Annotated in this window: 38 protein-coding genes, 1 tRNA gene and 3 pseudogenes (1 of these 42 cut by a window edge); 17 read left to right on the top strand and 25 right to left on the bottom strand. The window is 65.2% G+C overall.

Translation table 11 applies throughout. The features are described from left to right. The 7 genes from FB597_RS03675 to FB597_RS03645 form a co-directional block, all read right to left on the bottom strand. On the bottom strand, positions 1-146 hold the 5' portion of the coding sequence (locus FB597_RS03675; RefSeq protein ID WP_141916456.1) for a CTP synthase. It extends 1525 nt beyond the left edge of the window; the window shows 146 of its 1671 coding nt (coding positions 1-146); its start codon is at positions 144-146; the stop codon falls past the left edge of the window. A gap of 160 nt (positions 147-306) precedes the next feature. Continuing rightward, positions 307-1122, bottom strand: a complete 816-nt coding sequence (locus FB597_RS03670) for an alpha/beta fold hydrolase (RefSeq protein ID WP_144768110.1) — start codon at positions 1120-1122, stop codon at positions 307-309. An 87-nt stretch (positions 1123-1209) separates the two neighbouring features. Next, entirely contained in the window at positions 1210-3708 is a 2499-nt protein-coding gene (locus FB597_RS03665) for a DNA internalization-related competence protein ComEC/Rec2 (protein ID WP_144768108.1), read from the bottom strand. Then, positions 3708-4514: a TatD family hydrolase gene (locus tag FB597_RS03660; protein WP_144768106.1), complete on the bottom strand. Its 807-nt coding sequence runs from the start codon at positions 4512-4514 to the stop codon at positions 3708-3710. Before FB597_RS03660 ends, FB597_RS03665 begins: the two co-directional genes overlap by 1 nt. Positions 4515-4869: 355 nt before the next feature. Further along, positions 4870-6042 carry an acetylornithine deacetylase gene (gene argE, locus FB597_RS03655; protein WP_144768104.1) on the bottom strand — a complete coding sequence of 391 codons (1173 nt, stop codon included), beginning with the start codon at positions 6040-6042 and terminating at the stop codon, positions 4870-4872. 97 nt (positions 6043-6139) lie between these two features. After that, a complete protein-coding gene (lolD, locus tag FB597_RS03650) occupies positions 6140-6853 on the bottom strand; it encodes a lipoprotein-releasing ABC transporter ATP-binding protein LolD (protein ID WP_141916443.1) in 714 nt (237 codons plus the stop codon). Next, positions 6846-8111, bottom strand: a complete 1266-nt coding sequence (locus tag FB597_RS03645; RefSeq protein ID WP_141916439.1) for a lipoprotein-releasing ABC transporter permease subunit — start codon at positions 8109-8111, stop codon at positions 6846-6848. Before FB597_RS03645 ends, lolD begins: the two co-directional genes overlap by 8 nt. A gap of 348 nt (positions 8112-8459) precedes the next feature. On the opposite strand from FB597_RS03645, the gene FB597_RS03640 reads away from it, so the two are divergent. From FB597_RS03640 to recJ, 3 genes are all read left to right on the top strand, one after another. Continuing rightward, positions 8460-10583, top strand: coding sequence for an ATP-dependent helicase (locus tag FB597_RS03640; protein ID WP_144768102.1), 2124 nt, complete (start codon positions 8460-8462; stop codon positions 10581-10583). A gap of 114 nt (positions 10584-10697) precedes the next feature. Beyond that, complete coding sequence (locus FB597_RS03635) at positions 10698-11735, top strand: hypothetical protein (RefSeq protein ID WP_144768100.1); 1038 nt, start codon at positions 10698-10700, stop codon at positions 11733-11735. After that, positions 11732-13426 (top strand): single-stranded-DNA-specific exonuclease RecJ, encoded by a 1695-nt coding sequence (gene recJ / locus FB597_RS03630; RefSeq protein ID WP_144768098.1) that lies wholly within the window; start codon positions 11732-11734, stop codon positions 13424-13426. The genes FB597_RS03635 and recJ overlap by 4 nt, the downstream gene beginning before the upstream one ends. A gap of 53 nt (positions 13427-13479) precedes the next feature. Here the strand turns inward: recJ and FB597_RS03625 are convergent, their stop codons facing one another. Both FB597_RS03625 and FB597_RS03620 read right to left on the bottom strand, forming a co-directional pair. Next, positions 13480-14211 (bottom strand): hypothetical protein, encoded by a 732-nt coding sequence (locus FB597_RS03625; RefSeq protein ID WP_144768096.1) that lies wholly within the window; start codon positions 14209-14211, stop codon positions 13480-13482. 108 nt (positions 14212-14319) lie between these two features. Next, the gene (locus FB597_RS03620) at positions 14320-16266 is read right to left on the bottom strand and encodes a PhoX family phosphatase (RefSeq protein ID WP_144768094.1); all 1947 of its coding nucleotides are present in this window, start codon (positions 16264-16266) and stop codon (positions 14320-14322) included. A gap of 193 nt (positions 16267-16459) precedes the next feature. Between FB597_RS03620 and prfB the strand changes: the two genes are divergently transcribed. From prfB to FB597_RS03595, 5 genes are all read left to right on the top strand, one after another. Beyond that, positions 16460-17564 (top strand): peptide chain release factor 2 gene (gene prfB, locus FB597_RS03615; protein ID WP_141916427.1). Its coding sequence is split into 2 segments (ribosomal slippage): positions 16460-16540 and positions 16542-17564, totalling 1104 coding nucleotides; the frame shifts between segments, so codons are not numbered across the junction. 75 nt (positions 17565-17639) lie between these two features. Further along, a complete protein-coding gene (lysS, locus tag FB597_RS03610; protein ID WP_144768092.1) occupies positions 17640-19187 on the top strand; it encodes a lysine--tRNA ligase in 1548 nt (515 codons plus the stop codon). A 268-nt stretch (positions 19188-19455) separates the two neighbouring features. Further along, positions 19456-20070, top strand: a complete 615-nt coding sequence (locus FB597_RS03605; protein ID WP_144768090.1) for a glycine zipper 2TM domain-containing protein — start codon at positions 19456-19458, stop codon at positions 20068-20070. Positions 20071-20478: 408 nt separating this feature from the next. Next, on the top strand, positions 20479-21393 hold the full coding sequence (locus FB597_RS03600; protein WP_144768088.1) for a carboxylesterase: 915 nt from the start codon (positions 20479-20481) through the stop codon (positions 21391-21393). Between the two features lie 145 nt (positions 21394-21538). Then, a complete protein-coding gene (locus tag FB597_RS03595) occupies positions 21539-22015 on the top strand; it encodes a DUF4118 domain-containing protein (RefSeq protein ID WP_183405881.1) in 477 nt (158 codons plus the stop codon). Positions 22016-22055: 40 nt separating this feature from the next. Here FB597_RS03595 and FB597_RS03590 read toward each other — a convergent pair whose 3' ends face one another. Beyond that, positions 22056-22964 carry a LysR family transcriptional regulator gene (locus FB597_RS03590; protein ID WP_144768086.1) on the bottom strand — a complete coding sequence of 303 codons (909 nt, stop codon included), beginning with the start codon at positions 22962-22964 and terminating at the stop codon, positions 22056-22058. A gap of 167 nt (positions 22965-23131) precedes the next feature. On the opposite strand from FB597_RS03590, the gene argC reads away from it, so the two are divergent. Beyond that, the gene (argC, locus tag FB597_RS03585; protein WP_144768084.1) at positions 23132-24064 is read left to right on the top strand and encodes an N-acetyl-gamma-glutamyl-phosphate reductase; all 933 of its coding nucleotides are present in this window, start codon (positions 23132-23134) and stop codon (positions 24062-24064) included. A gap of 102 nt (positions 24065-24166) precedes the next feature. On the opposite strand, the gene FB597_RS03580 is transcribed toward argC, so the two are convergent. Next, positions 24167-24559 carry a nuclear transport factor 2 family protein gene (locus tag FB597_RS03580; RefSeq protein WP_141916412.1) on the bottom strand — a complete coding sequence of 131 codons (393 nt, stop codon included), beginning with the start codon at positions 24557-24559 and terminating at the stop codon, positions 24167-24169. A 183-nt stretch (positions 24560-24742) separates the two neighbouring features. Between FB597_RS03580 and FB597_RS03575 the strand changes: the two genes are divergently transcribed. Next, positions 24743-25591 (top strand): helix-turn-helix domain-containing protein, encoded by an 849-nt coding sequence (locus FB597_RS03575; protein WP_144768082.1) that lies wholly within the window; start codon positions 24743-24745, stop codon positions 25589-25591. 82 nt (positions 25592-25673) lie between these two features. Further along, a pseudogene (dhaL, locus tag FB597_RS03570) lies at positions 25674-27385 on the top strand (dihydroxyacetone kinase subunit DhaL). An 83-nt stretch (positions 27386-27468) separates the two neighbouring features. Here the strand turns inward: dhaL and FB597_RS03565 are convergent. The 7 genes from FB597_RS03565 to FB597_RS03535 all read right to left on the bottom strand — a co-directional run bounded on the left by FB597_RS03565 (position 27469) and on the right by FB597_RS03535 (position 35273). Beyond that, entirely contained in the window at positions 27469-28461 is a 993-nt protein-coding gene (locus FB597_RS03565) for a TRAP transporter substrate-binding protein (RefSeq protein ID WP_141917046.1), read from the bottom strand. Positions 28462-28553: 92 nt separating this feature from the next. After that, a complete protein-coding gene (locus FB597_RS03560; RefSeq protein ID WP_141916403.1) occupies positions 28554-29678 on the bottom strand; it encodes a zinc-dependent alcohol dehydrogenase family protein in 1125 nt (374 codons plus the stop codon). Between the two features lie 36 nt (positions 29679-29714). After that, positions 29715-30536 carry a CoA ester lyase gene (locus FB597_RS03555; protein WP_144768080.1) on the bottom strand — a complete coding sequence of 274 codons (822 nt, stop codon included), beginning with the start codon at positions 30534-30536 and terminating at the stop codon, positions 29715-29717. Between the two features lie 17 nt (positions 30537-30553). Then, positions 30554-31744 carry a CaiB/BaiF CoA-transferase family protein gene (locus FB597_RS03550; protein WP_141916398.1) on the bottom strand — a complete coding sequence of 397 codons (1191 nt, stop codon included), beginning with the start codon at positions 31742-31744 and terminating at the stop codon, positions 30554-30556. A 46-nt stretch (positions 31745-31790) separates the two neighbouring features. Beyond that, positions 31791-33155 (bottom strand): MmgE/PrpD family protein, encoded by a 1365-nt coding sequence (locus tag FB597_RS03545; RefSeq protein WP_144768078.1) that lies wholly within the window; start codon positions 33153-33155, stop codon positions 31791-31793. Between the two features lie 41 nt (positions 33156-33196). Continuing rightward, on the bottom strand, positions 33197-34363 hold the full coding sequence (locus FB597_RS03540) for an acyl-CoA dehydrogenase family protein (protein WP_144768076.1): 1167 nt from the start codon (positions 34361-34363) through the stop codon (positions 33197-33199). 49 nt (positions 34364-34412) lie between these two features. After that, positions 34413-35273: a MaoC family dehydratase N-terminal domain-containing protein gene (locus FB597_RS03535; RefSeq protein WP_144768074.1), complete on the bottom strand. Its 861-nt coding sequence runs from the start codon at positions 35271-35273 to the stop codon at positions 34413-34415. Between the two features lie 293 nt (positions 35274-35566). Between FB597_RS03535 and FB597_RS03530 the strand changes: the two genes are divergently transcribed. After that, positions 35567-36553, top strand: coding sequence for a LysR family transcriptional regulator (locus tag FB597_RS03530; RefSeq protein WP_255517079.1), 987 nt, complete (start codon positions 35567-35569; stop codon positions 36551-36553). 251 nt (positions 36554-36804) lie between these two features. Continuing rightward, the gene (locus tag FB597_RS03525) at positions 36805-38925 is read left to right on the top strand and encodes a TonB-dependent siderophore receptor (RefSeq protein ID WP_144768071.1); all 2121 of its coding nucleotides are present in this window, start codon (positions 36805-36807) and stop codon (positions 38923-38925) included. Positions 38926-39003: 78 nt separating this feature from the next. Here the strand turns inward: FB597_RS03525 and FB597_RS03520 are convergent, their stop codons facing one another. Continuing rightward, on the bottom strand, positions 39004-39768 hold the full coding sequence (locus tag FB597_RS03520) for a sulfite exporter TauE/SafE family protein (RefSeq protein ID WP_144768069.1): 765 nt from the start codon (positions 39766-39768) through the stop codon (positions 39004-39006). Here FB597_RS03520 and FB597_RS20165 point away from each other — a divergent pair. Both FB597_RS20165 and FB597_RS03515 read left to right on the top strand, forming a co-directional pair. Next, on the top strand, positions 39734-39943 hold the full coding sequence (locus FB597_RS20165; RefSeq protein ID WP_183405890.1) for a hypothetical protein: 210 nt from the start codon (positions 39734-39736) through the stop codon (positions 39941-39943). The genes FB597_RS03520 and FB597_RS20165 overlap by 35 nt on opposite strands. 194 nt (positions 39944-40137) lie before the next feature. Then, positions 40138-40917, top strand: a complete 780-nt coding sequence (locus tag FB597_RS03515) for an SDR family oxidoreductase (RefSeq protein WP_144768067.1) — start codon at positions 40138-40140, stop codon at positions 40915-40917. Between the two features lie 74 nt (positions 40918-40991). On the opposite strand, the gene FB597_RS03510 is transcribed toward FB597_RS03515, so the two are convergent. From FB597_RS03510 to FB597_RS03490, 6 genes and pseudogenes are all read right to left on the bottom strand, one after another. Continuing rightward, positions 40992-41477, bottom strand: coding sequence for a DUF4019 domain-containing protein (locus FB597_RS03510; RefSeq protein ID WP_141916381.1), 486 nt, complete (start codon positions 41475-41477; stop codon positions 40992-40994). A 108-nt stretch (positions 41478-41585) separates the two neighbouring features. Next, entirely contained in the window at positions 41586-41975 is a 390-nt protein-coding gene (locus FB597_RS03505) for an outer membrane protein assembly factor BamE (protein ID WP_144768065.1), read from the bottom strand. Between the two features lie 28 nt (positions 41976-42003). Continuing rightward, entirely contained in the window at positions 42004-48036 is a 6033-nt protein-coding gene (locus tag FB597_RS20420; protein WP_144768063.1) for a YadA-like family protein, read from the bottom strand. A 39-nt stretch (positions 48037-48075) separates the two neighbouring features. Further along, a pseudogene (locus tag FB597_RS20560) lies at positions 48076-48135 on the bottom strand (hypothetical protein); the annotation flags it as partial. A gap of 67 nt (positions 48136-48202) precedes the next feature. Further along, a pseudogene (locus FB597_RS03495) lies at positions 48203-54043 on the bottom strand (ESPR-type extended signal peptide-containing protein); the annotation flags it as partial. A gap of 367 nt (positions 54044-54410) precedes the next feature. Then, entirely contained in the window at positions 54411-55124 is a 714-nt protein-coding gene (locus FB597_RS03490) for a response regulator transcription factor (RefSeq protein WP_144768060.1), read from the bottom strand. 134 nt (positions 55125-55258) lie between these two features. Here FB597_RS03490 and FB597_RS03485 point away from each other — a divergent pair, with 134 nt between their 5' ends. Both FB597_RS03485 and FB597_RS03480 read left to right on the top strand, forming a co-directional pair. Further along, complete coding sequence (locus tag FB597_RS03485; RefSeq protein WP_144768058.1) at positions 55259-57412, top strand: sensor histidine kinase; 2154 nt, start codon at positions 55259-55261, stop codon at positions 57410-57412. A 167-nt stretch (positions 57413-57579) separates the two neighbouring features. Then, a tRNA-Ser gene (locus tag FB597_RS03480) sits at positions 57580-57669 on the top strand. Positions 57670-57671: the final 2 nt, after the last annotated feature.

The following is a 57671-nucleotide window of genomic DNA, read 5'->3' as shown; positions in this document are numbered from 1 at the left end:
CCGGGGTCGACGTTGATATAGGGATCGAGCTTGAGGAGGGTGACTTTGAGGCCACGCGATTCGAGGATCGCAGCCAGGGACGCGGCGGCAATCCCTTTACCCAGGGAAGACACGACGCCGCCAGTGACAAATACAAACTTGGTCATTACAGATGAGTGCCGAACGGCACATGCGGGAAATTCAAATTATACCCCAAAGCGCTCGTATTTTTAATCCCCTTGCGCCGATATCTGTCTCGCCGCGGCGAAACTTGCGTGGAGAAAACACGGCCCGCGAGGCCTCCCGTCTTGACAACCTCCGTCCCGCTTAGTTCTTCGCCCTTTCCGCTTGCAACAAGGCCTGGATCATCTCGTGCGTGGCCTGGGCCGCCAGCAGCGGCGACTCCATGGGAAACAGGTGGCCGCCGGGGATCTGCCGGAAGTGATTGCCCACCAGGCGCCGGGTGGCGCCCAGCCCGGCCAGCCGGCACTCGACCGAATCGGCGCCGCCGACAAACCCGACCGGCACCGGATAAGGCCGGCGCGTCAGGCCACCAAGATGATGGGGAATGGTGCGATAGACCGCGGTTTCCGCCTCGCGCGTGAAACGCAGGCGCACGCTGCCGTCCGCTTGCGGCGCCAGGCCATGTTCCACGTAATCGCGCAGCACGCGCTGCGGCCAGGCGGCGAACATGGCCTTGGCGGCGTAATGCCGGTAGGCGCTCTCCATATCCGGCCAGACATTGCGGCGCTTGACCGACGCCACCGCCGGCGAACGCTTGCCCTCCAGCTTGAGCAATTTGGCCACGCGCAAGGCCTGCGCGCGCCAGCCCGCCACGATGGGCGAATCCAGCAGCACCACGCAGCGCGCCAGGTCGGGACGCTTGCGCGCGGCCATCAGCGACAGGATGCCGCCCATCGAGTGCCCCACCAGGATCGCCGGTTCTCGGTAATTGCGCTCCAGCTCCTCGACCAGCTCGCGCCCCAGCTTGCGCCAGCCGTCATCGACCGGATAACGCGGGTTGTGCGCATGCATGGCCAGCGCGCGCACGTCGTAGTGCTGGCGCAGTTGTTCGAAGAACATGCCATAGGTACCGGCCGGGTAACTGTTGGCATGCGCGAAATGCAAGATCGGCAAGCTCATAGAATGCGATGGAAGAAAGTAATGGCAGCATAGCAAAACCGCAATCACCCTGAGCGTGCTATTTTCCCGGATCGCGAAATATTGCGACTAGCGTCCGTACCAATAGCGCGCATGCGTCTTGCGGTACTCCTCCACATTCAACTGGTCGCCGAAGGTGAGCGTCACCGCCCCCGATTCATCGGTACGCAAACGGCGGATGCCCAGACGCTGGTAGCGCTCGAAGACTTCCGGATTGGGATGGTTGAAGCGGTTGCGGTAGCCGACCTGGAAGATCGCCACCTCCGGCCGCACGGCGCGCAGGAACGGCTCGGTCGAGGAAGTCTTGCTGCCGTGATGCGGCGCCAGCAGCACGGTTGACGGCAACTGCTCGGCCATGGCGCCATTGAGCATCTGATCTTCCTGTATCGCCTCGACATCGCCGGCCAGCAGAATCGATTGGCGCCCGATCTGCACCTTCAGCACGCAGCTGAGCGCATTGGGTTTCCACTTGGTGCTCTCATAGATGGCCGGCACCGGATGCAGCATGGTGAAGCCGATGCCGTCCCAATTCCACGATTGCCCCGCCACGCAGCGCTGGTGCGACGGCGCAGCCTTGACGATGGGGCTGCCCTCGGCCAGCGACGAATAGACGCTGTCGATACGCACACCCTTGAGCAGGGACAAGGCGCCGCCGGAATGGTCGATATCGCTATGCGAAATGACCAGGCGGTCGATCCGGTCGATGCCACGCGCGCGCAGGTAAGGCAGGAGCACCCGGGTGGCGCCGTCGGATTGCGGCGTGTAGTACGGGCCGGTGTCATACAGCAGGCGATGGCCCGGGGTTTCCACCAGCAGCCCCATGCCCTGGCCGATATCGAAGGCGGTGACGCGCATGGTGCCCTCCGCCGGCGTGCCGGGCGCATTCAGGATCAGCGGCAGCCAGCCGAATACCCCCAGCCAGCGGGCCGGCCAGCCGCGCGGCGCCAGCACCAGCAGCGTGCCGCCCAGCGCCAGCAGGAACATCCACCAGCTCGGCAACGGCGTTTCCCATACCGCGAACGGCAGCGCCTCCAGCCAGCCCAGGAATCCGGCCAGCCACACCAGCAACTGGTGCGGCACCTGCAGCACCCATTCGGCAGCAAATGCCGGCAAGATGCTGCCCAGCAGCGACAAGGGCGTGACCACCAGCCCCACCAGCGGGATGGCGACGGCATTGGCGATCGGGCTGACCAGCGAATATTGGCCAAACAGCAATACCGTCAGCGGCACCAGGCCCAGCGTGATGATGTACTGGGCCTGGGCGCCGGACTGGACTGCCAGCCACAGCTTCTGCCACCAGCGGGTACGCGCCGCCGCCGCCATCGCATGACGCGGCTGCATGCGTCCGACCGTGCCGTACAGCAGCAAGCCCACGGCGCCGAAGGACAACCAGAATCCCGGCCACAGCAGGGACCAGGGATCGAGCAGCAACACCAGCCCCAAGGCCAGGCACAGCACCACCGACACGCGCACGATGCGCCCGCTCCAGAAAGCGACGCCGACCACGATCAGCATGTAAAGCGTGCGTTGCGCCGGCACGCCGAAGCCGGCCAGCAAGACATACACCAGCGCCATCAGCATGCCGGCGATGACCGCTACCTTCTGCGCCGGCAGCAGCAACGGCAATTGCGCGCCGGTAAAAAAAGAGCGCCGCCACAGCCAGCTCGCAAGACCGCCGCACATGGCCGCCAGCATGGTGATGTGCAAGCCTGAAATCGCCATCAGGTGGCCGATGCCGGTGCGGTTGAAGATGCTCCAGTCGGATTGGCTGATGCCGCGCTGGTCGCCCATGACCAGCGCCGCAACCACCGGCGCGTAGGGTTCGCCCGGCAATGCCGCCAGGATGCGGTCGCGCAGCCAGCCGCGCGCGTATTCGATGGCCTTCGACGGCGTCCAGACAAAGGCGTCGAGGCGCCGGTTGGCCGCGCCCGCGGCCGCGCCAGGCGCAGCCGGCGTCCCCACGACGTAGCCGGTGGCGCGCACGTCGTCCTGCAACAGCCACACCTCGTAATCGAAACCGCCCGGATTGGCGTTGCCGTGCGGACGCTTCAGGCGCACCGTCAGCCGCCAGCGCTCGCCGGGCCGGATATCGGCCACCGGCTGGCGTCCCGGCGCCGCCGCTTCGCCATCCTCCACCGGCGCCTGATAACGGCGGTTGCCGTACCATGCCAGGGCCAGCCTGGGCGGCACCGGCGGCGTCACCGCCCCCTGCTGCGTCACCTGCTGCACCACCTGCTCGACATCGAAACGAAAGCGCACGCCCTGTTCATTGCGGTCCGGCAGGTTGGCCACGGTGCCGATCACGGTCACGTCCCTGCCCTCCCACGCCGATGGGAGTTCCTGCTCCAGGTAATAGTGCGCAAAGGCCGCGGCCCACAAGAAACCCACCCAGGCGCCGCAGGTCAGCAGCAACGGGATGCGCAGGAAGGGTTGCCAGAATTTCCATGCTGTGAGCGCCAGCAGCACGGCCAGCACCAGGCCGGCCGCATACCACTCCATGCCAGGCAGCCGCGCCTGCATCTGCAGTAATCCAATACCGAAGGCAAAGCCGATGATCACACTGCGCATCAGAGGCCCAATCCGGAACAGGCAAGCCGCGGCAAGGCGGCCAGGGCATTGGCGCAAGTGGCGGCGGCGATCTCTGACGGCGGCATGCCGCGCAACTCGGCCAGCACCTCGCCGATGCGCGGAATCTGGTCGGGCGTGTTGACGCCGGGATGGCGCCAGGCGGGGGCGATGTCAGGGGCGTCGGTCTCCAGCACGATGGCCGGCAACGGCAGCTCGGCGGCCAGCCGGCGGATCTGCAGCGAACGCGGGAAGGTCATGGCGCCGCCGAAGCCCAGGTGCAGCCCCAGGTCGATAAACGCCTGCGCCTGCTGGAAACTGCCATTGAAGGCATGGGCGATGCCGCCCGGCACGCGGATGCGGCGCAGATGTTTCAAGATGATGTCCTGCGAACGGCGCACATGCAGCAGCACCGGCAGCCCGAAATCCCGGGCCAGCTTCAGTTGTTCGGAAAAGAAGAACTCCTGCTTCTCGCGCAGCGGCGCCTCCTTCAGTTCCGGCACGAAGAAATCCAGGCCGATCTCGCCCACGCCGATGAACAGCGGGTCGGCCAGGGCGCTTTCGATGGCGGCGCGCAAGGCTTGCAGGTCGGCTTCCTGGGCGGTCGGCACGTAAAGAGGGTGGATCCCCAGCGCATAGACGCCATTGCCTACCTCACGCGCCAACTGCGCCACGACGCCGAAATTGGCGCGCGCGATGGCCGGAATCACGATCGCCCGCACACCGGCCCGCGCCGCATCGTCAGCGACGGAGGCGTTATGGCCGCCGAATTCCCCGGCGTCGAGATGGCAATGCGTGTCGACCCACATGTGCGTACTGGTATGGCGTGAAGACTCAATGAAAACACATTAAGAGCCGCCGGCCTGCGCCGGCGCGTACGCAAGGAGGGCTGGACTGCCATGATCGTCCTGGCATGCTTCCCCCGAAGCGTATTTTTTTAATGCAGCATACCCGGATTCGTTCCAGGTCCAGGAGAGGGAGTTTACCGTTTAACCGCCGCTTGCAACTCTTAACATGAGTAAAGAAACGAGCAAACAGAATTTAACCCGGATAAACCGCAATCCATTCCATCTCCGACAGGACAAACAAAAAAAAGGACGCAATCTCTTGCGTCCTTTTTCCTGAGCCTGGCACGAAAAGCCCAGTGCTATCCCTGCAATCTCGTCAGACCGCTTCCAGCGACTTGCCCAGCTTGCGCAGGAACTGCTCGCAATGATCCAGCTGCGCCAGCGTCACGAACTCGTTGGGCTTGTGCGCATTGTCGATGCTGCCGGGGCCGCACACGATGGTGGGAATGCCGATCTGCTGGAACAGGCCGGCTTCGGTGCCGTAGGCCACCTTGCGCGTCTGGCGGTCGCCGGTCAGCGTGCGCACCAGCTCGGTGATCGCCGCCTGCTCGGCCGCCTCCAGCGCCGGGCTGCCGGCGAAATTGTCGATCTCGATGCGGGCGTCGGCGAACTCCGCCTTCATCTTCGGCAACAACACGTCGCGCACGTAGACATCGATCTGCGCCTGGATATCGGCCACCGTCATGCCCGGCAGGTTGCGGAACTCGTAGGTGAACTCGCACAGCTCGGGAATGGTGTTGACCGCGATGCCGCCGCGGATCTGGTTGGTGGTCATGGTGGTAAACGGCACGTCGAAGAACTGGTCGTACGGGCCGTTGGCCTTGTAGGCGTCGGCGAAGTCGCGGATGGCGCAGATCATGCGCGCGGCGTATTCGATGGCGTTGCAGCCCTGCGGCGTGAGCGACGAGTGGGCCGACTTGCCGTGTACCTTGCAGGCGAACACGTTGATGCCCTTGTGCGCCACCACCACGTTCATGCTGGTGGGCTCGCCCACCACGCAGCCGTCGACCTTGATGCCGCGCTTGACGATTTCTTCCAGCATCGCCGGCGCGCCGATGCAGCCGATTTCTTCATCATATGAGAACGCCAGGTGCAGCGGCTTGGTGCGCGGCATGGCCAGGAACTCCGGCGTGAGCGCCATGGCCGTGGCGATGAAGCCCTTCATGTCGCAACTGCCGCGCGCGTACAGGGCGCCGTCCTTCTCGACCAGCTTGAACGGGTCGGTGTCCCATTTCTGTCCGTCCACCGGCACCACGTCGGTATGCCCGGACAGGACGATGCCGCCCTGGGTCGCGCCCGCATTGGCGCCGGCCGTGGCCGGCAGCGTGGCGAACAGGTTGGCCTTGGTCTTTTCCTTGTTATGGGCGAACCAGGGCTTGATGCCCTGCTGCTCCAGGTTGTCGCGCAAGGCGGCGATCAGTTCAAGATTGGAATTGCGGCTGGTAGTGTCGAAACCGACCAGTGTTTCCAGCCATTGTCGCTTATTCATTTGGTATTACTCCCTTTCAAAACAGGTACGCGGCAGGCGCCCGCTGGGCCCCGCCGCCACCGATGCAGCCATGCAGCCATGCAGCCATGCAGCAAGCTTACTCCGTAATCGGCCCGGCCTGCTGCAGGCCGTTTTCCGACAATCTCAGGACCCGCCCGCAACGCGCGGCCAGGTCGCTGTCATGGGTCACGATCACGAAGGCCGTGCCCAGCGTCTGCGACAGTTCGAGCATCAGCTCAAAGGTCTTGTCGGCGGTGGCGCGGTCGAGGTTGCCGGTGGGCTCATCGGCCAGCACGCAGGCCGGATGCGTCACCAGGGCGCGCGCCAGCGCCACGCGCTGGCGTTCGCCGCCGGAGAGCTCGCCCGGCACGTGCGACACGCGCTGCTCCAGGCCGACCCGGGCCAGGATCTCGCGCGCCTGCTGCTGCGCCTGGTCGCGCTTGACGCGGCGGATCATCAGCGGCATGGCGACGTTATCCAGCGCCGAGAATTCCGGCAGCAGGTGGTGGAACTGGTAGACGAAACCCAGCGACTTGTTGCGCAGCTCGCCGCGCGCCGACTCGCCCAGGCTGGCGAAATCCCGGCCCTGCAGCACGACCGAGCCGGTGGATGGCGTATCCAGCCCGCCCAGCAGATGCAGCAAGGTCGACTTGCCGGAACCCGAGGCGCCGACGATGGCCACCTGCTCGCCATGACGCACATCGATGTCGATGCCGGCCAGCACCTTCACCGAATATTTGCCCTGGGTGAAGGTCTTGCCCAGGCCGCGCGCGGCCAGTACCACTTGGTTGTTGTCCATTGCCTTATTCATAACGCAGGGCCTCCGCCGGTTTGACGCGGGACGCGGCCCAGCTCGGATACAGCGTCGCCAGGAAGGCCAATACCACCGCCACGCCGCCGATGGTGTAGACATCGGACCAGATCAGGTCGGAAGGCAACTCGGAGATCACGTAAATGCTCTTGGGCAGGAACTGCACGTGGAGCGCGCGTTCGATGGCCGGCACCACGACGTCGATGTTGAGCGCCACCGCCACGCCCAGGCCGACGCCGATGGCCGTGCCGATCAGCCCCACCAGCGCCCCCTGGATGACGAAGATCTTCATGATGGAACCGGGCGAAGCGCCCAGCGTGCGCAGGATGGCGATGTCGGCCTGCTTGTCGGTCACCGTCATCACCAGCGTGGACACCAGGTTGAAGGCCGCCACCGCAATGATCAGCGTCAGGATGATGAACATCATGCGCTTCTCGGTCTTGACCGCCGCGAACCAGTTGCTGTTTTGCTGCGACCAGTCGCGCAGGTAGAGGTCGCCGGTCAGCGTCGAGGCCAGTTGCTGGGTCACCTGCGGCGCCTGCAGCATGTCGCGGATGCGCAGCCGCACGCCGGTCGGGGCATCGAGACGGAACAGGGTTTCCGCGTCCTGGATATGGATGAAGGCCAGCGAAGAGTCGAACTCATAGTGTCCGGCCTCGAAGATGCCGCCCACCGTGAATTGCTTCAGGCGCGGCAACACCCCGGCCGGCGTCACCTGCCCTTGCGGCGCGATCAGCGTCACCTTGTCGCCGATGCCCACGCGCAAGCCGCGCGCCAGCTCGCCGCCCAGGACAATATTGAATTCACCGGGCTTGAGCGAGGCGAAACTGCCCTGCTTGATCTGCTTGGCGACATCGGAAACCTTGGGCTCCTCTTCCGGCAGCACGCCGCGCACCAGGACGCCGCGCACATTGTCATCGCGCGTCATCATCGCCTGCGCCGCCACGTAGGGTGCGGCGCCCTGCACTTCCTTGTTCTGGAAGGTCTGCTTGGCCACCGCTTGCCAGTCGCGCATGGCGCCGGAAGCGTCGAATACCTCGATGTGCGCCAGCACCGACAGCATGCGATCGCGCACTTCCTTCTGGAAACCGTTCATGACCGACAGCACCACGATCAGCGCGGCCACGCCCAGCGCGATGCCGGCCATGGAAATCAGGGAAATGAAGGAAATGAAACTGTTGCGGCCGCTGCGCTTGCCAGCGCGCGTATAGCGGATGCCGACCAACCATTCGAACGGCAGGTTTTTTATTAGACTCAAAATTGCTCCGAGAGAAGGCTGAATCAAAAGCGCGGCCAATCATGTCCCCATCACGACAGATAGCGGCGCATTTCGACAGGCGAAGCGCGAAGTTTGCCACAGAATGGGCCAGACGGCCCACCCCGGTCACACGTTCGCTGCCGTGCCGGGATAGAGCCCGGCTTTGCCCATAGGTTCTCGGCGACATGAAGTCTTACATTTGCGGCAAGCGCCGCGGCCATCCCAAAACACGTTCCATTCCGGCAACTTCTGCCGCGCATTTTGCCACGGCGCCGCATCCGATATTGCGCACGGAACTGGTTATATATACAGTGCAAAGCTTTAAGCAACACCAACCCCGCCACCCCGATGCCGCCAGATCCAGCCGCCGCCCTTGATACCGCCGCGCCCGCCGCCGATGCCCGCCACGCCCTCTTTGCCAAGCTCAACGAGCAACAGCGCGCCGCGGTAGAACATGGCGGCAAGCTGCCGCCCGCCCGGCATGATCCGTTGCTGATCGTGGCCGGCGCCGGTTCCGGCAAGACCAGCACGCTGGCGCACCGGGTCGCCAGACTGGTGCTGGATGGCGCCGATCCGCAACGCATCCTGCTGCTGACCTTTTCGCGCCGCGCCGCCGCCGACATGGGCCGGCGCGTCGGCCAGGCGATCGGGCAGGCGCTGCAACTGCCGCCGTCGGCGCAGCCGCCGCAGTTGCCGTGGTCGGGCACCTTCCATGCGATCGGCGCGCGCCTGCTGCGCGACTATGCGGCGCAAATCGGCCTGGAAAAAGATTTCACCATCCAGGACCGCGGCGACTCGGAAGACCTGATGGGCCTGCTGCGCCATGAGATGGGGCTGACGGCCACCGACAAGCGCTTCCCGCTGAAGGCCACCTGCCTGGCCATCTATTCGCGCGCGGTCAACACCCGCGAAAATCTCGGCACGGTGCTGCACACGCAATTCCCCTGGTGCCGCGAATGGGAGGCCCAACTGGCCGAACTGTTCTCTGCCTACGTCGACGCCAAGGAACGGCAGCACGTGCTGGACTATGACGACCTGCTGCTGTTCTGGGCCGACATGCTGTCCGACGCCGAGCTGGCGCGTCATGCGGGTGAACGCTTCGACCATGTGCTGGTGGACGAATACCAGGATACCAACCGCCTGCAGGCCGAGATCCTGAAGCGCATGAAACCCGACGGCGCCGGCGTCACGGCCGTGGGCGACGACGCCCAATCGATCTACTCCTTCCGCGGCGCCACGGTGCGCAACATCCTCGACTTCCCCGCGCTGTTCTCGCGCCCGGCGCGCATCGTCACGCTGGAGCGCAACTACCGCTCGACCCAGCCGATCCTGGCGGCTTCCAACGCCGTCATCGCCGAGGCTCCCGAACGCCACCACAAGAACCTGTGGAGCGACCGGGCCTCCTCGCAAAAGCCGCAACTGGTGCTGATCCCGGACGAAGTGGAACAGGCGCGCTGGATTGCCAACCGGGTGCTGGCGCACCGCGAACAGGGCCTGACGCTGAAGTCGCAGGCGGTGCTGTTTCGCACCGCCACGCACAGCGCGGCGCTGGAGCTGGAACTGGCCCGCCGCAACATCCCTTTCCTGAAATTCGGCGGCTTGAAGTTCCTCGAAAGCACCCACATCAAGGACCTGCTTTCGCTGCTGCGCCTGGCCCACAACCCCAACGGCCGCATGGCGGGCTTTCGTGCGCTGCAGTTGATCGCCGGCATCGGCCCGGCCACCGCCAGGAAGGCGCTGGACCTGATGGCCGCCGCCGACGACCCGGCCGCCGCCCTGCTCGACTTCGCCCCGCCGGCCAATGCGGCGCTGGAGTGGCAGGCCTTCGCCGACACCTATGCGCTGATGCGCCATGCATCCACGCCATGGCCGGACGATCTCCATGCCGCGCGCGACTGGTACCTGCCGCAACTGGAACGCAAGTACGATGACGCCGGCGCCCGCAGCGCCGATATCGAACAGCTGGCCGCACTGGCCGGCGGCTATGCCTCGCGCGAGAAGTTCCTGACCGAACTGACGCTGGATCCGCCCGAGGCCAGCAGCGACTATGCGGAACCGCCCTACCGCGACGAGGACTACCTGACGCTGTCCACCATCCACTCCGCCAAGGGCCAGGAATGGCGCTCGGTGCATGTGCTCAACGTGGTGGACGGCTGCATCCCGTCGGATCTGGCCACCGGCAACGACGCCGAGATCGCCGAAGAGCGCCGCCTGCTGTACGTAGCCATGACACGCGCCAAGGAATACCTGCACCTAGTAGTGCCGCAGCGCTTCTACGTCACCCAGCAGACGCCGCAAGGCGACCGCCACGTCAACGCCATCCGCAGCCGTTTCATCACGCCGCGCATGCTGCCGCACTTCGAAGACAGCCTGTGGCTCTCGGCCGAAACCAACGGCGCGCGCACGCCCATGCCCGACAGCGTCAGGATGCTGGTGCGGCAGCGGGCCAGGAATGCCTGGAAGCAAGACTAGGCTCGCCTTCCAGGCGCAAGCCGGGCCCGACTGCGCCAGAACGACGGGTGCAATGCGGGATGCCCGCAGCAACGCCCGCATCGCTTGGGCTGCCAACCGCTAAAATAGCGTCCCATGAATCAACTCGACATCCTGATCCCCTTCGCCCTGCCCCCGGCTGCAATGGCGCGCGACTTGCTGCGCCAATGCCAGGCGCCGGCGCTGGCGATGCTGCTGGCGCGCGGCAAGCACGCCGCGCCGCCCCAATCCCACGATCCTTTTTCGCGCGCCTTGCCGCATGAGCACTGGCTGGCGCAACGCTTCGGCCTGCCGCAGCCGGCCCAGGACAGCAGCCCGGCCGCCGCCGCGGCGCTGATGCGCAGCCTCGGCCACACGCCGGTCGCCGGCCAGTGGTTCGTGCTGCATCCGGCCCACATCCACGTCGCGCGCGACCATCTGGTGCTGACCGATGTGGCGCAGTTGCAGCTGGATGAGGCGCAATCGCAAAAACTGTTTGCCTCGGCCGCGCCGCTGTTGACCGACATCGGCCATGAAGTGGTGTATGGCGACGCCCGCACCTGGTTCATCCGCGCCGACGCCTGGGCCGGCCTGCGCACCTCGACCCCGTCCGCTGCCAGCGGCCGCAATATCGATATCTGGATGCCGGAAGGCCCGGGCGAACTGGCCTGGCGCAAGCTGCAAAACGAAGTGCAGATGCAATGGTTCTCGGAAAGCCTGAATGAAGAGCGCGAAATGCGCGGGCTGAAGGCGGTCAACTCGATGTGGATCTGGGGCGGCGCCGATGCCGCGGTTGGCGCCACGCCGGCCTATGCCGCCAGCTATGGCCTGAACGGCTGGATGCAAGCGTTCGGCGCCGCGGCGGCTACCCCATTCACCGCCGCCGAGGTCGCCGCCGGCAGCGGCCACCGCTTGCTGCTGCTGGACCAGTTGCTGGAAGTCGCCCTGGCCGAGGAATGGGGGCTGTGGCTGCAGCGCATGGAAACCCTGGATCGGGAATGGCTGGCGCCGCTCTTGGCATCGCTGCGCGGCGGCGCCTTCGACGCCATCAATTTGATCCTGACCGGCGCCGACCAGCTGGCGCAGATCTCCACCACGCGCAGCGCGCTGCGCAAGTTCTGGCGCAAACCCTCGTTACAAAGACTCGCCGCATGATCCGCATCGCCACCCGCCCCTATTCCATCCAGCAATCCGAACAACTGATCGCCGAAGGCGTGCATCCGGTGCTGGCGCGCGTGTACGCGGCGCGCGGCCTGGCCAGCGCGCGCGAACTGGCCAGCGAGCTCAATGCCCTGATCGCGCCGTCCGGCCTGCTGCATATCGACGCCGCCGCCAGTTACCTGGCCGACGCCATCGCCGCGCGCAAGAAGCTGGTGATCGTGGCCGATTACGATTGCGACGGCGCCACCGCCTGCGCCGTCGGCCTGCGCGGCTTGCGCCTGCTGGGTGCGCAGGTGGACTACATCGTGCCCAACCGCTTCGAGTACGGCTATGGCCTCACGCCCGAGATCGTCGCGCTGACCGTGCGCGAAAAGGCGCCGGACGTGATCATCACGGTCGATAACGGCATCGCCAGCATCGACGGCGTGGCCGAGGCCAAGCGGCGCGGCATCGACGTGGTCGTGACCGACCACCACCTGCCGGGCGACGCGCTGCCCGACGCGCGCGTGATCGTCAATCCGAACCAGCCCGAATGCGGCTTCCCCAGCAAGAACCTGGCCGGCGTGGGCGTGATGTTCTACGTGCTGCTGGCGCTGCGCGCCGAGATGCGCAAACGCGGCATCTTCGATGCGCAAACCCAGCCAAGGCTGGATACGCTGCTGGACCTGGTGGCATTGGGCACGGTGGCCGACGTGGTCAAGCTGGACGCCAACAACCGCATCCTGGTGGCGCAGGGCTTAAAGCGCATGCGCAGCGGCAAGATGCATGCCGGCATCGCCGCGCTGTTTCGCGCGGCCGGGCGCGAAGCGCGCCGCGCCACGCCGTTCGACCTGGGTTTCGCGGTCGGACCGCGCCTGAACGCGGCCGGGCGCCTGGCCGACATGGCGCTGGGCATCGAATGCCTGACCACCGACGATGAAGGCCGGGCCTGGGCCATCGCCCAGGAGCTCGACGCCATCAACCGCGAACGGCGCGACATCGAAGCCGGCATGCAGGACACCGCGCTGAACCTGCTGGACGACTTCAACCCGGCCGACCGCCGCACCATCGCCGTGTTCGACGCCTCCTGGCACCAGGGCGTGATCGGCATCGTGGCTTCGCGCCTGAAGGACAAGTTCTACCGCCCGACGATCACCTTCGCGCCCGGCGACGAAGGCTTCATCAAGGGCTCGGGCCGCTCGATCGCCGGCTTCCACCTGCGCGACGCGCTCGACCTGGTTTCCAAGCACGCGCCGTCGGTGATCACCAAATTCGGCGGCCATGCGATGGCGGCCGGGCTGACCATCCATGCCGAGGCGTTCGACGCCTTCGCCCAGGCGTTCGAAGCGGTCGGCCGGGACTGGCTGACGCAAAACCAGCTGGAGCGGGTGATCGAAACCGACGGCGCGCTGGAGGACGCCTATTATTCGGTGCAGTTCATCGGCGTGATGGATGAGCAGGTCTGGGGCCAGGGCTTCGCGCCGCCGGTGTTCTGCGATACCTTCCGCGTGCTCAACCAGCGCATCCTGAAAGAAAAGCACCTGAAGCTGCTGCTGGAAAAGAATGGCCAGAAATACGACGCCATCTGGTTCGGCCACGCCGATGCCCTGCCCGACTACGCCACCGTCGCCTTCCGCCTGGACGCCAACGAATACAACGGCAAGACCACCGTGCAATTGATGGTGGAGCACGCCGAACCGGCCTGACAGGTTCCCGCCTCCATCCCGCGACACGATGCGCAAACAGCATGCCCGCCGGATCAGCGTACCGGCAGGAACTGCAGGAACGAACCGCCCAGCAGGTTCTTCACATAGCTGATCCCGGCGCGGCGATATTTCTCGGTGATGAAGGTGGCGAGCAGGTCGAGGCGTCCGACGATCTTGCCGAACTCCCGTTCGAAACTGAGGTTGCGCATGTCGGCGCTGATCTCGTCGGACAGTAGCAGCGGGCCGCCTGCCGCATTGCGGCGGCTGGCCAGGATCCAGGCGCCAATTTCGACATTGCGCGCGGCGTTGTACAGGTGCTGGGCGTCCAGCCCGTCGATGAGGAAAAATTCGATCTTGTTGCCGTGCGCGACAATGAGCATGTCGGCGGTAGCGTAAATGAAGGCGGCCACCCGGTCGCCCTTGAAGTCCGTGCTCAGCGCCAGCGCCATGGCGGCGATATCGCGCTTGCCCTGCAACTCGGGCCAGGGCTGGCGCTTCTCCACAGCATCCCTTACCTTGGCGAGCGCCTCTTCGCGGCTGGCGGCGGTCTTTTTCCATTCCCCCGGGTTACGCCGATAGAGCTTGTCCATCAGCAGGTAGAGCCCGTCGAGGTTGGCGCGCATGGCCAGCGTAGACATCCGGTTGGTGTCGGACTGCCCCATCTCGCGCGAACTGGCGTCCGCGCCCTTGACCTGCCCGTGCGGCGCCGGGGAACTGGCGCAGCCGGCCAGCAAGGCGGTGCACAGCAGCGTGATCGGCAGGAGGCGCGTTCCGGTTATTGTCATCGGCAGGCAAGTGAAAGCAAGCTGATAGGACTGATCCTAGCAGATTGCGTTCACTGCCCGAATGACGATTTCAGGTTGCGCCCTGCCACGGCGCAACCGGATGGGATATCACCCCAGCGGCACGCCGGTCAGGTAGCCCACCGTGGCGCCGAAACGGTCCTTGTAGTTGGCGCGCACCAGCGGATCGAGCGTGGCCTTGACCTTGTCGTGCAAGCCCTTCTCCCAGTCGCCTGCGTGCTGGAAATTGCTCATCACATAGGTCCAGCCATTGATCTCGTCGACCGCTTGCAAGCCGGTCGACTCGGCCCCCGCCGGGCAGGACAGCACGCGCGTCAATGCCTTGGTATCGACGTTGTAGGCCCACAGGAAGTTGTTGACGTGCATGCCGCTGTCTTCGCCGATGAACAGCGTGCGCAGCTTTTCCGAGAACTTGATGTTGTCCGGGTTGGCGATGCTGTCTTGCGCTGCCAGGTTGCCCAGCGCGTCCGGCGTCTTCAGGTCCACGCCCACCAGTTCAGCCGGAGGCGCCATGTCGACCGGCACCCATTCGCTGGCGATAGCATGGCCCGCCGCGTCGCGCTGGCCGCTACGCAGGTTCAAGGCATACACGGCGCCGGCCTTGGGGCCTTGCACCTTGATATGGCCTGAGCCGTCCAGCATCGAGGTCTGCACATAGGACATGGCCGAATAGGCGATCTTGTCGCGCGCGTTGACGGTGGTGCCTTCCATCTTGGTGAAACCCAGGCTGCCGCCGGCCAGCGCGGCGTAGCGGTGGGTTTCGAGGAAGGCCGCGGCCTTTTCCATGCCCGGCTTGAGGCGTATCCAGTTGGTCTTGCCTCCGAACGGAATCTTCGTGAACGAGGCATCCGAAGGATCGCTGGTGCGGATATCCATGATGTCGGCGGCCTTGTAGCGCTCGGCCATGGCCTTGATTTCATCACTGGTGGCGCTGCCCAGCTTGACCCACGACAGCTTGCCGGCCCCCGGGCCGACGCCCGAGACCTGGTTCCAGCGCGCCACATACAGGGTACCCGCCGACAGGTCGGCCGCGCGCTCGGCGATGAACATGAACAGGCCGCCATTGGTGGCGTCGTCGCCCATCAGCACGGTGCGCCGGTCGGGCATGACCTGCACCAGTTCGTGCGAGATGCGGCCCAGGCAATAATGCTTTTTGATCGAACCGGTGCCGTCGGCATGTACCGTGACTTCGGGCAAGTGGCCGTAGTGGTAGGGATTGGCGCGGGTTTCGTCGCCGTACAGGTTCTTGCTGAAGGCCTTGAATTGCGGGTTGGAAGCGATGGCCGCGGCGTCCGGCTCGTACTCTTCGCTGGAGAGGTGGGTGTTCCACGGCGACAGGCTGGCGCCGCAGGTGATCCACAGGCCGTTGACCTGCGAAGTGTCGACATTGTGGTACCTGACCAGCGACAGCTTGCCCGAGGACGGGTCCTGGTCCAGCGTCAGCACCGCGATCGGCGATGGCAACTGGCCGTACATCGCGGCCTGCTTCTGGTCGCGCGTGGTGTATTCGAACTGCACCACGGCGAACACCGTATTGCCCTTCACGCCGGGCACGCTGGCGCCCTTGACGGTCAGCAGCGACGAGCCGTCCGGGCAGTCCGAGAAGAACTGGCGCTCCTTGCCCGGCACCGAGCGGTCGATGATCGGATTGTTGTTGATATCGACATAACCGCCGGCCAGGATGGCGCCGCCACGGCCGTCCGGCACCATGTCGCCGGTCATGAAGAAAGGCTGGTAGGCCAGCTGGTAGGTCTGCTTGCTGCCGTCGGCGAACGCCACCTCCAGCGCCGAGCCCACGGTGGTGCTGGCCATCGCCGCCGGATCGGCCAGGGTCGGCGCCGGCATGCCGGTGAAACGGGCCGACACGAAAGGCTTGCCCGCGCCCGGCGTGGCGCAGGCCGATAACATGGCGGCGGCGCCGCCGGCCAGCGGCAGCAGCGGCGCGGCGGCCAACGCCTTGAGCAGGCCGCGGCGGCCTGCCTGCGGGATGCCGTCTGGGGCGTCGGATTGGATGGCGTGTTGCTCAGGCTGTCTCATTGATGTTTCTCCGTATCAACGTATCAACTTAAGGGACCCGCGGCGCATTGCGCCCGAGGCGGCGTCAGTGTTTTGTCAGTCATGCAAGCGCTGCGATGGTAGCGGCCGAAAATGACAGGCTTGTGACGGGGCGGCAGCCGAATTGGCGCGCTCCTCTTGTATAATGTGCGGTTTGATCGCAAAAGAAACCATCATGGAAGCAGAACGCCTCAATTCCCTCCAATCCCTGCTCGACGACCTGGCCACCCGCGCCACCGAGCTACGGAGGTATCTTTGACTTCGATGTGAAGTCGGAGAAACTCGAACAAGTCAACGCCGAACTGGAAGACCCGAACGTCTGGAACGACCAGAAGCGGGCGCAGGACCTCGGCAAGGAAAAGAAATCGCTGGAAGCGATTGTCCACACCCTCATCAAGATCGACGCCGACCTCGGCGACGCCAAGGATCTCTTCGAGATGGCGCGCGAGGAAAAGGATGAAGACACCATCGCCTCCATCGAAAGCGATGCCGAAGGCCTGAAGAAGCTGGTGGAAGAAATGGAATTCCGCCGCATGTTCAGCGGCCAGATGGATGCCAACAACTGCTTCATCGACATCCAGGCCGGCGCCGGCGGCACCGAGGCGCAGGACTGGGCGTCGATGCTGCTGCGCCAGTACCTGCGCTATTGCGAGCGCAAGGGCTTCAAGGCCGAGATCCTGGAACAGTCCGACGGCGAAGTGGCCGGCATCAAGACCGCCACCATCAAGGTCGAAGGCGACTACGCCTACGGCTTCCTGCGCACCGAGACCGGCGTGCACCGCCTGGTGCGCAAGTCGCCGTTCGACTCGAGCAACGGCCGCCATACCTCGTTCTCGAGCCTGTTCGTCTACCCGGAAGTGGACGAATCCTTCGACATCGAGATCAACCCGGCCGACGTGCGCGTGGATACCTACCGCGCCTCCGGCGCCGGCGGCCAGCACATCAACAAGACCGACTCCGCGGTGCGCCTGACGCACGCGCCGTCCGGCATCGTCGTGCAATGCCAGAACGACCGCAGCCAGCACCGCAACCGCGCCGAAGCGTGGGAAATGCTCAAGTCCAAGCTGTTCGAGCTGGAACTGCGCAAGCGCATGAGCGAGCAGCAGAAGCTGGAAGACTCCAAGACCGACGTCGGTTGGGGCCACCAGATCCGCTCCTACGTGCTGGACCAGTCCCGCATCAAGGACCTGCGCACCAACCATGAAACCGGCAACACCAAGGCGGTGCTCGACGGCGACCTCGACGACTTCATCGCCGCTTCGCTGAAACAGGGCGTCTGACGGCGCGCGCCGCGGAGCCCCGGCTCCACGGCGCCGCCGCCTCCGACCGACCGTTCAACATTCAAGATTCCAACCATGACCACGCAAAACAACAACGCCGCCCAGCCGGCACCTGCCGCCGACGAGAACAGCATCATCGCCGAGCGCCGCGCCAAGCTGGCCGCCATCCGCGAACAGGGCATCGCCTTCCCCAACGACTTCCGCCCGGCCGACAAGGCTTCCGAGCTGCACGCCAAATACGACGGGCTTGAGAACGAAGCGCTGGAAGCCAACCCGGTGAACGTCTCGGTGGCCGGGCGCATGATGTTGAAGCGGGTCATGGGCAAGGCCGCCTTCGCCACCCTGCAGGACGCCTCGGGCGAGCGCGCCGACGGCCGCATCCAGCTTTACGTGACCAAGGACGTGACCGGCGACGAAGCCATGGCCGCCTTCAAGCATTACGACCTGGGCGACATCCTGGGCGCCGAAGGCACGCTGTTCAAGACCAAGACCGGCGAGCTGTCGGTCAAGGTGACCCGCCTCAAGCTGATCACCAAGTCGCTGCGCCCGCTGCCGGACAAGTTCCACGGCCTGGCCGACCAGGAAATGAAGTACCGCCAGCGCTACGTCGACCTGATCATGAGCGAGGAAACCCGCCGCACCTTCAAGGCGCGCACCGCGGCCATGTCGTCGATCCGCCGCTTCATGGAGACCAACGGCTTCATGGAAGTGGAAACCCCGATGCTGCACCCGATCCCGGGCGGCGCCGCGGCCAAGCCCTTCATCACCCACCACAACGCGCTGGACATGCAGATGTTCATGCGCATCGCCCCCGAGCTGTACCTCAAGCGCCTGGTGGTGGGCGGCTTCGAGCGCGTGTTCGAAATCAACCGCAACTTCCGCAATGAAGGCGTCTCGCCGCGCCACAATCCGGAATTCACGATGATGGAGTTCTATGCCGCCTACGTGGATTACCAGTGGCTGATGGGCTTCACCGAACAGGTGATCCGCCAGGCCGCGATCGATGCCCACGGCACCGCCACCCTGACCTACCAGGGCCGCGAGCTGGACCTGTCCAAGCCGTTCGACCGCCTGACCATCACCGGCGCCATCGTCAAGTACGCGCCGCAATACACCGAGGCGCAACTGGCCGATATCGCGTTCCTGCGCACCGAACTGAAGAAGTTCGGCGTCAAGACCGACCAGGCGCCGCTGGCCGGCGCCGGCATCGGCGCGCTGCAGCTGGCGCTGTTCGAAGAGACCGCCGAATCGCAGTTGTGGAACCCGACCTACATCATCGACTACCCGGTTGAAGTCTCGCCGCTGGCGCGCGCCTCCGATACCGTGCCGGGCATTACCGAGCGCTTCGAGCTGTTCATCACCGGCCGCGAGATCGCCAACGGCTTCTCCGAGCTCAACGACGCCGAAGACCAGGCCGCGCGCTTCCAGGCGCAAGTGGCCGCCAAGGACGCCGGCGACGAGGAGGCGATGTACTACGACGCCGACTACATCCGCGCGCTGGAATACGGCATGCCGCCGGCCGGCGGCTGCGGCATCGGCATCGACCGCCTGATGATGCTGATCACCGATTCGCCCAACATCCGCGACGTGATCCTGTTCCCGCACCTGCGCCGCGAAGACTGAATCCCGCTCTCCCGCGCGCTTTCCCGCACCCCGGCTCCGGGGTGCGGGCGCCGTCCCTGTCCCGCCGACGCAACATTGCCGCGGCGACAACATCCATCCCCCTCCAACCGTGCCCTGCGCGCCTTCTCTGCTGCCCAGCCGGCAAGCGGCCGGTTTCCCCCTCCCTGCCATTACAAGTTTTTACAACTGACACACTATCCCGATTTTTTTCGACGACATACCTCGCCATAATCACCATCACATCAACACAATAAATGGAGAGGCCATCATGGACACTACCGTAGCCAAGCAATCGTCTTCGAACCGTCTGCACCCGCTGGTCGCCGGCGCGGCCGTTGCCGTCATCCTGGCCAGCCTGGTCGGCGTCGCCGCCATCACCGGCTTGCTGCCGAGCTCGAACAGCGCCAACTCGCCGCAACAAGCGACGGCCATGGAACAGCAGGCCAACCAGCCGCAGTCCAATGTCCAGCAACCCGTGCCGCCCCAACGGGCTCCGGTCAGGCAAGCCGCAATGGCCGGCGCGCCCAGCCAGGCAGCCCCGGCTGCCATCTGCAATAGCTGCGGCGAAGTGGTCGCCGTGCGCGCGATACAGCACACCCCCAGCACCAGCGGCGTAGGCATTGCCGGCGGCGCCATCGTCGGCGGCCTGCTGGGCAACCAGATCGGCGGCGGCACCGGCCGTACGCTGGCCACGGTGGCTGGCGCGGTAGGCGGCGGCTATGCCGGCAACGAAGTGGAAAAACATGCCCGCATCACCACCAGCTATGTGGTCGACGTGCGGATGGAAAATGGCAAGACCCGCAGCTTCCCGCAAACCGCCGACAACTGGCGCCCCGGCGACCAGGTGCGCGTCGTCAACGGCCATCTGGAAGGCCGCGGCTAACCAGCCAGCAAAAACGACAGGCAAGCCCTCTGCCCGGCCCTTCGATGCAAATCGAAGGGCTTTTTTCATTGGGCGGGATTTCCCCTTGCCGGCGGTCGATTTCATGGCGGCAAGGCGGCGCATGTAAACCAAGGAGGGTGGTGTTGCGTTAGAAGCGGATGGCATCGCCCGACTCCCATCCATTGAAACTCCCCCGCCCGCATGGACGCATCGGAACGATTAACGCTGGCAACATTCAGCCCGGACGGTTAGACTTTTGCAAAAAAGCCCGCCCGCGCCACGGGCGACCATCGGAAATGCATCCGGGAAACACAGAGCGCGCGCCAGGCAGCCGCGCCATCCTGCATGCTCGGGGGCGAATGGTTCGCCAGAAAGATTGCCGGCTTGAATGCGGGCGAATAATGATTTATGGACTTACCGTCATCCACTGACATCACGGCAGCCGTCACCGGCTCGTCGCAGGCTGAAGAACGCCACGGCGGTCCGCACAAGGAACATGCCGTCATCCTGCTGCACGGCTTGTGCGGCTCCCTGCTCGAGCTGGGCTCGATCCCCAAGCAATTGAAGAAGGCCGGTTGCGCCGTCATCCCGATGACCATCGACAACTATTCCGCCTCGCTCACCGATCCGCGCGTCTCGCCCAATTGGGAAGACTGGTGCGCCGCCGTCGAAAGCAAGGTGGCGCGCCTGCGGGAAGAGTTCAAGACGGTTTCCGTCTGCGGCCTCAGCATGGGCGCGACGCTGGCGCTGGCGGTCGCCTCCCGCAGCAACGAGCTGCTGAGCGTGGTGCTCCTGTCGCCGGTGCTGCAATACGACGGCTGGTCGGTGCCGTGGTACCAGAAGCTGCTGAGGCTGGTCTACGACGCCGGCATCCGCAACTGGTCGTACAAGGAAAGCGAACCCTACGGCATCAAGAATTTCGACATGCGCCGGCGCGTGGCCAACGCCCTCGAAAAGGACGGCGTGGCGGCGGTCGGCGCGGCGTCGATACCGGCGCGCCACCTGCGCGCGGCGCAACGGATGATGGCGTATGTGCGCGCGTCGCTGCCGCTGGTGCGCGCCAACACGCTCATCATCCACTCGATCGACGACGAAACCGCCTCCCCGAAGAATGCGGAAATCATCCTGCAAGCCATTTCCTCGGAAGTACGCAAGGTGATCTGGCTGGGCGACTGCTACCACATCATCACCGTCGACAACGAGCGCGAGATCGTCACCAACGAAACGGTGATGTTCATCAAGCGCGGCATCGACCTGCACGGCAATGAACTGTCGCGCAAGTACCTGGCGCACTCCTCGCCGCTGAAAGACCGCCGCCAGTAGGCCGGCGCCCCTGAATACGACATCGGCCGCATGAAAAAAGGCTGCCGTAAGTTCTTCGACAGACAAGTTTCTTAACATGAGGCCATTGCACCGTGCTGCAATGCAAGAGAAGATGGATCCGACCCGCACCCACTCCAGAGCCGTCATGAGCCTGATCAAACTCAAAAATGCAAAAAGCTGGCGCCCGCAGGGGTTGCGGCCGCTCTACATGAGCGTGGTCGGGTTCATCGTGGCCTTCGGCCTGCGTTACGCGCTGGCCCCGTTCGTCGACGAGGCGCTGTCGATGTTGTTTTTCGCGGTCAATTGCATCGTCATCAGCTACCTGGCCGGTTACCTCTATGCATTGGGGCTGCTGGCGGTCAGCATTCCCACCGCGATGTTCTTCTTCCGCAAGCCGTTCTACATGATCGACGGCATCAACGACAAGGACATCTTCATGATCATCGTCTACACCGTGATCGTCATGACCGCCTCCATCATCATCGAATGGCTGCAGCGCGAGCGCTATGCCGCCGTACTGCAGCAGCGCGTCTCCGAAACCCGCTACCAGTTGCTGATCGAATCGGACCAGGCGCGCCGCGCCGAATATGGAAAACAGTTCGAAGGCGGCGCCGAAAGCTGAGAAACCGCCCTTCCGCCCCCTCCCTGCGTCGCCCCTTCGCTCAAGCCTGCCTGAGCGCCCATAAGGCATCCAGCATGTACTGCGTGGCCGGCTCCGGTTGACCGGTCCGGTGCGCAATCCCCAGCGGCCGCCACAGTTTCGGCTTGAGCGGCCGCATGGCAATGCGCGGGTCGGCCGGCGGCACGTCCGTTTGCTGCTGGCCCCGCTGTCCTACCTCATGCGGCAGCAAGGTAGCGCCATAACCTGCCGCCACCAGGCTTTTCACCGCATCGTTGAAATTGAGCTGGATGCGCGCCGCCGGATGTTCGCCCGCGGCCGCGAACCACTCCGCCGTCAGGCGCGACAGCCGCGTATTGGGCGCATTGAGGATCAGCGGCTGCGCCGCCAGCCATTGCGGCGTGACCGTGCGCGGCGCATTCCAGCCGGCCGGCACAAACGCCATCACCGGATCGCGCCGCCACGGTTTGACCGACAAGCCGTCCACCGCCGCCTGCGGCAGCGCCACCAGGCCGATATCGAGGGTGCCGCCGGACAGGCGCGCCAGGGTCTCTTCCGATGTCAGCACCATGACCTGCACATCGATGCCGGGATGGCTTTGCCCCACCATTTCCAGCGCCTGCGGCAACAGGTAGGCAATGGCGCCGGTCGACGCCCCCAGTCGCACCCGCCCCTCCAGCCCCTGCACCTGGCGCTTGACCTCCTCCAAGGCCTGCTCGGCATCGGCCAGCAATTGCCGCGCCCGGGCCACCAGCGTCTCGCCCACGCCCGAGGGCCGGACCCGGCCGCGCTGGCGCAGCAGCAAGGTCGCGCCGATGCGGCTTTCCAGTTCGCTGATATGCAGGCTTACCGTGGGCGGCGCCAGATGCAAGGCCCGCGCGGCAGCGGCAAAAGAACCCAGGTCGACAATGGCGACCAGGGTACGCAGGCGGTCGAGATTGAGTTCGCGCATGGTGGCTGGTGGAAACAGGTTGGATTGGCTCGGATTCCGGTACTCATTCAGAAAACCTGAATCATCCCTTTTAAATATTCAACTTTTCCAATTATAGGGTTTATCGCAAGATAGCTGCCTGACCCCATTTCACCGCGCCGTACCGGCGCACCGACAGGAGAACCACCGTGAGCAAGCTTCCGCTGATTTTCATCGACGGCGACCAGGGCACCACCGGCCTGCAAATCAATGAACGCCTGCGCGGCCGCACCGACCTGCGCCTGCTGAGCTTGCCGTCGGCCGAGCGCAAGGACCCGCGGCGCCGCGCCGAGGCCATCAACTCGGCCGACATCGCCCTGCTGTGCCTGCCGGACGCCGCCGCGCGCGAAGCCGTGTCGCTGATCGACAACCCCAAGGTACGCGTCATCGACGCCAGCTCGGCGCACCGCACCGATCCCCAATGGACCTATGGGTTTCCGGAAATGGCCTCCGGCCAGTCCGAACGCATCGCCGCCGCGCTGCGCGTGACCAACCCCGGCTGCTACCCGACCGGCGCCATCGCCCTGCTGCGCCCGCTGGTGCAGGCCGGATTGGTGCCGGCCGACTATCCGCTGGCGATCCACGCGGTATCGGGCTATTCCGGCGGCGGCCGGGCCCAGGTCGAACAATACGAAGGTCCGGACGCCGCCAACGCGGCGCCCTTCGTCACGTACGGCCTGGCCTTGCAACACAAGCATCCGCCGGAAATGCAGTTGCACGCCGACCTGTCGCAGCGCCCGATCTTCGTGCCGTCCTACGGCGCTTTCCGCCAGGGCATCGTGCTGACCATCGCCCTGCATGCGCGCCTGCTGCCCGCGCATGCCGGCCAGGAACAACTGCGTGCGGCGCTGCAGCGCCACTATGCAGGCGCACGCCACATCAAGGTGCTGGCGGCCGGGCAAGGCGCCGCCGCCGAACGCCTCGACCCCACCATGCACAACAACAGCAACGACATGACGCTGGGCGTATTCGGCAACGATGGGGAAGGCCACATCCTGCTGTGCGCGGTGTTCGACAACCTGGGCAAGGGCGCCTCGGGCGCGGCGGTGCAGAACCTGGATCTGATGCTGCGCGCCCTGTGAGCCGGCACAGGCGGAAAACCCAAAAGCCGGCAGCCTCCGGGCCGCCGGCTTTTTACGTCATCGATTGATGGTCGATTGATGATCGATTGACGGCAACCGTGTTCAGGCATGCTCCGGGATCTGGTCGAGAAAACCGGTAACGTCCTTGATACGGCCATCCTCCAGCACCACGAAATCGGTGCCCTTGACCGGGCCATCCGCGCCATCGGGCCCCAGCGACCACGAAAAACGCAGGTAGGAACCGTGCAGGTCGGGCGTGCCCAGCAGGCTGAACTTCCAGCCCGGAAAACGGTTCTGCACGGCCCCGATCAGCCCGTCGATCTGCTCGCGGCCGGCGCCGCTCATCATCGGATCGACGTAACTGGGCGCGTCGCTCCATGCCGACTCCAGCAGCAGCTTGCGTTGCTGCGGATCGCTGGCGTTCCAGGTGTCGAGATAGCTGTGGGCGAGAATGGCGGCATTGGTTTGTACGGTGCTCTGGCTGGCGTTGCTCATGCTGCTCTCCTTCAAGGTAATGAGGTAAGGGCAAATAAATAAACTCGATCGATTGCCGCGGCGCTGCTTCGGACTTCTCCCGTTCGTCACGGTGAGTGAACTATCGCCGCCTTCGCGCGGCCAGTCGATTACCTGCGAGGTAATGGACTGCACGCACGCCGTTGCGCTATCCTGCGCAGCATCATGAGCGCTCCCTCCTCCCCAGCCTCTCCAGCCTCCCTTGGCGACCACCTGCGGCACTGGCGCCAGCAACGGCGCCTGAGCCAGCTGGAGCTGGCTTGCGATGCCGGCATCTCGGCCCGCCACCTGAGCTTCATCGAAACCGGGCGCTCGCAGCCCAGCGCCGAACTGCTGCTGCGCCTGGCCCAACAGCTCGACATTCCGCTGCGCAACCGCAACAGCATGCTGTTGGCGGCCGGCTATGCGCCGCGCTACCGGGAGCGCCCGCTGGACGATAAGGCCATGCAGCAGACGCGCAGCGCCATCGAAGCCATCCTGCATGCGCATGAACCCTATCCGGCGCTGGCGGTGGACGGCCACTGGCACATGCTCATGGCCAACCGCGCGCTGGCGCCGCTGCTGCAAGGGGTGGACGGCGCACTGCTGCAGGGGCAAGTCAACGTTCTGCGCCTGTCGCTGCATCCGCGCGGCGTCGCGCCGGCCATCATCAACCTCAGGCAATGGCGTGCGCATCTGCTGCACCGGCTCTCGCACCAGGCCGCGCAGACCGCGGATCCCTTCCTCTCGGCTTTGCTGGAAGAACTGGCCGCCTATCCCGACGAAAACAGCTTCAGCGCCGCGCAGCCCGCTGCGGCACATGACGGCGGCGACGCCATCGCCGTGCCGTTGCGCCTGCATGCGCCCGGCGCGCCGGGAAACCAGCTCTCCCTCATCAGCACCACCATGGTCTTCGGCACGCCGCAAGACATCACGCTCTCCGAACTCGCCGTGGAAACCTTCCTGCCGGCCGATGGCGGCACGGCCCAGGCGCTGCGCGACATGCTGGCCGGCAGCGCCGGGCTGTCGTCCTGAGGATCGGCCGTATCGGCTAGAATTCCCGGAGCCACCGCACGTGGTTTCCATCAGACCGACAAAGAACAAGGACCAGCGAGACATGAAGAAACTCATCAACGACGTCGCCCATGTCGTCCCCGACATGCTGGCCGGCCTGGCCGCACTGCACCCTCACCTGTCGCTCTTGCAGGGCAAGAACATCGTGCTGCGCGCCGACGCCCGCGAGGCTGCCGCACGCGGCGAAGTCGCGCTGATTTCGGGTGGCGGCGCCGGCCATGAGCCGGCACACGGCGGTTACGTTGGCGCCGGCATGCTCAGCGCGGCCGTGGCCGGCGAAGTATTCACCTCGCCTTCCACCGACGCCGTGCTGGATGCCATCCGTGCCGTCGCCGGCCCGGCCGGCGTGCTGTTGATCGTGAAAAACTACACCGGCGACCGCCTCAACTTCGGCCTCGCGGCCGAGATCGCGCGCGCCCAGGGGATCGCGGTGGAGATGGTGGTGGTGGCTGACGATGTCGCCCTGTCGGCCCATGGCGACCATGCCGGACGACGTGGCTTGGCCGGTACCGTGCTGGTGCACAAGATCGCCGGCGCCGCGGCCGCCCGGGGGCATCCCTGGCCGAGGTGGCGCAAGCCGCGCGCGCAGCCGCCGCCGCGATGGGCACCATGGGCGTGGCGCTCACGCCCTGCACCGTTCCTGCCGCAGGCAAGCTCGGCTTCACGCTGGCCGACAACGAAATCGAATGGGGCCTGGGCATCCACGGCGAAGCCGGCATCGAGCGCGGCATGCTGGTATCGGCCGATGAAGCCGTGGCGCGCCTGCTGCGGCAGATCGCCGACGACCTCAAGCTGGAGCACGGCGATCGCGTCGCCCTGCTGGTCAACAACCTGGGCGGCACGCCGGCCAGCGAACTGGACATCGTCGCCGGCGCGGCAATGAAGCTGCTGGCGCAGCGCGGCATCCGGGTCGAACGCGCCTGGGCCGGCACCTTCCTGTCGGCGCTGGAGATGGCGGGCATTTCCTTGACCCTGCTGCGCGTGGACGAGCAACGCCTGGCGCTGCTGGATGCGGCAACACCAGCCCCGGCCTGGCCGTCCACCGGTGGGCGCGTGGCGGCCGCGGCCGACGCCGCGATGCACGTCGCCCCCGTCCCCCCGCCGTCCGCCCACACCGAACGCCTGTCGCGCGACGCCCAACTGCGCCGCGTGATCGATGCCGTCTGCGCCTGCCTGGAACAGGCCGAACCCGTGCTGACCGACATGGACCAGAAGGTCGGCGACGGCGACCTCGGCATCAGCATGGCGCGCGCCGCGCAAGGCATACGCGAAGAGATCGGCGACTGGCCGTCGGAACAGGATCCGGCCGCGGTATTGCGCGCCATGTCGTCCACCGTGCGCCGCGTGGTCGGCGGCACCTCGGGGCCGTTGTACGCGATCATGCTCATGCGCGCCGCCGCCAGCCTGGAACAGCAAGGCCGCGCCGATGCCGCAGGCTGGGCCGCCGCTTTCAGCGAAGCGGTGGCCGGCGTGATGGAACTGGGCGGCGCCAGGGCCGGCGACCGCACCATGGTCGACGCATTGCTGCCGGCCGCCGAGGCGATGCGCTCTGCCCTGTCATCCTCGGCCGATGCCCATGCCGCCGTTGCCGCCGCCGCGACCGCCGCCGCCGAAGGCGCCAGCGCCACGGCAGCGATGGTGCCGCGGCGCGGCCGCTCCAGCTATATCGGCCAGCGCGCGCTGGGCCACCCGGATCCGGGCGCGCATGCCGCCGCCTTGTGGCTCGCGTCGGTACGGGATGCCCTGAAGTCCTGAGGCGCCTTGGGCACGCCGCAAAAAAAATCGGCCCGCATCGCTGCGGGCCGATTCTTGCAACAAGGCAGCCGGCGTCAGTTCGGTCAGTTCATCTTCACGCCAGCGGCTTCGCTTTCCTTGTAGATGGCGTCGATCAGGTCCTTGCCGACGCGCGACGCCATGCTCTTGTGCACGGTCATCAATGCCTTGCGCCACTCGGCCTTTTCTTCATCGCTCAGGTAATAGACCTTGGTCTTGCCGGAGGCCTTGATGGCGGCCAGCGCATCGTCGTTTTCCTTCTGCGCGATGGTGTTGGCATAGGCAGTGGCCTCCTTCATCGCCCCTTCCAGCTGGGTGCGGACATCGGCCGGCAGCGAATCCCAGAACTTCTTGTTCACGATCACCGCATAGCCGATGTAACCGTGGTCGGACACCGTCAGGTTGGTCTGCACCTCATGCATTTTTTGCGTGAAGACGTTCGAAGGCGTGTTCTCGCTGCCATCCACCACGCCGGTCTGCATCGCCTGGTACACCTCGGAGAACGCCAGCACCTGCGGATTGGCCTTCAGGGCGCGGAATTGTTCGTCCAGCACCTTGGAGGACTGGATGCGCATCTTCAAGCCACGGAAGTCCGAGACCTTGTGCAAGGGCTTGTTGGCCGTCATCACCTTCATGCCGTTGTCCCAGTAGGCCAGCCCCTTGATGCCCTTGCCTTCCAGCTTCTGGAACAGCCCCTGGCCGACCGCTCCTTCGGTCACGCGCTGCAGCACCGTGCGGTTGGGGAAGATGTAAGGCAGGTCGAACACCTCGAACTCCTTCACGCCCAGCGGGCCGAACTTGGCCAGCGACGGTGCCAGCATCTGCACCGCGCCCAGTTGCAACGCTTCCAGCTCTTCCTTGTCCTTGTACAGCGTGCTGTTCGGATAGACCTCGACCTTCACGCGGCCGTGGGTGGCCTTCTCGGCCAGTTCCTTGAAACGCTCGGCGCCCTTGCCCTTGGGCGTGTCGTTGGCCACCACGTGGCTGAACTTGATGACGATGGGCTGCTGCGCGTATGCAAATGGCGAGTGCAGCGCCAGGGCGCCCAGGCCGGCCATGGCAATGGCGGCCTGGATCGCCCTTCTCGTGCTGCTGAATGTTTTTTTGGTCATGCCGGGTCTCCTCCTTGTGATGCCTCCGCGCGGAGGCGTTAAAACACGATCAGGTCCCGCAATCCTTCGCCGCTGTGCAAACGGTCGAAGCCGCGGTTGATATCGGCCAGCGCCATGCGCTCGCCCATCAGTTTGTCGATCGGCAGGCGGCCGGCCTGGTACAGCCCGATGTAGCGCGGGATGTCGCGCAGCGGCACGCAGGAACCGATGTAACTGCCCTTGACCGTACGTTCCTCGGCCACCAGGCTGACCTGCTGCAGCGGCCAGCGCGCGTCCGGCGGCGGCAGGCCGGCGGTCACCGTCATGCCGCCGCGGCGCGTCATGCGGTAGGCCATTTCCATCGCCTGCACCGAGCCGGCCATCTCGAACGCGTAATCGACGCCACCCTTGGTGAGCGCCTTGACCTTCTCCACCGCATCCGGGTCGCGCGCGTTCACGGTGGCCGTGGCGCCCAGCGACTTCGCCACTTCCAGCTTGCTGTCGTGCAGGTCGACCGCGATCACCTCGCGCGCGCCGGAGGCCAGCGCCCCCAGCATCGTGCACAGGCCGACGCCGCCCAGGCCCAGCACCACCGCGCTGGTGCCGGCCTTGACCTCGGCCGTATTGACCGCCGCGCCCACGCCGGTCAACACCGCGCAGCCGAACAGCGCCGCCTCGACCGGATCGATGTCGGCCTCGACCTTGACGCAGGAACGGCGCGACACCACCGCATGGTCGGCAAAGGCCGACACGCCCATGTGATGGTTCACATGCCCACCCTGCTGATGCAGGCGGCGCTGGCCCGACAGCAGTTCGCCCAGCGTATTGGTCGCGGCGCCCGGTTCGCACAGCGCCGGCCGGCCCTCCATGCAAGGCATGCAATGGCCGCAGCTGGGCACGAACACCAGCACCACCGGGTCGCCGGCGCGCAGGTCGGTCACGCCGCTGCCCACCTGCACCACCTCGGCCGACGCCTCATGCCCCAGCGCCATCGGCACCGGGCGCGGACGCACGCCGGTAATCACCGACAGGTCCGAATGGCACAGGCCCGCGGCCTTCATCTTCACCAACACCTCGCCCGGACCGGGCGGATCCAGTTCCAGCTCTTCTATCTTCAGCGGCTGGCTCTGCGCAAATGGGTGGACGTCGGTCATTTCGCGCAATACGGCGGCCTGGATTTTCATGTCTCGCTCCTTAGCTGTTGGGAAGAAACATTCAGGTTACACGACGCCGCCGCGTTGCAGGAAGCGCTGCGCCTGCAGGATCACCGGCTTGTCGATCATCTTGCCGTCCAGCGAAATGGCGCCGCCGTCGCTCTTGTCCACGGCCGCCATCACCGCCTTCGCCCAGGCCAGTTCCCCTGCCGTGGGGCGAAAGCCTGCGTTGACCGCCGCCACTTGCCTGGGATGGATGCACAGCTTGGCGCCGAAACCCAGGCGCAGCGAGCGCTGCACGGCGGCCGCCAGGAACGGCATGTCATCGAACGTGGTGGTCACGCCATCGATGGGCGGCGCGATCCCGGCCAGACGCGAGGCCAGCACCATCTCCACCCGCAAGTGCGCCAGCTCGCTCTCGATGGCATCGCATTGCATGCCCAGGTCCACCTGCAGGTCGATGGAGCCGAAGGCCAGCCGCGCCACGCCGGCCGTACGCGCGATGTCGCGCATGGCGGCGATGCCGGCCGCAGTCTCGATCAGGGCGATCACGCCCTGCCTGTGCTCCTTCAAGCGTCTGGCGATGGCGGCAACGGCCGCCGGATGCTCCGCCTTGGGCAGCACGATGCCGGCGATGTCCATACCGGCAAAAGCGGCCACATCGGCTTCGTGCCAGGCGGTGTCCGCGGCATTGACGCGCACCCACAACCTGGGTTGCGCGCCGTTGTGCCGCAGCCATCCGGCCAGCGCGGCGCGCGCCTCATCCTTCAATTGCGGTCCGACGGCGTCCTCCAGATCGACGATCACCGCGTCGGCGCCGCTGTCCAACGCCTTGGCATAACGATCGGTACGATTGGCCGGCACGAACAGGTAGCTGGCTGCGGACATCGTCTGCGGCGCTGCCATCACACCGCCCCCCGTGCGCGCATCGCCGCGATCTGTTCGGCGCCGTAACCCAGCGATTCCAGGATGCCGTCGGTGTGCTGGCCCAGCGCCGGCACCGCATCCATGCGGTAGTCGTAGCTGTCGTTGGCGCCCGGCGGCAGCAAGGCCGGCAGCGCGCCGGCCGGCGAGCCGACTTCGGTCCAGCGCTGGCGCGCGGCCAGTTGCGGGTGCTGCCACAGGTCTTGCATGGTGCTCACCCCGGCGTTGGCGATCTGGGCCTCGTCCAGTCGCGCCACGACTTGCTCTGCAGTCATATCGGCGAACATCTTGAGGATCAGCGCGCGCAATGCGTCGCGATGCTCATGGCGACGCGAGTTGTTGGAAAAGCGCTCGTCGGACGCCAGCGCCGGGTCCCGCAACACCACTTCGCAAAACACCTTCCACTCGCGCTCGTTCTGCAGGCCCAGCATCACCGTCTTGCCGTCGCCGGCGGCAAAGGGGCCGTAAGGGTAGATGGTCGCGTGCTCGGCGCCCGAGCGCACCGGCGCCGACGCGCCCTGGTAGGCGTAGTACATGGGAAAGCTCATCCATTCGGTCAACGCCTCCAGCATGGAGAGGTCAATGTGGCTACCTTTGCCGTCGCGCCCGCGCTTGATCAGCGCTGCCAGGATATTGGAATAGGCATACATGCCGGCGGCGATGTCGGCGATCGAGCAACCGGCCTTGGCCATGTCGTCGCGCGTGCCGGTCACGGACAGAAAACCGGCCTCGCTCTGGATCAGCAGGTCGTAAGCTTTCTTGTCGCGGTAAGGGCCGTCCTCGCCATAGCCGGAGATGTCGCACACGATCAGGCGCGGGTGCTTCTGGTGCAGCACCTCGGCCGACAGGCCCAGGCCGGCGGCCGCGCCTGGCGCCAGGTTCTGCACCAGCACGTCGGCTTGCTCCAGCAGCTTGCCGATGATCTTCTTGCCCTCGTCATCCTTCAGGTTCAGCGTCAGGCTTTCCTTGGAGCGGTTGGTCCAGACGAAGTGCGATGACAGGCCATTGACGCGGGTATCGTAGCCGCGCGCGAAATCGCCCACGCCGGGGCGTTCGATCTTGATCACGCGGGCGCCGAGATCGGCCAGCTGGCGCGTGCAGAACGGCGCGGCAATCGCGTGTTCCAGGCTGATGACTGTGATGCCCTCGAGGGGACGGTTGGAGTGCAGCATGATGTTTCCTTTTTTCCTTCATCCGGGGCGGCCGGGCCGGCCCCGCTCAGAACAGTTCGGAGAGTTGTTTTTCTTCGTGCAGGCGCCAGGCGCGCGCGATGATGTTGCCGATCTCGGCGTCGCTGGCGGCGCCGGAGAAAGCGATCAGCTTGGCCGCCTTGCGCTCCAGCTCGGGGCGCGACAGCGTATTGTCCGGATCGCCCTTGGGCACATCGACGGCCGCCGACAATCTGCGGCCGTCGGTGGTTTCCACCTCCACCCGGCCCAGCCAGCGCGCGGGATAGGCGCCGTCGACCTCCTTGTCCAGCGTCATCTTCACCTTCTCGCGGAACTGCGCCACGCGCGGGTCCTGCAGTGCCTGCTGCTCGAACTCGGTCAGGCCGGCCTGCTGGTGCACCGCGATCAGGCCCAGCACGGTGCCCATCGAGAACTTGGCCTGGTGCACCGTCTGCGGATTGAGCACCGGCCCCAGCACATCGATGGCGCCCTGGTGCACGCGCGTGTTGACGGCGGCGATCTGGTCGTGGCGCAAGCCTTCGCGCTGCATCAGCACTTGCAAGGCATCGGCTGCCGGATGCGTATGGCGGCAGGAGGCGTGGAACTTGAACGACGTCTCGGCCGTGGCCCAGCGTGTGCCCAGGCCGTCGGTCAGCCTGGCCGGATCGGCATCCGACGACATGCCGGCGGCCATGCCTTGCGCCCCTTCCAGGATGCGCTGCGCGCCGGTAAAGCCGTCGCGCGTGAGGTAGGCCGCCAGCAGGCCATCGGCGGCGGCCTTGCCGGTATGCAGTTGCTTGGAATCGGCGGCGTCGCGCAGGAATTCCCACAGGCCGGCGGCCTGGGTGCCGGCCGAACCGAGCGCGTGCAGGAACTGGTTGATGTCGAAGTCCATCAGCTTGCCCACCGCCACCGCGGCGGCCAGCGTGCCGACGGTGCCAGTGGTGTGGAACACGCAGTAGTGCGAACGGCCCATGAATTCGCCGATGCGGATGCCCGCCTCGTAACCCGCCACCGCCGCCGCCAGCAGCTCGGCGCCCGACTTGCCGAGATCCTGCGCCGCCGCCAGCGCGGCCGGGAACACCACCGCCGCCGGGTGGAACACCGAACCGTTATGCACGTCGTCCTGCTCGACCAGGTGCGAAGAGGCGCCGTTGACCAGCGCCGCGAAGTAAGGCGAGCTGGACTTGCGGCTGGTGAGGATGGTGCTCGGCCCATCCTGCGGCCCCATCGCGGCGGCATAGCGCTCGATGATCTCGATCTGGCGCGCGCCCTTGCCGGCCAGCGCCGAGGCGAACCAGTCGAGGAACAGGTCTTCGGCGCGGGCGATCACCGCCGGCGGGATGTCCTGGTAGCGCAGGCCGGCCAGGAAGGCGGCCAGGGTGCGGGATGGGCTGTCGCTGGTCTGGCTCATGGACGTCTCCTTGTTGTTATACAGGCTCAGAACTACAGGCGTCAGAACGAGCGCGGCAGGCCGAGGATGTGCTCGGCCACGTAGGAATAGATCAGGTTGGTCGAGATCGGCGCCACCTGGTACAGGCGGGTCTCGCGGAACTTGCGCTCGACGTCGTATTCGCAGGCGAAGCCGAAGCCGCCGTGCGTCTGCAAGCAGACGTTGGCCGCTTCCCACGAGGCCTTGGCCGCCAGGAACTTGGCCATGTTGGCCTGGGCGCCGCAGGGCTGGTGCGCGTCGAACAGTTCGCAGGCCTTGTAGCGCATCAGGTTGGCCGCTTCCAGTTCGATGAAACTGTCGGCAATGGGAAACTGCACGCCCTGGTTCATACCGATCGGGCGGTCGAACACCACGCGCTCCTTGGCGTACTGCGCCGCCTTCTCGATGAACCAGTAGCCGTCGCCGATGCACTCGGCGGCGATCAGCGTGCGTTCGGCGTTGAGCCCGTCGAGGATGTATTTGAACCCCTTGCCCTCTTCGCCGATCAGATTCTCGGCGGGGATTTCAAGGTTGTCGAAGAACAGCTCATTGGTCTCATGGTTGACCATGTTGAGGATGGGACGCACCTCCATGCCACGGCCGATGGCCTGCTTCAGGTCGACCAGGAAGATCGACATGCCTTCCGACTTCTTCTTCACTTGGTCCAGCGGCGTGGTGCGCGCCAGCAGGATCATCAGGTCGGAGTGCTGGATGCGCGAGATCCACACCTTCTGGCCGTTGACTACGTAGCGGTCGCCCTTCCTGACGGCCACGGTCTTGATCTTGGTGGTATCGGTGCCGGTGGTGGGTTCGGTCACGCCCATCGACTGCAGGCGCAGCTCGCCGCTGGCGATCTTGGGCAGGTACAACTGCTTCTGCTGCTCCGAACCGTGGCGCAGCAGCGTGCCCATGTTGTACATCTGGCCGTGGCAGGCGCCGGAGTTGCCGCCGGTGCGGTTGATCTCTTCCATGATCACCGAGGCCTCGGTCAGGCCCAGCCCGGAGCCGCCGTAGTCTTGCGGAATCAATGCCGCCAGCCAGCCGGCCTTGGTCAGCGCGTCGACGAATTGCTCGGGATAGCCGCGCGCTTCGTCTACCTTGCGCCAGTATTCGGGGGGAAAGGTATTGCACAGATCGCGCACTGCATCGCGCAAATCGCCATAAGCGTCATTGGGCGCCTGATACGACATGGTAAGTCTCCGGAACGTTATCGGTGATTGATGAATGAAGGGAATCGGGTCAGCCGAGGATCGCCTCGGCCTGCATCGCCAGCTCGCCGCGCAGGTTCTGCGCCCACAGCTCGGCCGACTTGCCGTCGGCGGCCAGCTTGCCGCACAGCTCGAAGCCCTCGATGTCGAACAGGCTGCCCACCGCGCGGAAATTGAATTCGCGCAGCACCGCCTGCGGCAGCTCGCGCGCCAGCAGGTCGGCCAGCAAGGTGGCGATCAGCGGGCCGTGCACGATCAGACCGGGATAGCCTTCCACGCCGGTGACGTAGCTGCGGTCGTAGTGGATGCGGTGGCCGTTGAAGGTCAGCGCCGAATAGCGAAACAGCAGCACCGGATCGGGATCGACGCGGCGCTTCCACTGCGCGCCCGTCGGCGCGGCCTTGGGCGGCACCGGCGCGGCGCCGGGCCGCGGCATGTCGCGGTAGACGATGTCGTGCTCTTCATGGATGCAGACCTGGCCGCCGTGGCCGATCTCATGCTTGACGGTGACGAAGGCCAGCGCACCGCTGCGGCCCTGCTTGACGTCGACGCTGGCGATGCGCGAGGTCTTGTGCGCAGCCGCGCCGATGTGCAGCGGCGCCGCGAAGCGCAGGCGGCCGCCGGCCCACATGCGACGCGGCAAGGGAATCGGCGGCAGGAAACCGCCGCGCTGGGGATGGCCGTCGGCGCCGACTTCGGATTGCTTGCACACCGTCCAGAAATAGATCCAGTGCCACAGCGGCGGCAAGGCCTCGCCCGCCTGCGGCTGGCGCGGGCCGTCGATGGTGGCCGCCAGCGCCGCGGCGAAAGCCGGGTTGATGTGGTCTTCGCGGCCTTCGGTCTTGTCCACCCATTGCCGCAGCATCGTCAGATCGAGATCCTGATTCGACATGTGCTCCTCTGCATTCTTGTTGATCCGTTGGAATGCGGGCAAGTCTGTTCCGGCGTCGGCTGGAGGACAATCTGTATTTTTGGAAGGGGGGCTTTGGCAAGGATGAAGCCACGCCCCATGCGTTCCGCACCTCGGAACAAGGCGCGCATGCGGCGACGCAGCAAGAACAGCCGGCATGGGCATCGGCAAATCGGCGTAACATGGCAAACCACCGAGGCGACGCACAAGCGCAAGGTTTCTGGCAGTGCGAACGCGCCCTCTGCATCCTTAGTCACCATCAGCCGGAACACACCATGCTCTTCGACCTGACCGACCTGCGCCTTTTCATCCTGATCGCCGAACTCAACAGCTTAACGCGCAGCGCCGAGCGCATGAACCTGTCGCTGGCGGCCACCAGCAACCGCATCAAGGAACTGGAAACGCGCTTCGGCACCCGCCTGCTCTACCGCGAAAGCAAGGGCGTGCAACTGACCCCGGCCGGGCAGACGTTGCTGCACCATGCGCAACTGTTCATGCAGCAAGTCGAGCACCTCAAGAGCGATATGCAGCAGTACAACAACGGCATCAAGGGCTATATCCGCATCTTCGCCAATACCACGGCGGTGACCGAATTCATGCCGGAGATCCTGGGCAAGTTCCTGGCGCTGTATCCGCAAGTCAACGTGGCGCTGGAAGAGCGGCTCAACCACGACATCATGCGCGGCATCCAGGAAGGCACCGCCGACATCGGCATCGTGGCCGGTCCGGTACAGAGCGACGGACTGGCCATCCTCAATTTCTCCACCGACCGCCTGGTGCTGGCCACCGCGCTGGAACATCCGCTGGCCGGCGCCGGCGCCATCCCGTTCGTGGAAACGCTGGAGTACGAACACGTCGGCCTGCATGAAGGCAGCACGCTGCATCACTTCCTCAACAAGATCGTGTCGGAAAACGGCCAGCGGCTCAAGCTGCGCATCCAGGTGCGCAGCTTCGAAGCCATGTGCCGCATGATCGAGACCAACGTCGGCATCGGCATCGTGCCGCTGTCGGCCGCGCAACGCCACCAACAGACCATGCAACTGGCCATCGTCGAACTGTCCGACCCGTGGAGCGTGCGCGAGCGCAGCATGGTGTTCCAGGACATCGACACGCTGTCGCCGCATGCGCGCAACCTGGTCGACTTCATCGGCGAGCAGATGGCGCAAGCCGCCGATGCCGCCGATACTGCCGCCGAGGGCAATGTCAGCGCCATCGCCAAGGCAGCGAGGAAGAAACGCCGCAGCGATGTCAAATTCGGATAAGGCAATCCGGCGTCCCCGATGCCGGCGCTGTGCCGGCTACCGGCCTTATTCGTTTTTCCGCCCCTGTGCAGCGCATGCCCCCGGCACGCATCCGACGGTGCCCCGCCATCAAAGACTCTGCAGCAATAATCCCGCTCTGGGGCAACGGATCTGGGGGCACGGAATAAGACCTGCCGCGCCGCAAACATAAATTTACAAAAGATAACAATTATCATTTAGAATCCCGTTTCTTCGAATATTTACGGATTCTTATGTTTGTCCGCATGGCCAACTCGGCCTCTGCTCGCGTTCTTGCCGCTGGCTTGCTCTCCGCTTCTCCTTTCGCCTGCGCACAAGGCGCCGGCAGCGAAGCCGCCGAAGGCGCCCTGCCGGAAATCCAGGTGTTCACCGACAAGGCCGCCACCCGTTCCTACCGCCAATCCAGCAGCAGCGGCGCCACCCGCACCGACACCCCGTTGCGCGAAGTGCCGCAGTCGGTGCGCGTCATGGGCGCCCAGCAAATCGAAGACCTTGGCGCATTGCGCCTGGCCGACACTGTGGACTTCGTCAGCGGCATCGCCCGCTTGAACGATTTCGGCGGCACCTGGGACAACTTCGGCATCCGCGGCTTCAGCAGCACCGACATGGGTTTCCTGGTCAACGGCTTTCCCGGCTCGCGCGGCTACAATCCCCCGCGCGATACCGCCACCGTGGAACGCTTCGAGTTCCTGAAGGGACCGGCCTCGGCCATCTACGGCAGCAGCGAGCCCGGCGGCACCATCAATATCGTCACCAAAAAGCCGGAGTTCACCTCACGCAATGTAGCCGACCTGTCCATCGGCAGCCGCGGCCTGCGCCGCACCACCTTTGACAGCACCGGCCCACTCACGCAGAACCTGGCCTATCGCCTGAACCTGATGGCCGAGGAAGGCGACAGCCGCTCCAACCTGCTGCACAACAAACGCTCGCTGATCGCGCCGGCCTTTGCGTGGGTCATCGACAGCAGCACCATCCTCAACTACGAGGGAGAATTCCTGCGCGCCAATACGCCGCTGGACCGCGGCGTAATCAACGTGCGCGGCGTGCTGGGCACGCTGCCGCGCGACCGTGTGCTCAACGAACCGGCCGACGGCAACATGACGCTGACCAGCAATACCCACCAGCTGACGCTGGATCGCACGCTCTCGGACACCTGGCGCGCGCGCTTTGGCGCCAGCTACAAGGAAAGCACCTTCAGCGGCAACTACACCGAAGCCATCTCTCTGGCGACCGATAACCGCACCCTCAACCGCCAGGCCACCTGGCGCCAGCTGCCCTCGCGCGATACCTCGTTCCAGGCCGAGCTGGAAGGCAAGCTCAAGACCGGCGGCATCGAACACACGCTGCTGTTCGGCGCCGAAGCCTCCAGCCTGTGGATGAACACCGAGATCCTGCGTTCGCCCAATGTCCCGATCCAGTACTACCCGATCGATATCTACGACCCCATCTACGGCAAGCCGGCGCCGGCGCTGACCAGCCGCACCTCCAGTTCGGACGAGCAACAGCGCGTCAAGGCCCTGTTCGTGCAGGACCAGCTCAGCTTGTCGCCGCAATGGAAGCTGCTGGCCGGCCTGCGCTGGGACCAGTACGACCAGAATCTGCAGAACCGCGTGGCCAACACCGACATCTCGCAGCGCCAAAGCGCGCTATCGCCGCGCGCCGGCGTGACGTATCTGCCCAATGCGTGGAGTTCGCTGTACCTGTCGGCCGGCAAATCCTTCCGCGCCAACAACGGCACGGACATCAATGGGCGCGCGTTCGATCCGCAGTATTCCATCGCCTATGAAGCCGGCTGGAAAATACAGACCGACGACGACCGCCTGGGCGCCAACTTCGCCGTATTCGACATCGCCAAGACCAATGTACTGACCGCCAGCGACGTGCCCGGTTACCAGATAGCAGCCGGCGAGGTCAAGAGCAGCGGCTTCGAAGCCGATGTCTACGGCCAGATCGACACCCATTGGCGCCTCTCCGGCAATTTCGCCTGGACCGACGCCCGCGTGACCAAGGACAAGACGCTGGCCGCCGGCACACGCCTGAGCAACATCCCGCAGTTCAGCGCCGGCCTGCTGGCGATCCGCGAAGACGCCCTGGCCAACGGCAGCCGCTATGGCGTGGGCGGCGGCGTGAACTACGTGGGCAACCGTTCGGGCAACACCGGCGATACCTACTCGCTGCCGGCCTACACCATTGTCAAGCTGCTCAGCTACTGGCAGGTGAGCAAGAACGTACGGCTCTCGCTGGATGTGCACAACCTGTTCAACCGCAACTACTACACCTCGTCGTGGAATGCGCTGTACGTCACGCCCGGCGCCGAGCGCAGCGTCGTGGCCCGGATCAAGGTGGATCTCTGAACGAGGCAGGCGCCCTTTCCAACGCAAAACGGGGAGCCGCAATGGCTCCCCGTTTTGCATTGCCCCGCCCGGTCCCGCTCAGCCGTTGAACATCATCCAGATCGACAAGGCGATCAGCGCGCCGCAAAACAGGATGCGCAAGCGGCGCTCCGGCAGGTGGTGCGCCAAGGCCACGCCCCATGAAATGCTGAGCACGCCGCCCAGCGCCATCGGGATGCCCACCGCCCAGTCGACATGGCCGGCATGGGCATAGGTCCATAGCGCCACCAGCGTGCCCGGCGTGACCATCGCCAGCCCCAGCCCTTGCGCCGCGGTCTGCGTGGCGCCGAAGAAAGCCGTCAGCATGGGCACCGCGACGATCGCGCCGCCGACGCTGAAAAACCCCGCCGAGGCCCCGGCCGCCATGCCCACCGCGAAGATGTACTTGCGCGGCAGCACGATGGACGACTGCACATTGCGCTGCCGGCGCAGCAACGTCCACAGGTAGTACAGCGCCAGCAGGCCCATGAAGGCGGCAAAGCAGAAATGCAGGCTGCGCGCATCGATGCTGGTGGCCACGCGCGCCGAGAAATAGGTGGTCACCACCGCCGGCACGCACATCATCAATGCCGAACTCCATTCGATCCGGTTGCGCTGCTTGTAGCGCCAGAAGGCGATCACCACGTTGGGCACGATCATCACCAGCGAGGTGCCCTGCGCCAGTTGCTGGTCCATGCCGTACAAATAACCCAGCACCGGAATGGCGATCAGCCCGCCGCCGATCCCGAACAGCCCGCCCATCGCCCCCAGCACGCCGCCCAACAGGAAGTTGAGCGCGCTCGACAAAAACAAAGAATCCATCATCGGTGTAAAGTTACGGGTCTGCCGCACAGGCATGGCCTGGCATCACTGCCAGCCCTGCCGTGCGGCGTTCAAATCAGACAAGGAGACTGTCATGAGCGGCGCCATCGTATTCGCGTTGGAAATAGGCGTAGTCGCCATCATCGCGCTGGCCATCTACATGGTGGTCAAGAAGTAGGCTCTGCAGCGCCCCGCTGCATGCGCCTGCCAAGCCCGCCAGTGTAGCGCAGCCGGCCCCGGCTGTCATAAGCCTGGGCATGCGCGCGCCGCCCGGACCGATCTCCTGGAATGCAATGGCATGCATGATGTACCACAATCGGCACAAAAGACGGTCACCAACCGTTCCTCACCTCATGCAAAGGAAGAAAACAAATGGATTTAGGACTCAAAGGTAAAACCGCGCTGGTATGCGCTTCGAGCAAGGGACTGGGCCGCGCCTGCGCGCTCTCGCTGGCGCGCGAAGGCGTGGCCGTGACCATGCTGGCGCGCGGCCGGGAGGCGCTGGAAGCGGCAGCCGCCGAGATCCGCGCGGAGACTGGCGCCACCATCACCACCGTCGCCTGCGACATCACCACCCCCGAAGGCCGCGCCGCCGCGCTGGTGGCCTGCCCCGACCCGGACATCCTGGTGACCAACGCCGGCGGCCCCAAGCCGGGCGATTTCCGCGACTGGTCGCGCGACGACTGGATCGCCGCGGTCGACGCCAACATGCTGACCCCGATCGAGCTCATCAAGGCCACGGTGGACGGCATGATCGCGCGCGGCTTCGGGCGCATCGTCAATATCACCTCCAGCGCCGTGCGCGCGCCGATCGACATCCTCGGCCTGTCCAACGGCGCCCGCTCCGGCCTGACCGGCTTCGTCGCCGGCCTGTCGCGCAAGACCGTGGCGCATAACGTCACCATCAACAACCTGCTGCCGGGCCCGTTCGAGACCGACCGCCTGCGCGCCACCGCGCAAGGCGCCGCCCGCGACAGCGGCAAGAGCGTGGACGAGGTGCTGGCCGAACGCCGCAAGCAGAATCCGTCCGGCCGCTTCGGCGACCCGGCCGAGTTCGGCGACGCCTGCGCCTACCTGTGCAGCGCCCAGGCCGGCTTCATCACCGGCCAGAACCTGCTGCTGGACGGCGGCGCCTATCCGGGAACGTTCTAGGTTGGCGTGAAGGCGCGACAATGCCTCGCCCCGCCAATCGGCGGGGCGAGGCATTGCATCACATGACAGGCGCCTTAGCGTGCGGCGGGAGCGGCAGCGCCCGGCGCCGGCGAGCTTTCCAGCCTGGTCACGACGTAGCCGACAGGCGTCCAGCGGTCTGCGGTTTGCACCATCGAGACCTTCTCCACCGTCGGGGATTTAGCGAAACGGGAGGCGAACACCACATTCACGTATTCTCCCGGCGGCAGGTTGGCCGGGTTATTGATGCGCACGATCTGTACCCATTCGCGGCCGCCGGCGCTGCCCAGCTCGCTATGCAGGGCGGCCAGGTACTTGACCCAGTCTTCCTTGCTCACGCCTTTTTGCATGATGGGGCCGCTCAGGCTCCACATCCGATCGGCTTGATTGGCGTCTGCCAGTACCGCCCAGCGCGTCGCCGCGGCGACGGCGGTATCGATCGAGGCGGTTGATTGCGCCGCTGCCTGATGCGCCGACATGATGGCCCCCAGGGAAAATGCAGCGATGCAAGCGGATTTCTTAAGCGATTGGTATGAGGCCATTTTTCTCTTCCTATAAAGTGACACGACAATTCAACGAACAAAGATCGACTACGGGTACTGCATAAAGATGTATTCGCGACAATGCGATTCAACGCAATGTCATCCGACTCAATTCGATGCGACGAAGTTGGCGCACTCCTGCTCCTTCCAGTAGGCGCCTGCGACCAGCATGTCATCGTCGAATTGCACCTGATACTGGCAACTGACGATGTCGTTGCCCTTGCGGAATTTGAACAGGTAATTCCATGCCCGCACGCGCCAGAAGCCCTCGTCGAAGTGCGGCACTCCCAGCAGGTCCCTCGTCTGGTCCTTGTTCAGCCCGATGGCCACCTTCCTCAGGTTGCCCTGGATCGGAAATACGCCGCCCTTGAGCGTGATCGCCGACAGCGGCGGAAATACCGGCGCGGCCTCTTGCGCCTTGGCCAGCGCCGCCACCGAGAGCAGCGCCGCCGCCATGCAAGCCCCCTTGCAATACGCCCCGATCAGTTTTTTTCTCATGTTGTTTTCCCTTTTTCAATCCGGCACATCACCATTGGAAACCGGCGCCGACCACCGCGCCCGTCTTGCCGCGGCTGTTTGTCGTTGCCGCGGCCTTGATGATCCAGCGACCATTGTCGGTATAAGTCGACAGGCCCAACGCCAGGCCGGTTTGCCCTTCATAGGTACTGCCGGCAATCGCGACCATGCTCTTGCCAGGCGCCCCAGGTTGCGGCAAGCCGGCCACCGCCATGGCCGAAGCCGTGCCGCCGTTGGCATCGTTGCGATACTTGTCCAGGTCGCCGCGCAGATTGCTGATCTGGCTATCGGTGTATTGCTTGGATTGCGTCACCGCGGTGTTGATATCCCCGAGATTCGTCACATTGCCGGGGCCGTTGGTAATGCCGGCCGCCACCGCCTTCAACTGGCTGACGTTGACCGCGTCGGTATCGGCGCTGCCGGCCGCCACGCCGGTGATCTTGCGGTTGCCGATGTTGACTTCGCCGGCCGATGTCTGCGCTGCCGCCAGCGCATAGGCTACGTAGCCGACCTGCGCGCCGACCGTCGTGGTCGATCCGGAGCCCAGCGCGATACTGTCCGCATGCGCGGCGTTGGCGCCGGAACCGATGGCGATGCTGGAGCCGCCGGCAGCCTTGGCGTTGGCGCCCTGGGCGATGGATTGCGCGCCGCTGGCGATGGCGCCATTACCCATCGCCATGGCATCGGCCTGCAGCGATTTCGCGTTTTGCCCGATCGCCATGCCGCCGACGGCCGCGATGTCGACCACGGCGCCGTTGCCGATGCCAATGCCGTTATCGCCGTTGACCACCGTATTGGGCCCCACTGCCACCGAGTTGATGCCCACTGCCAGAGAATCCGATTCGGTCGAGTTGGCGTGGAAATACTTGGTGGTGCTCGTCGCAAACGAGGTCAGCGCGCCGGTCAGTTGCCGCACCGTGACCGCATCCTGCGCTTGCGTGCCGTCGGCGACATTGGTGATCTGGCGGTAAGTACCGGCAGCGCTGTCGCCAACCGAGATCGCGCCCAGCAATATCTTGTCCCCCGTGTTGTAGGGAATCCCGGTCGAGCCGACAGGCATAGTGCCGTTCGTTGCCGCAATCACGCGATCGGAGACGGAACCGGAACCCAGCGCCACCCCGCCGAAGACCGAAGCCACCGCGGTATTGCCGATCGCCACCGCATTCTCGAACGATGCCTGCGCGTTGTAACCGACCGCTGTCGCGCCCTTGGCCGACGCATGCGCATCGTCCGCCGTCAGCCCGGTATCGTTGGTGCGCACATATTTGACGCCGCTGCCGTTGTTGGTGATATAGGTTGCCGACGTATTGCCGGCGATATTGTTGATCACGTTACCGAGGTTGGTGACGTTGGTATTGGTCGCGAACAATTGCGAACCGTTGACCGCGTCGGTGCTGGTCGCGCTCAGCGTGCCATCGGCCACATTGGTGATCTTGTTGGTGGGCGATGCGCCATGCGCCGCACTGAAAGCGCCGAGCGCCGGATCCCACAGCAAGGCGTCGCTCACCGTTGCCGCCACCGCCTTCAACTGGCTGACATTGACCGCGTCGGTATCGGCAACGCCGGCAGCCAGGCCGGTGATCTGGCGGTTGCCGATATTGATTTCACCCGCCGACGTTTGCGGCGCGGCCAATGCGTACGCGGTGTAATTCGTCAACGCGCCCACCGTGGTGGCAGAACCGCTGCCCAAGGCGATGCTGTTGTCCTTGTCGGCAACCGCGCCGGCGCCCATCGCGATCGCTTGCACGCCGCTGGCGTTGGCATCGGCGCCCATGGCGATACCGCCCTGCAGGCTGGCCTTCGCATTCGATCCCAGCGCCAGCGACTTGATGCCGCCGGCATTGGCATTGTTGCCCAGGGCGATGCCTTCGGCGCTCAGCACTGTCGCCGCCTGGCCGATGGCGATGCCGCTGGTTGCCGTACCCTGTATCGTTGCGCCATGCCCGATGCCGATGCTGTCGTTGCCGGCAGCGACGGTACTGGCGCCCACCGCCACCGAATACGTGCCGGACGCCACTGAATCGTCAGCGCCGCCGGCAACCGGCGATTGCGCGTGGAAATACAACTGCCCCGAGACCGAGAACGAAGACAAGGCTCCCACCAATTGGCGCAAGGTCACCGCATCGTTGGCCTGGGTCGCGTCAGCCACGTTGGTGATCTGGCGGTAGCTGCCGCTGGTGCCATTGCCCAGCGATACCGCGCCCAGCAGGGTGCCGTCGGTGGTGTCGTAAGACACCGGGCTGCCGGCAACCTTCCCTTGCGTTGCCGCAACCGCACGGTCGGATACCGAGCCGGAGCCCAGGGCCACGCCGCCGGCCACCGAAGCATTGGCGCCGTTGCCCATCGCCACCGAATTGGCGGCCGAAGCCGTCGCCAACGGCCCCACAGCCACCGAATCGGTACCGGTCGGCGTGGAATCGCCCAGGATCGAATTGGCATGGAAATACTTGGTGCCGGTCGTCGTCAGCGCATCGAACACTTGCTGCACGCTGGTATAACTCGAGTTGCCGGCGTAGGTAAAGCCGCCCGTGACCTGGCCGGTGGCCGGGTTGTAGCTGGTGGCGCCGCCGAAGACATTCGAGATCGAATTGCCCAGGTTGGCCGCCGCGCCGGTAAGTTGGCTCACGTTCACCGCATCGGTTGGCGCGCTACCTGCGGCGACGCCTGTGATCTGACGTTCGCCCTGCGTATAAACAGTGCCGTTGTCGGGATCGGTGAAGAGATACCGGCCAACGGCGACTTCACCAATCGAAGTTTGCGCCGAAGAAAGGCCAAAGGCCGTATAACCGGTGTTGGCGCCTCTGGTTGCGCTGGACAGAGACCCCAATGCCACACTCTGGTCCTGATTGGCAAGCGCGCCAATACCCAGTGCCACGCCGCCGCTGCCGCTGGCTTCGGATGCAAAGCCAAGTGCGGTCGCATACTGTCCCGACGTATTTGCGCCGCGACCAATCGCCGTCGAATACAAGCCTCCCGCAACTGCGGCATTACCGAACGCCGATGTGCTGACATTGGTTGCCTGCGCACCTTCGCCCACCGCGGTGCTGTTGGCCGCGCTGGCCAAGGCGCTATTACCGATAGCGGTTGAGATCGTGCCGCTTGCGACCGCGTTATTGCCAACTGCCGTCGCGCTTTGCGCCGTGGCCTTCGCATTCGTTCCCAATGCCAGCGTGTCATTTCCGCTGGTCACGACGTTGTTGCCCAGCGCCAGGGAACCCGTGCCGGAGGCATTGTTATTGATACCGATGGCCAGGGAGCCATCGCCCGTCGCGTTATTGTTGCTGCCCAGTGCGGCCGCACCGATGCCGCTGGCCGTATTCGTATTACCGATCGCCAGGGCGCCTTCCCCGTTCGCCGTATTGGCATTGCCGACGCCGACAGCGCCAGTTCCAGTGACGGTGTTATTGGCTCCCAGGCCGACCGCACCGGTGCCGCTCACCACGTTCGGATCGCCGATCGCCACCGCGCCATCGCCATTGGCGGTATTGCCGACACCGATGGAAATCGCTTTGCCGCCTTTCGCAATCGCGCCATCGCCGATTGCAATCGCGCCATCGGTTTGCGCTTGTGCGTTACGCCCCGCTGCGATGGCGGCGACACCGGCCGCAATCGCATTGGGTCCCATTGCAGTCGAGTCAAGGCCCGTCGCCTGACTGTCGGCCAGGATGGAATTGGCGTGGAAATATTTGACGCCCGCACCGTTGTTGATGCTGTTGAGCGCGGTATTGGTCGCGAACAGTTGCGAACCGTTGACGGCATCGGTCGAGGTAGCCGAAAGCTGGCCCGCCGCGACGTTGGTGATCTGCCGCTCGGCGCCGCCGGCGCCGACGCTGACCACCCCGGCCGGGCTGGCGCCGGCAAAGTTATAGGTCGTGCCGCTGAGCACCACGCTGCCGGTCGGCACCGCCGCCGCCGCCACCTTCGAGCCCTGGCCCAGCGCCACGTTGGAACCGGTCATCCCGGCCCCGATGCTGGCGCCCTGGCCCAACACCGTCGAGTTGGCCACGCCATTGTCGGTGGCCGCATTGCCCAACACCGCCGACGCCGCGCCAGTGGCTGAAGCGGCGAAGCCGCCGGCCAGGGCATTCGCCCCCGACGACACCGGCTGTATCGACGTCACCGAGCCATCGGAAACGAAGGGCCCGGCCTTGCCGGTGTTCAGGTTATTGATCGCGGTATTGGTCGCGAACAGTTGCGAACCGTTGACCGCATCGGTGGACGAGGATGAAAGCTGGCCTGCCGCCACATTGGTGATCTGCTGCTCGGCCCCGGCCGCCCCGACGCTGACCACGCCGGCCGGGCTGGCGCCGGCAAAGTTGTAGGTCGTACCGCTGATCACGGCGCTGGCAGTCGGCACCGCCGCCGCCGCTACCTTCGAACCCTGGCCCAACGCCACGTTGGAACCGCTCAGGCCGGCCGCGATGCTGGCGCCCTGGCCCAGCACCGTCGAGTTGGCCACGGCGTTATCGGTCGCCTGGTTGCCGATCACGGTCGAGGCCGCACCGGTGGCCGACGCGCCGAAACCGCCGGCCGACGCATTGGCGCCCGACGACACCGGCTGCGTCGTCGTCACCGAACTGTCGGAGACGAACGGACCCACCGTGCCGCTGGTGATCCTGGCGTTCACCGCCGCCAGCTGGTTGACGTTGACCGCATCGGTGCCGCTGATGCCGGCCGCCACATGGGTGATAGTCCGCTCATTGCCTGCCGAGCCGACCGACACTTCACCCACCGAGTTTTGCGGCGCCGTCAAGGCAAACGCGGCGTAGTTGGTTTGCGCGCCGACAGCGGTTGTTGCGTTGGCGCCCAGCGCCACGCTGTTGGCCTGGTTGGCCACCGTATCGCGCCCCAGGGCCAGCGCATTCGCGGCAGACGCCGTAGCGTTGTAGCCGACCGCCGTCGATCCCAGCGCCGAGGCATGCGCATCGTCAGCCGGCAAGCCGGCGCCGGCCGTGTCGTTGGTGCGCACATACTTGATGCCGCTGCCGTTGTTGGTGATGTAGGTGTTGCTGATATCGCCGGCCAGGGCAAACAGCTGGCTGCCGTTGATGGCGTCCGTGCTGGTCGCATTGACCGCGCCGACCGCCACATTGGTGATCTTGTTGGGGCCGGCGCCCAGGTGGTTGGCGCTGAAGGCCCCCGCCCCTCCGTTGGCCGCCGGGTCCCACAACAAGGCATCCTGCTGCACCGCGACCAGCTTGGCATCTGCCGCCTTCAATTGCGCCACGTTGACCGCATCGGTGTCGGCGCTGCCGGCCGCCACATTGGTCAGCTTGCGCTCGGCGCCGGCCGAACCGACCGACACTTCGCCCACCGAGTTTTGCAACGGCGTCATTGCATAGGCCGTGTAATTGCTCTGGGCGCCGACCGTGGTCTTGGCGTTGGCGCCCAGCGCCACGCTGTTGGCCTGGTTGGCCACCGTATCGCGTCCCAAGGCCAGCGCATCGGCGGCGGAGGCCGCAGCGTTGTAGCCGACCGCCGTCGATCCCAGCGCCGAGGCATGCGCATCGTCGGCCGTCAGGCCGGCGCCGGCCGTGTCGTTGGTGCGCACATACTTGATGCCGCTGCCGTTGTTGGTGATGTAGGTGTTGCTGATATCGCCGGCCACGGCAAACAGCTGGCTGCCGTTGATGGCGTCCGTGCTGGTCGAATTGACCGCGCCGGGCGCCACATTGGTGATCTTGTTAGGGCCAGCGCCCAGGTGGTTGGCGCTGAAGGCCCCCGCCCCTCCGTTGGCCGCCGGATCCCACAGCAAGGCATCCTGCTGCAGCGCCGTGAACTTGCTGTTGACCGCGCTCAATTGGTTGACGTTGACCGCATCGGTGCCGTTGATGCCGGCCGCCACATTGGTGATGGTCCGTTCATTGCCGGCCGAACCGACCGACACTTCGCCCACCGAGTTTTGCGGCGCCGTCAGCGCAAACGCGGTATAGCCGGTCTGGGCGCCGACCGAGGTCTTGGCATTGGCGCCCAGCGCCACGCTGTTGGCATTGACCGCCTGTGCGCTGGCGCCAAGCGCGATGGCATTGGCTTGATTGGCCAACGCCGTATCGCCAAAAGCCAGTGCTCCCGCCACCGTTGCCTTCGATGCATTGCCCAACGCCACTGAACCTTGGCCGGTAGCCGTGTTGGTGTTGCCCAGGGCGACAGCGCCCTGGCCGTTGGCCGTATTGGTAGTTACCCAGCGCCACCGCCCCGGTACCTGTTGCCGTGTTCGGATCGCCGATGGCTACCGCGCCATTGCCGCTAGCCGTATTGCCGACGCCGATCGACACCGCCTGGCCACCGGTGGCGGTTGCATTTTGACCGATCGCCACCGCGCCGTCCGCTAACGCCTGCGCTTGCTTGCCTGCCGCAAAACTGGCGACGCCGCTGGCTACCGACAATGGGCCGATGGCAATGCTGTCCGTGCCGCTTGCCGTGCTATCGGCCAATATTGAATTGGCATGGAAATATTTTGTCACGCCGGCCGCCACGCCGCCGATGGTGCGGTTGCCGACATTGACTTCGCCCACCGAGGTCTGGGGCGCCGCCAATGCATAGGCGGCGTAATTGGTCTGCGCGCCGACTGCCGTTTGCGAACCCGCGCCCAGCGCAATGCTGTTGTCATGGCTTGCCTTGGCGCCGGAACCCAGCGCCAGGCTGCCGGCGCCGCTCACGTTGGCGCCGGAACCCAGGGCGACCGACTGGTTGCCGCTGGCCGTCGTGCCGTTGCCCAGCGCCAGCGCATCGGCGGCGCCGGCGGTGGCGGTCTGGCCGAGGGCCACGCCGCCCGGCGCACCCGCCTGCACTGTCGCGCCGTTACCGATGCCCACGCCGTTATTGCCGTTGACCACCGTGTTCGGACCGACCGCAATCGAGTCGGCGCCCATCGGCAGGGAATCAGCCCCGGTGGAGTTGGCGTGGAAATATTTGGTGGTGGTGGTCGCAAACGCCGTCAGCGCCCCGGTCAACTGCCGCAAGGTCACGGCGTCTTGCGGTTGGGTACCGTCGGCCACGTTGGTGATCTGGCGATAGGCGGTGGACGAACCTACCGACACCGCCCCCAGCAAGTTCTGGTCCGAGGTATTGAACGGCACCGCGCCGGTCGCCACCGTGCCCGAACCTTGCGTAATCGGGCGATCGGACACCGAACCCGAACCCAGCGCCACACCGCCGTTGATCGATACCTTGGCGGTATCGCCCAGGGCGATGCTGCCGGGATTCGACGCCTGCGAGCTGTAGCCCAATGCCAGCGAGCCCTGTCCGGTGGCCGTATTGTTGTTGCCCAGCGCCAGCGCGCCGACGCCGTTGGCGGTATTGTTCTGGCCCATTGCCACGGCGCCGTTACCGGTGGCGCTGTTGGGGTCGCCGATGGCGACGGCGCCGTCGCCGTTGGCGGTATTGCCCACGCCGATCGACACCGACTTGCCGCCGGTGGCCGTGGCATTCTGGCCAATGGCCACCGCGCCGCCGGTCACCGCATTGGCAGCGTCGCCGATGGCCACCGAAGAGGCCCCGCTGGCCGTAGCCGCATTGCCGCCGGCGAAGGACTTGCCACCGGTAGCCTGGGCGCCGGAGCCGACCGCCGTATCGTCGGTCGCTGTGCCGGAGCCGGAGACGCCGGCCACCGCGTTATAGCCCAGTGCGGTATCCCCGGCGTTATAGGCGATGGCGCTATTGCCGCCGGCCAGCGAATTGTCGCCCACCGCTTGCGTATTGGCGCCCAGCGCCGACGCATTGCTGCCGGACGCGGTCGAATTGGCGCCGATGGCGGCGGCGAAGACGCCGGAAGACACCGACGAGGCGCCGATGGCGATGGTATCGGTGCTGGATGCCGCCGCCGCATTGCCGAGCGCCACCGACGACACGCCCGAGGCCAGCGCCGCAAAGCCGCCGGCAAACGCGCTGCCGCCGGTCGCTTTGGCGGTCGCGCCGATGGCGGTATCGTTGGTGCCCGGGCCGGCGGAGATGCCGGCCACCGAATTGAAGCCCAGGGCCACGTCGCCGCTGTTATAGGCAATCGCACCGGCGGCGCCGGCAAAGGCATTGTTGGCCAGCGCCTGCGTGCTGGCGCCGATGGCCGTGGCCGACAAGGCCGAGGCAGTCGCGCTGCCGCCCAGCGCGGTCGTATTGTTGGCGCTGGCCTTGGCGCTCACGCCGACCGCAATCGACGAGGTGCCGCTGGAGAGCGAATTGGCGCCTTCCGCAATCGCGCCCTGGCCGCTGGCCTTGGCATTGAGGCCCAGTGCAACCGTATTGACATTGGTAGCTTGGGAAGTATCGCCCAGGGCCACCGACGAGGCGCCGGATGCGGTCGCCGCATTGCCGCCGGCAAAGGCATTGCCGCCGGTGGCCGTGGTGCCGCTGCCGACCGCGGTATCGGTGGTCACGCTGCCGCCGGAGACGCCGGCCACCGCATTGCGGCCCAGTGCCACGTCGCCCAGGTTGAAGGTCCTGGCCGCATTGCCGGCCGCCAGCGAATTTTGCCCGGCAGCCGCCGCCGACAAGCCGAAGGCCGCCGCGCCAATGCCGGAGGCCGCGCTGGAAGCGCCGATCGCCACCGCATTGGTGTTGGAGGCATTGGCGCTGTCGCCCAGCGCGGTCGAGGAAGCCCCGGAAGCCAGCGCGCCGACGCCGCCGGCGAAGGAGCGGCTGCCGCTGGCCTGCGCACTGGCGCCGGCGGCGAATGAATTGCCGCCGGTGGCCTTGGCCGAAGCGCCGATCGCGGTATCGTTGGTGACCGCGCCGGCGGCAACGCCGGCGACCGCATTCTGGCCGATCGAAATATCGCCGGCGTTATAGCTGGTTGCCGTATCGCCAAACGCCACCGACGACGCCCCCGCGGCCTTGGACGCATTGCCGGCCGCAAAGGAATTGCCGCCGCTGGCCTGGGCCGTCTTGCCGACCGCGACATCGTTGGCCGAGGAGGCAGCGGCGCTGACGCCGATCGCAATCGCGTCGGCGCCGGTCGCGCCCGAGTTGGCCTTGGTATTGCTGCCGGCGCCGGTGGTGGTGGAATTGGCATTGAAGTAATTGACGGTCGACGCCGCCGCCGCCGAAACCTGCTGCGCCACCGCATACAACTGGCTGCCGTTGATGGCATCGGTGCTGGTGGCGCTGACCAGGCCGGTCGCCACGTTCTGGATCCGGCGTACGCCGCCGCCGTCCGAACCGACGCTGACCACGCCGACCGGCGCGGCTTGCCCGCCGCCATAGCTATAAGTGACGCCGCCGATGGTGCTGCTGGCATAAGCCGCGCCGCCGGTGGTATTGGCGGTAGCCCCGCCGGTGGTGGTCGAATTGTTGCCCAGCGCCAGCGAATTGGCCAGGCTGGCCGTGGCATTCTGGCCCAGCGCAATCGCGCCGGATCCGTTGGCGGTGGCAGTATTGCCCAGCGCAATCGACGACGCGCCGGATGCCGCCGCCGACAGGCCGGCCGCAAACGTATTGCCGCCCGTGGCTTTCGCACCGTTGCCCAGCGCGATGTCGTTGATGATGGTGGTCGGCGAACCGGATACCCCGGCCACGGCGCCATTGCCGATCGCCACGCTCTGGTCGCCGTAGGCGGTGGCCGACTTGCCGTAGGCCGAAGCGCTGGCGCCGGAAGCCGCCGCCAGCGGACCGGAGGCAATCGCATCCGTGCCGGTGGCCGCAGAGTCGCCCAGGGTCGAATTGGCGTGGAAATACTTGATGCCCGCGCCGCCCGTGGCAATGTTGTTGATGGCGGTATTGGTCGCAAACAGTTGCGAGCCGTTGACCGCATCGGTGCTGGTGTTGCTGAGGCGGCCGGCCGCGACATTGGTGATGGTGCGCTCGGCGCCGCCGGCGCCGACGCTGACCGTGCTGGCCGGCGTGGCGCCGGCAAAGCCGTAGTTGACGCCGCCGATGGTGGCGCCGGCAGTGCCGACCGCAGTCGTTGTCACGCTGCCCGCGCCCAGCGCCACATCGTTGGCATTGGCGGCACTCGCGTTGGAACCCAGCGCCAGGCTGCCGGCCGCCTGCGCCTGCGAGGCATTGCCCAAAGCGACCGAGCCCTGGCCGGTAGCCGTGTTGGTATTGCCGAGCGCGACAGCGCCCTGGCCGTTGGCGGTGTTATCGGCGCCCATCGCCACCGCGCCGGTACCGGTCGCATTGTTGGGGTCGCCGATGGCGACCGCGCCATTGCCGCTGGCGGTATTGCCAACGCCGATCGATACCGCTTTGCCGCCGGTGGCGGTGGCGGTATTGCCAATGGCCACGGCGCCCGCCGAATTGGCGACGGCGGTATTGCCGATCGCGACCGAATTGCCGCCGGTCGCCTTGGCCGTATTGCCGATGGCGACATCGTTGACGATCGCCGTCGATCCGCTCACGCCGGCGACGGCAGAGGTACCAAAGGCGATCGAATTCGGACCGAAGGCGCGGGTGTTCGTCGTGGTGTCTTGGGCATAGCCGCCAGCCGGACTGGAGCCGAGTGCCAACGCGCCGGCACCCGATGCACTTGCCGAATTGCCAATGGCGACGCCGCCCACTCCCGTAGCGGTCGCTACGTTCCCCATGGTGACAGAAAAATCACCTGAGGCCACGCCCATACGTCCGACGGAGATCGCAGCATTGCCCGCAGCATAAGCGGCAGGCCCCACCGCCGTCGTCATCACACCGGTAGCGTTAGCGCTTGGACCAAGAGCGAGTGCGGCCGATGCGGAGGCGACGCTGCTGGATCCGATGGCAGTTGCCCCGGCACCGGTCGCCTGAGCCCCATTTCCCTGCGCCATGCTGTAATAACTGAGCTGAGTGCCTCCACCGGAAGCATTACTGGTGGGGTAGCCAAGTCCGTCGCTGCGGCTCTGCGCAAAACTCGTCCCCCCTCCCGAGGCCTTTGTATTGTTACCTATAGCAACGGAATTGCCGCCGGTAGCCTGGGCCGTATTGCCGATGGCGACATCGTTGGTAATCGTCGTTGCTGATCCCGAGACACCGGCCACGGCACTCTTGCCGATGGCAATGCCTTGATCGCCATAAGCGGTCGCATTACCGCCCGCAAACGCATAAACGCCTGATGCAGTAGCTGCATAACCCAAAGCAGATGCCCCTGCCCCCGATGCGACAGTATTATTGCCAACCGCCACGCCGGCGCCACCTGAGACAATTGCATTGGCGCCGAGAGCCACGGCTTGCCCGGTGGAAGCCTTCGCGCCATTACCGACCGCGATGGAATTGCCGCTCGTCGCCTGCGCGCCACTACCGGCCGCGAAGGAATTGCCGCCCGTCGCCTGCGCGTTATTACCGATGGCGACATCGTTGACGACGCTACCCGACCCCGAAACGCCCGCGACAGAAGCCGCACCGATCGCAATGGAGGACTGGTTATAGGCAACCGCCCTGCCCAGCGCAACCGAATCAGTTCCCAGCGACTGGGCGCCAAGGCCATTGGCGCCGCCACTACCGCCGCCGCCGGCAAAAGAGTAGTTGCCGCTCGCCTTTGTGTCGTTGCCAAGGGCCGTGGCTCCGGTACCGGCAGCTTGGGCGCCCGTACCCAGCGCAGAGGAAACCTGCGCTGAGGCGCTCGAGTTAAAGCCAACCGCCACTGCGTTGCCAGCCGTTGTTGTTGCACCGTAGCCGATCGCCGTACTGTTGCTGCCGCTCGCCTTGGCCGTACTGCCGATCGCTATGGCATTAAGAGCGGTTGACCTGGCGCCATTGCCCACTGCGAGGGAATCTGATCCTGTGCAGGATGCAACCGCACTAAATGTTCCTGAACCGCCAATCGCAACGCACTGACCTCCAGTGGTGGCACTACCTATCGCAAAACCGGTATTGTTTCCGCTGTTGGAGGCCTGCGCATAAACCAGCGTGGGATTGAACAGCGTCAGCGACAGGGCAATCGGCGACACCGACAAGGCCACTGCGCGCGTTACCCACTGCCATGCTTCGATATCGTCGGCCGTGACAACCGTCGAGACACCCGTTGATGCGCCAACATCGCAGCGCCCTGCGCTATTGCGCTTGCCCTTGGCCGATGTCAGTTCGGATACGACTACCCAGGTACCGGAGACATGGCTCCAGATGGTGTGGAATGCGCGATTCATTGTCACCCCTTGTCAATTCGCGGGCGCGAGTTATCCCCTATCGGTCAGGACTGGCCTCCGATACCTTTCAACTCGCCTCGTTTTTTTCGATCAGAACTACGTTGTTCTTGGTTTATGGCGCATCTGACTTATTAGTGAACATCTTTCCCCCTCGCCTTCCTCCCCCGAAGTGATGCCGGATGCACATCGGGCTCGGCGCCCGCGTCCGACTGGCGTTGTGGCATCGGTTCCGGCGCCGCAGCAACTGTGCTGCGGGCCGGCGATGCGGCATTTTTCTGGCACGCCTAGCTTTTCTTGTCATGCGTTGCCAGAAATCCACCTCCCCCCCTCCAAAAACACCTGCAAAGCCTTTCCTCCAACACTCCTTTCATTCCGCGATCTGGACGAAATCGATCGCGTTGGTGTGCGTACAGATATATCCTTCGCTATAAATATTGCGGATGCCGATCGGCACGCCTGGCAAGGCGCGCAACTTCTGGCGAATCCGGTACACCAGGGCATCGACGCGATGTGTATCGAGCCGATCGCTCAATACCCCCAGCGTTTGCAGCAAACGGGTATTGCTGATCGGGAAATGCGGGCTTTCCAGCAAGGCCGAAAAGATCCGGCTTTCGCGATCGGTGAATGTAAGGGTGATGCCTTCCGGGCCGGTCAGGTTGCCGGTCTTGCGGTCGAATTTCCAGCTGGCCTTGACCGGCGCGGCGGTTGTTCCGTGCCCGGTCCTCAAGCGGCGCGACAACGCGGTCAAGGTGGCCGACAATTCGGGCAACTTGAGCGGTTTGGTGAGGTAATAGTCGGCGCCGTTTCCCAGGCTGCGCACCCGATCCTGCAATTGAATACGGCCGGTGACGACGACGATGCCCATCGCCGGGAACCGCTGGCGCAGGTCGGCCAATTCGGGCAATGCATTGCCATCAGGCAATGTTGGATCAAGGATCAGAATATTCGGCATCTGCTCCTGCAAAGCATCCTTCATCTCCCGCAGTGTCCCCCCTGCACGCACGGACAAACCGTGACCGGAAAGATGCTCGATCATCATATCGCGCCAATCTAAGTGGTCTTCGATAACAAGAATGTTCACGTCAAACCTTCTGTTCGGTTTATGGGAAAGAAATAGTTCGATTCCTTGCTAAAAATCCGGCCTGGGCCGATTTAAGAAAGAGGTGGTAAAGTGCCCCGCCATTCTCACCAAACAAAAAACTAGAAACTTTACCAATGTATATTTTCTATTTATTACAAGAATTTTTTTCTATTTATACAGAAAAAAAAATCCTGAAAATTTACAAAAATTCACAAATACAAAATTCATGTAAAGACGTGCCAAAAAAACTATTTCTGTTGTTGTTTTTTTCTTTTCTCCCCTTTTGTCTTCCGACCGCAATCGCCGCCCCCGCCCTTAACGAAGATATCCAGCAAATCGACCTGACGCGGATGATGTCGGTATTCGATCCGGCTGGCCGGACGCTGTCTCCGGAAGATCTGGACGCGCCCGCCTATCGCGATCAATTCAAACCCCTGTCGGCAGACCTGGCGGCCGGTTTCGGCGGTCCGCTATGGTTGCGCATCGATTTGACGGTAGCGCATGGCGGCGGCGGGCAATGGTGGCTGGAGTTTGGCCCCCCCTATGTGAATTCGGTCCGGCTTTACAGCAAAGACAAGAATGGTTCCTACTCCTATAAAGAAGCCGGCAGCCAGGTCGCCCCCGCCATGCGCGACCTGGCCTACCGTAATCCGGCGTTCTTCCTCGACCTTGAGGAGCGGCAAGAGCCTCAGCACCTGTATGTATTGCTCCAGACCAAAACCACCCGCGCCCTGTTCGCCACCTTGTGGCGGCCGCCGGCGTTTGCGACATCCAAACTCTGGGAGGGCCTGCTGTTCGGCATTTTCTTCGGCGGCCTGATTATCACCGCCCTGTCCAATGCCATCTTCGGCCTGTATCTCAACACCCGCCTTTATCTGGTGTACGCAGCTTACGTGTTCGGCTCGGCGCTGACGCAATCCCTTAGCATGGGCTTTGCCGCGACATGGCTGCCGCTGTCTCTTTTTCATCCGCTGCTGGGAATCGGCATGGCCTCAGGCATCGGCTTTGGCGCCGAAATGCTGCGCGTGGCGCGCGCGGACCAGCATTACCCGCGCTTGTTCCGTGATTACGTCAACATCTCCTGGATCCTGGCCATCGGCGCCTCGTTCATCGCCGTGAGCGGCGCGTTCCAGATCGCCTCGCCGCTGATCCAGGCCACCTACTTTGCGCAGGTTGTCTTCACCTGCATCATCAGCTACAAGCTGCTCAGAAAAGGCGAAGCCGCCGCGTATTATTATCTCGGCGCGTTCCTGGTCCAGATCCTCAGCGCGCCGGTGTTTATCGCCCACAATGCCGGCCTGATCGAAGGCAACAGCATATCGCGCAACATCTTGCCGTTCTCCACCTATTTGCACATCATCCTGATGAATCTGGCGGTCATCCGTCAAGTCAAAACGATGCGCGAAGAACGCAAGCGCGCGCAAGACGACCTGGTCAGGCATCTGCGGCATTCGGAACACAGCCTGGAAATCAAGGTCGCGCAGCGCACACGGGCATTGGAAAGCGAGATTTCCCGGCGCCGCATCATCGAGCAAGAGCTTTCGGTGGCGCACGACAAACTGACGGAAGCCCTGAAAACCGAAAGGGAAGCCTGGGAAAGCCAGCGGCAGTTTTTCCTGACCGTCTCCCACGATTTCGGCGCGCCGCTGGGCATCCTGGAAGCCGGGCTGCATGCCCCGGGACCGGCGCATCCGCGACGCCAGCAACAAATGCAACGCGCCGTGGCCGAGTTGATCGACATCGTCGAGCAATGCCTGGTGATCGAACGTTTCGAATCGTCCGGTGCCTTTTTCCCGAAGCCGGCAATCCCCTTGCAGGACATCATCGACTATGCGGCCAAGCGCACCCAGCGCCTGGCAGCGGAGCATTCGCTCCTGATCCAGCCCGCCGCCCCTGGCCTGCATGTCGCCGGCGATGAGTTATGGCTGCAGATGATGCTGGCCAATGTGATGACCAATGCCGTCGTCCATACCGCCCCGGGAACCCAGGTCAGCCTGGTCGCGGCCCAGCGGCTGGAATGGATAGATATCGTCGTGCGAGACAACGGAGAAGGCATGCCGGAAGACGAACTGGCGCAACTGTTCACCCGCTTCCGGCGCGGACGCCACGCCAAGGCCAAGGCCAAGGGCAGCGGTCTTGGCCTGTACCTGGTGCGGCAGATTGCGCAACGCCACGGCGGCGTGGTGGAAGTGGCCAACATTGTTCCGCATGGCCTGGAAATCAGGATATCCCTGCCGCGGGCCGATGCTTCCCGCATCCCGGATGCGGCAAATGGCGCCGCGGCTTAGACTCCCCGGACAAGCGGCCAGCCCGGCCGCCATCGTCAACGGTCATGCGGCCGGCTCCCGGCGAAAACGCGAACAGGCTGCAGCCCCCGGAAAGGTTTTGGCGCGGCGCAAGTGATGTATAATGCGCCCCTCGCGATGCCTGCCCCACAGCAGGCATCCGCAGCCAAGGAGGTTTGGGTGAGTGGTTTAAACCAGCAGTCTTGAAAACTGCCGACGGGGTGACCCGTCCGTGAGTTCGAATCTCACAGCCTCCGCCAGG

The sequence above is a fragment of the Herbaspirillum sp. SJZ099 genome (assembly GCF_007828355.1).
Lineage (GTDB): Bacteria > Pseudomonadota > Gammaproteobacteria > Burkholderiales > Burkholderiaceae_D > Herbaspirillum.
This window is presented reverse-complemented; position numbering and strand designations above follow the sequence as displayed.

Coding starts and splice junctions, on each gene's coding strand:
- FB597_RS03670 (WP_144768110.1), bottom strand. CDS start 1,122: ATGAGCTTGCCGATCTTGCATTTCGCGCATGCCAACAGTTACCCGGCC.
- FB597_RS03665 (WP_144768108.1), bottom strand. CDS start 3,708: ATGCGCAGTGTGATCATCGGCTTTGCCTTCGGTATTGGATTACTGCAG.
- FB597_RS03660 (WP_144768106.1), bottom strand. CDS start 4,514: ATGTGGGTCGACACGCATTGCCATCTCGACGCCGGGGAATTCGGCGGC.
- argE (WP_144768104.1), bottom strand. CDS start 6,042: ATGAATAAGCGACAATGGCTGGAAACACTGGTCGGTTTCGACACTACC.
- lolD (WP_141916443.1), bottom strand. CDS start 6,853: ATGAATAAGGCAATGGACAACAACCAAGTGGTACTGGCCGCGCGCGGC.
- FB597_RS03640 (WP_144768102.1), top strand. CDS start 8,460: ATGCCGCCAGATCCAGCCGCCGCCCTTGATACCGCCGCGCCCGCCGCC.
- FB597_RS03635 (WP_144768100.1), top strand. CDS start 10,698: ATGAATCAACTCGACATCCTGATCCCCTTCGCCCTGCCCCCGGCTGCA.
- recJ (WP_144768098.1), top strand. CDS start 11,732: ATGATCCGCATCGCCACCCGCCCCTATTCCATCCAGCAATCCGAACAA.
- FB597_RS03625 (WP_144768096.1), bottom strand. CDS start 14,211: ATGACAATAACCGGAACGCGCCTCCTGCCGATCACGCTGCTGTGCACC.
- FB597_RS03620 (WP_144768094.1), bottom strand. CDS start 16,266: ATGAGACAGCCTGAGCAACACGCCATCCAATCCGACGCCCCAGACGGC.
- lysS (WP_144768092.1), top strand. CDS start 17,640: ATGACCACGCAAAACAACAACGCCGCCCAGCCGGCACCTGCCGCCGAC.
- FB597_RS03605 (WP_144768090.1), top strand. CDS start 19,456: ATGGACACTACCGTAGCCAAGCAATCGTCTTCGAACCGTCTGCACCCG.
- FB597_RS03600 (WP_144768088.1), top strand. CDS start 20,479: ATGGACTTACCGTCATCCACTGACATCACGGCAGCCGTCACCGGCTCG.
- FB597_RS03595 (WP_183405881.1), top strand. CDS start 21,539: ATGAGCCTGATCAAACTCAAAAATGCAAAAAGCTGGCGCCCGCAGGGG.
- FB597_RS03590 (WP_144768086.1), bottom strand. CDS start 22,964: ATGCGCGAACTCAATCTCGACCGCCTGCGTACCCTGGTCGCCATTGTC.
- FB597_RS03580 (WP_141916412.1), bottom strand. CDS start 24,559: ATGAGCAACGCCAGCCAGAGCACCGTACAAACCAATGCCGCCATTCTC.
- FB597_RS03575 (WP_144768082.1), top strand. CDS start 24,743: ATGAGCGCTCCCTCCTCCCCAGCCTCTCCAGCCTCCCTTGGCGACCAC.
- FB597_RS03565 (WP_141917046.1), bottom strand. CDS start 28,461: ATGGCCGGCCTGGGCGCCCTGGCGCTGCACTCGCCATTTGCATACGCG.
- FB597_RS03560 (WP_141916403.1), bottom strand. CDS start 29,678: ATGAAAATCCAGGCCGCCGTATTGCGCGAAATGACCGACGTCCACCCA.
- FB597_RS03555 (WP_144768080.1), bottom strand. CDS start 30,536: ATGTCCGCAGCCAGCTACCTGTTCGTGCCGGCCAATCGTACCGATCGT.
- FB597_RS03550 (WP_141916398.1), bottom strand. CDS start 31,744: ATGCTGCACTCCAACCGTCCCCTCGAGGGCATCACAGTCATCAGCCTG.
- FB597_RS03545 (WP_144768078.1), bottom strand. CDS start 33,155: ATGAGCCAGACCAGCGACAGCCCATCCCGCACCCTGGCCGCCTTCCTG.
- FB597_RS03540 (WP_144768076.1), bottom strand. CDS start 34,363: ATGTCGTATCAGGCGCCCAATGACGCTTATGGCGATTTGCGCGATGCA.
- FB597_RS03535 (WP_144768074.1), bottom strand. CDS start 35,273: ATGTCGAATCAGGATCTCGATCTGACGATGCTGCGGCAATGGGTGGAC.
- FB597_RS03530 (WP_255517079.1), top strand. CDS start 35,567: ATGCTCTTCGACCTGACCGACCTGCGCCTTTTCATCCTGATCGCCGAA.
- FB597_RS03525 (WP_144768071.1), top strand. CDS start 36,805: ATGTTTGTCCGCATGGCCAACTCGGCCTCTGCTCGCGTTCTTGCCGCT.
- FB597_RS03520 (WP_144768069.1), bottom strand. CDS start 39,768: ATGATGGATTCTTTGTTTTTGTCGAGCGCGCTCAACTTCCTGTTGGGC.
- FB597_RS03515 (WP_144768067.1), top strand. CDS start 40,138: ATGGATTTAGGACTCAAAGGTAAAACCGCGCTGGTATGCGCTTCGAGC.
- FB597_RS03510 (WP_141916381.1), bottom strand. CDS start 41,477: ATGGCCTCATACCAATCGCTTAAGAAATCCGCTTGCATCGCTGCATTT.
- FB597_RS03505 (WP_144768065.1), bottom strand. CDS start 41,975: ATGAGAAAAAAACTGATCGGGGCGTATTGCAAGGGGGCTTGCATGGCG.
- FB597_RS03485 (WP_144768058.1), top strand. CDS start 55,259: ATGTATATTTTCTATTTATTACAAGAATTTTTTTCTATTTATACAGAA.